Source organism: Neisseria sp. P0009.S007 (assembly GCF_051962515.1).
In genome coordinates, this window is record NZ_JBQCVF010000004.1 from 1 (window position 1) to 45,125 (window position 45,125).

General features: G+C 46.7%; 56 protein-coding genes, 3 tRNA genes and 1 pseudogene. 17 read left to right on the forward strand and 43 right to left on the reverse strand.

Annotated features, from left to right (window positions below):
* The 3 genes and pseudogenes from ACTHS3_RS01130 to ACTHS3_RS01140 all read left to right on the forward strand — a co-directional run.
* Window positions 1-84: pseudogene (locus ACTHS3_RS01130) on the forward strand (2-C-methyl-D-erythritol 2,4-cyclodiphosphate synthase); the annotation flags it as partial.
* Window positions 85-127: 43 nt separating this feature from the next.
* On the forward strand, window positions 128-799 hold the full coding sequence (gene rpiA / locus ACTHS3_RS01135) for a ribose-5-phosphate isomerase RpiA (protein WP_003679072.1): 672 nt from the start codon (window positions 128-130) through the stop codon (window positions 797-799).
* A gap of 73 nt (window positions 800-872) precedes the next feature.
* Window positions 873-1,610: a thermonuclease family protein gene (locus tag ACTHS3_RS01140; protein ID WP_004519739.1), complete on the forward strand. Its 738-nt coding sequence runs from the start codon at window positions 873-875 to the stop codon at window positions 1,608-1,610.
* 398 nt (window positions 1,611-2,008) lie between these two features.
* Here the strand turns inward: ACTHS3_RS01140 and ACTHS3_RS01145 are convergent, their stop codons facing one another.
* From ACTHS3_RS01145 to ACTHS3_RS01180, 8 genes are read right to left on the reverse strand one after another with little or no spacing between them, the layout of a single operon-like run.
* Window positions 2,009-2,209: a hypothetical protein gene (locus ACTHS3_RS01145; RefSeq protein ID WP_295697299.1), complete on the reverse strand. Its 201-nt coding sequence runs from the start codon at window positions 2,207-2,209 to the stop codon at window positions 2,009-2,011.
* A 10-nt stretch (window positions 2,210-2,219) separates the two neighbouring features.
* Window positions 2,220-4,448, reverse strand: coding sequence for a replication endonuclease (locus ACTHS3_RS01150; RefSeq protein WP_440366882.1), 2,229 nt, complete (start codon window positions 4,446-4,448; stop codon window positions 2,220-2,222).
* A 55-nt stretch (window positions 4,449-4,503) separates the two neighbouring features.
* A complete protein-coding gene (locus ACTHS3_RS01155) occupies window positions 4,504-4,641 on the reverse strand; it encodes a hypothetical protein (protein ID WP_315115103.1) in 138 nt (45 codons plus the stop codon).
* On the reverse strand, window positions 4,638-4,910 hold the full coding sequence (locus ACTHS3_RS01160; RefSeq protein ID WP_440366884.1) for a hypothetical protein: 273 nt from the start codon (window positions 4,908-4,910) through the stop codon (window positions 4,638-4,640). The genes ACTHS3_RS01155 and ACTHS3_RS01160 overlap by 4 nt, the downstream gene beginning before the upstream one ends.
* Window positions 4,903-5,115, reverse strand: a complete 213-nt coding sequence (locus ACTHS3_RS01165) for a hypothetical protein (RefSeq protein ID WP_440366886.1) — start codon at window positions 5,113-5,115, stop codon at window positions 4,903-4,905. Before ACTHS3_RS01165 ends, ACTHS3_RS01160 begins: the two co-directional genes overlap by 8 nt.
* The gene (locus tag ACTHS3_RS01170) at window positions 5,090-5,641 is read right to left on the reverse strand and encodes a hypothetical protein (RefSeq protein ID WP_440366887.1); all 552 of its coding nucleotides are present in this window, start codon (window positions 5,639-5,641) and stop codon (window positions 5,090-5,092) included. The genes ACTHS3_RS01165 and ACTHS3_RS01170 overlap by 26 nt, the downstream gene beginning before the upstream one ends.
* A gap of 21 nt (window positions 5,642-5,662) precedes the next feature.
* Entirely contained in the window at window positions 5,663-5,968 is a 306-nt protein-coding gene (locus ACTHS3_RS01175) for an ogr/Delta-like zinc finger family protein (protein WP_295697312.1), read from the reverse strand.
* Complete coding sequence (locus ACTHS3_RS01180) at window positions 5,961-6,266, reverse strand: hypothetical protein (protein ID WP_440366889.1); 306 nt, start codon at window positions 6,264-6,266, stop codon at window positions 5,961-5,963. Before ACTHS3_RS01180 ends, ACTHS3_RS01175 begins: the two co-directional genes overlap by 8 nt.
* 82 nt (window positions 6,267-6,348) lie before the next feature.
* On the opposite strand from ACTHS3_RS01180, the gene ACTHS3_RS01185 reads away from it, so the two are divergent.
* Window positions 6,349-6,591, forward strand: a complete 243-nt coding sequence (locus ACTHS3_RS01185) for a hypothetical protein (RefSeq protein ID WP_440366890.1) — start codon at window positions 6,349-6,351, stop codon at window positions 6,589-6,591.
* A 74-nt stretch (window positions 6,592-6,665) separates the two neighbouring features.
* On the opposite strand, the gene ACTHS3_RS01190 is transcribed toward ACTHS3_RS01185, so the two are convergent.
* Window positions 6,666-6,857 carry a Cro/CI family transcriptional regulator gene (locus tag ACTHS3_RS01190; RefSeq protein WP_440366892.1) on the reverse strand — a complete coding sequence of 64 codons (192 nt, stop codon included), beginning with the start codon at window positions 6,855-6,857 and terminating at the stop codon, window positions 6,666-6,668.
* Window positions 6,858-7,218: 361 nt separating this feature from the next.
* Here ACTHS3_RS01190 and ACTHS3_RS01195 point away from each other — a divergent pair, with 361 nt between their 5' ends.
* The 5 genes from ACTHS3_RS01195 to ACTHS3_RS01215 all read left to right on the forward strand — a co-directional run bounded on the left by ACTHS3_RS01195 (window position 7,219) and on the right by ACTHS3_RS01215 (window position 10,423).
* Window positions 7,219-7,683, forward strand: a complete 465-nt coding sequence (locus tag ACTHS3_RS01195; protein ID WP_440366894.1) for a S24 family peptidase — start codon at window positions 7,219-7,221, stop codon at window positions 7,681-7,683.
* Between the two features lie 361 nt (window positions 7,684-8,044).
* A complete protein-coding gene (locus ACTHS3_RS01200; RefSeq protein WP_440366896.1) occupies window positions 8,045-8,527 on the forward strand; it encodes a hypothetical protein in 483 nt (160 codons plus the stop codon).
* 102 nt (window positions 8,528-8,629) lie between these two features.
* On the forward strand, window positions 8,630-9,670 hold the full coding sequence (locus ACTHS3_RS01205; RefSeq protein ID WP_440366898.1) for a hypothetical protein: 1,041 nt from the start codon (window positions 8,630-8,632) through the stop codon (window positions 9,668-9,670).
* Entirely contained in the window at window positions 9,670-9,999 is a 330-nt protein-coding gene (locus ACTHS3_RS01210; protein ID WP_070870168.1) for an STAS-like domain-containing protein, read from the forward strand. The genes ACTHS3_RS01205 and ACTHS3_RS01210 overlap by 1 nt, the downstream gene beginning before the upstream one ends.
* On the forward strand, window positions 9,992-10,423 hold the full coding sequence (locus tag ACTHS3_RS01215) for a hypothetical protein (protein WP_440366900.1): 432 nt from the start codon (window positions 9,992-9,994) through the stop codon (window positions 10,421-10,423). Before ACTHS3_RS01210 ends, ACTHS3_RS01215 begins: the two co-directional genes overlap by 8 nt.
* A 33-nt stretch (window positions 10,424-10,456) precedes the next feature.
* On the opposite strand, the gene ACTHS3_RS01220 is transcribed toward ACTHS3_RS01215, so the two are convergent.
* The 29 genes from ACTHS3_RS01220 to ACTHS3_RS01360 all read right to left on the reverse strand — a co-directional run bounded on the left by ACTHS3_RS01220 (window position 10,457) and on the right by ACTHS3_RS01360 (window position 31,573).
* Window positions 10,457-10,618 (reverse strand): hypothetical protein, encoded by a 162-nt coding sequence (locus ACTHS3_RS01220; RefSeq protein ID WP_440366902.1) that lies wholly within the window; start codon window positions 10,616-10,618, stop codon window positions 10,457-10,459.
* Complete coding sequence (locus ACTHS3_RS01225; RefSeq protein WP_440366904.1) at window positions 10,608-11,879, reverse strand: contractile injection system protein, VgrG/Pvc8 family; 1,272 nt, start codon at window positions 11,877-11,879, stop codon at window positions 10,608-10,610. Before ACTHS3_RS01225 ends, ACTHS3_RS01220 begins: the two co-directional genes overlap by 11 nt.
* On the reverse strand, window positions 11,879-12,331 hold the full coding sequence (locus ACTHS3_RS01230; protein WP_440366906.1) for a phage tail protein: 453 nt from the start codon (window positions 12,329-12,331) through the stop codon (window positions 11,879-11,881). Before ACTHS3_RS01230 ends, ACTHS3_RS01225 begins: the two co-directional genes overlap by 1 nt.
* Before the next feature lie 2 nt (window positions 12,332-12,333).
* Complete coding sequence (locus tag ACTHS3_RS01235; protein ID WP_440366908.1) at window positions 12,334-14,994, reverse strand: phage tail tape measure protein; 2,661 nt, start codon at window positions 14,992-14,994, stop codon at window positions 12,334-12,336.
* A gap of 183 nt (window positions 14,995-15,177) precedes the next feature.
* Window positions 15,178-15,546, reverse strand: a complete 369-nt coding sequence (locus ACTHS3_RS01240; RefSeq protein WP_440366909.1) for a hypothetical protein — start codon at window positions 15,544-15,546, stop codon at window positions 15,178-15,180.
* Window positions 15,547-15,590: 44 nt separating this feature from the next.
* Complete coding sequence (locus tag ACTHS3_RS01245; protein ID WP_295697348.1) at window positions 15,591-16,097, reverse strand: phage major tail tube protein; 507 nt, start codon at window positions 16,095-16,097, stop codon at window positions 15,591-15,593.
* A 13-nt stretch (window positions 16,098-16,110) separates the two neighbouring features.
* Window positions 16,111-17,289: a phage tail sheath subtilisin-like domain-containing protein gene (locus tag ACTHS3_RS01250; RefSeq protein ID WP_440366911.1), complete on the reverse strand. Its 1,179-nt coding sequence runs from the start codon at window positions 17,287-17,289 to the stop codon at window positions 16,111-16,113.
* A gap of 89 nt (window positions 17,290-17,378) precedes the next feature.
* Window positions 17,379-18,584: a hypothetical protein gene (locus ACTHS3_RS01255; RefSeq protein WP_440366913.1), complete on the reverse strand. Its 1,206-nt coding sequence runs from the start codon at window positions 18,582-18,584 to the stop codon at window positions 17,379-17,381.
* Window positions 18,574-19,056, reverse strand: coding sequence for a hypothetical protein (locus tag ACTHS3_RS01260; RefSeq protein WP_440366915.1), 483 nt, complete (start codon window positions 19,054-19,056; stop codon window positions 18,574-18,576). The genes ACTHS3_RS01255 and ACTHS3_RS01260 overlap by 11 nt, the downstream gene beginning before the upstream one ends.
* A complete protein-coding gene (locus tag ACTHS3_RS01265) occupies window positions 19,057-19,680 on the reverse strand; it encodes a hypothetical protein (RefSeq protein WP_440366917.1) in 624 nt (207 codons plus the stop codon). It abuts the gene before it with no gap.
* On the reverse strand, window positions 19,661-22,270 hold the full coding sequence (locus tag ACTHS3_RS01270) for a phage tail-collar fiber domain-containing protein (protein ID WP_440366919.1): 2,610 nt from the start codon (window positions 22,268-22,270) through the stop codon (window positions 19,661-19,663). Before ACTHS3_RS01270 ends, ACTHS3_RS01265 begins: the two co-directional genes overlap by 20 nt.
* 1 nt (window position 22,271) lies before the next feature.
* Window positions 22,272-22,910 (reverse strand): phage tail protein I, encoded by a 639-nt coding sequence (locus ACTHS3_RS01275; RefSeq protein WP_440366921.1) that lies wholly within the window; start codon window positions 22,908-22,910, stop codon window positions 22,272-22,274.
* The gene (locus tag ACTHS3_RS01280) at window positions 22,903-23,814 is read right to left on the reverse strand and encodes a baseplate assembly protein (RefSeq protein ID WP_440366922.1); all 912 of its coding nucleotides are present in this window, start codon (window positions 23,812-23,814) and stop codon (window positions 22,903-22,905) included. Before ACTHS3_RS01280 ends, ACTHS3_RS01275 begins: the two co-directional genes overlap by 8 nt.
* Entirely contained in the window at window positions 23,815-24,150 is a 336-nt protein-coding gene (locus ACTHS3_RS01285; RefSeq protein WP_440366391.1) for a GPW/gp25 family protein, read from the reverse strand.
* Complete coding sequence (locus ACTHS3_RS01290) at window positions 24,147-24,761, reverse strand: phage baseplate assembly protein V (RefSeq protein WP_440366924.1); 615 nt, start codon at window positions 24,759-24,761, stop codon at window positions 24,147-24,149. Before ACTHS3_RS01290 ends, ACTHS3_RS01285 begins: the two co-directional genes overlap by 4 nt.
* Window positions 24,758-25,066 carry a hypothetical protein gene (locus tag ACTHS3_RS01295; protein WP_440366926.1) on the reverse strand — a complete coding sequence of 103 codons (309 nt, stop codon included), beginning with the start codon at window positions 25,064-25,066 and terminating at the stop codon, window positions 24,758-24,760. Before ACTHS3_RS01295 ends, ACTHS3_RS01290 begins: the two co-directional genes overlap by 4 nt.
* Window positions 25,067-25,153: 87 nt before the next feature.
* Entirely contained in the window at window positions 25,154-25,762 is a 609-nt protein-coding gene (locus ACTHS3_RS01300; RefSeq protein ID WP_440366928.1) for a phage virion morphogenesis protein, read from the reverse strand.
* A gap of 4 nt (window positions 25,763-25,766) precedes the next feature.
* On the reverse strand, window positions 25,767-26,237 hold the full coding sequence (locus ACTHS3_RS01305; RefSeq protein WP_440366929.1) for a phage tail protein: 471 nt from the start codon (window positions 26,235-26,237) through the stop codon (window positions 25,767-25,769).
* Window positions 26,212-26,436 (reverse strand): TraR/DksA family transcriptional regulator, encoded by a 225-nt coding sequence (locus tag ACTHS3_RS01310; RefSeq protein ID WP_315115025.1) that lies wholly within the window; start codon window positions 26,434-26,436, stop codon window positions 26,212-26,214. Before ACTHS3_RS01310 ends, ACTHS3_RS01305 begins: the two co-directional genes overlap by 26 nt.
* A gap of 27 nt (window positions 26,437-26,463) precedes the next feature.
* Entirely contained in the window at window positions 26,464-26,697 is a 234-nt protein-coding gene (gene lysC / locus ACTHS3_RS01315; protein WP_440366396.1) for an Rz1-like lysis system protein LysC, read from the reverse strand.
* An 8-nt stretch (window positions 26,698-26,705) separates the two neighbouring features.
* Window positions 26,706-27,014, reverse strand: a complete 309-nt coding sequence (locus ACTHS3_RS01320; protein WP_295697375.1) for a hypothetical protein — start codon at window positions 27,012-27,014, stop codon at window positions 26,706-26,708.
* A 5-nt stretch (window positions 27,015-27,019) separates the two neighbouring features.
* Window positions 27,020-27,550, reverse strand: coding sequence for an N-acetylmuramoyl-L-alanine amidase (locus ACTHS3_RS01325; RefSeq protein WP_295697377.1), 531 nt, complete (start codon window positions 27,548-27,550; stop codon window positions 27,020-27,022).
* 3 nt (window positions 27,551-27,553) lie between these two features.
* A complete protein-coding gene (locus ACTHS3_RS01330) occupies window positions 27,554-27,832 on the reverse strand; it encodes a phage holin family protein (RefSeq protein ID WP_440366932.1) in 279 nt (92 codons plus the stop codon).
* Window positions 27,833-27,834: 2 nt separating this feature from the next.
* Window positions 27,835-28,176, reverse strand: a complete 342-nt coding sequence (locus ACTHS3_RS01335; RefSeq protein WP_440366934.1) for a putative holin — start codon at window positions 28,174-28,176, stop codon at window positions 27,835-27,837.
* A gap of 9 nt (window positions 28,177-28,185) precedes the next feature.
* Complete coding sequence (locus ACTHS3_RS01340) at window positions 28,186-28,404, reverse strand: tail protein X (RefSeq protein ID WP_440366399.1); 219 nt, start codon at window positions 28,402-28,404, stop codon at window positions 28,186-28,188.
* A 10-nt stretch (window positions 28,405-28,414) separates the two neighbouring features.
* On the reverse strand, window positions 28,415-28,900 hold the full coding sequence (locus ACTHS3_RS01345) for a head completion/stabilization protein (protein ID WP_440366936.1): 486 nt from the start codon (window positions 28,898-28,900) through the stop codon (window positions 28,415-28,417).
* 116 nt (window positions 28,901-29,016) lie between these two features.
* Window positions 29,017-29,679, reverse strand: a complete 663-nt coding sequence (gene gpM, locus ACTHS3_RS01350) for a phage terminase small subunit (RefSeq protein ID WP_440366938.1) — start codon at window positions 29,677-29,679, stop codon at window positions 29,017-29,019.
* Between the two features lie 91 nt (window positions 29,680-29,770).
* A complete protein-coding gene (locus ACTHS3_RS01355) occupies window positions 29,771-30,772 on the reverse strand; it encodes a phage major capsid protein, P2 family (RefSeq protein ID WP_440366940.1) in 1,002 nt (333 codons plus the stop codon).
* A gap of 9 nt (window positions 30,773-30,781) precedes the next feature.
* The gene (locus ACTHS3_RS01360; RefSeq protein ID WP_440366942.1) at window positions 30,782-31,573 is read right to left on the reverse strand and encodes a GPO family capsid scaffolding protein; all 792 of its coding nucleotides are present in this window, start codon (window positions 31,571-31,573) and stop codon (window positions 30,782-30,784) included.
* A gap of 179 nt (window positions 31,574-31,752) precedes the next feature.
* Between ACTHS3_RS01360 and ACTHS3_RS01365 the strand changes: the two genes are divergently transcribed.
* Entirely contained in the window at window positions 31,753-33,585 is a 1,833-nt protein-coding gene (locus ACTHS3_RS01365) for a terminase large subunit domain-containing protein (RefSeq protein ID WP_440366944.1), read from the forward strand.
* A 10-nt stretch (window positions 33,586-33,595) separates the two neighbouring features.
* Window positions 33,596-34,582, forward strand: coding sequence for a phage portal protein (locus ACTHS3_RS01370; RefSeq protein WP_440366946.1), 987 nt, complete (start codon window positions 33,596-33,598; stop codon window positions 34,580-34,582).
* Window positions 34,583-34,884: 302 nt separating this feature from the next.
* On the opposite strand, the gene ACTHS3_RS01375 is transcribed toward ACTHS3_RS01370, so the two are convergent.
* The 4 genes from ACTHS3_RS01375 to ACTHS3_RS01390 all read right to left on the reverse strand — a co-directional run bounded on the left by ACTHS3_RS01375 (window position 34,885) and on the right by ACTHS3_RS01390 (window position 36,634).
* Window positions 34,885-36,096, reverse strand: a complete 1,212-nt coding sequence (locus tag ACTHS3_RS01375; protein WP_440366947.1) for a tyrosine-type recombinase/integrase — start codon at window positions 36,094-36,096, stop codon at window positions 34,885-34,887.
* A 173-nt stretch (window positions 36,097-36,269) separates the two neighbouring features.
* A tRNA-Ser gene (locus ACTHS3_RS01380) sits at window positions 36,270-36,360 on the reverse strand.
* A gap of 62 nt (window positions 36,361-36,422) precedes the next feature.
* Window positions 36,423-36,509 (reverse strand) — tRNA-Leu (locus tag ACTHS3_RS01385).
* 38 nt (window positions 36,510-36,547) lie between these two features.
* Window positions 36,548-36,634, reverse strand: a tRNA-Leu gene (locus ACTHS3_RS01390).
* A 79-nt stretch (window positions 36,635-36,713) separates the two neighbouring features.
* On the opposite strand from ACTHS3_RS01390, the gene rnr reads away from it, so the two are divergent.
* From rnr to recR, 4 genes are all read left to right on the forward strand, one after another.
* On the forward strand, window positions 36,714-39,209 hold the full coding sequence (rnr, locus tag ACTHS3_RS01395; protein WP_004519738.1) for a ribonuclease R: 2,496 nt from the start codon (window positions 36,714-36,716) through the stop codon (window positions 39,207-39,209).
* An 82-nt stretch (window positions 39,210-39,291) separates the two neighbouring features.
* A complete protein-coding gene (locus ACTHS3_RS01400) occupies window positions 39,292-39,639 on the forward strand; it encodes an ArsC family reductase (RefSeq protein ID WP_004519737.1) in 348 nt (115 codons plus the stop codon).
* Window positions 39,640-39,784: 145 nt separating this feature from the next.
* Window positions 39,785-41,638 (forward strand): SurA N-terminal domain-containing protein, encoded by a 1,854-nt coding sequence (locus ACTHS3_RS01405; protein WP_440366949.1) that lies wholly within the window; start codon window positions 39,785-39,787, stop codon window positions 41,636-41,638.
* Between the two features lie 82 nt (window positions 41,639-41,720).
* Window positions 41,721-42,326: a recombination mediator RecR gene (gene recR / locus ACTHS3_RS01410; RefSeq protein ID WP_003679078.1), complete on the forward strand. Its 606-nt coding sequence runs from the start codon at window positions 41,721-41,723 to the stop codon at window positions 42,324-42,326.
* A 62-nt stretch (window positions 42,327-42,388) separates the two neighbouring features.
* On the opposite strand, the gene ACTHS3_RS01415 is transcribed toward recR, so the two are convergent.
* Window positions 42,389-42,676 (reverse strand): hypothetical protein, encoded by a 288-nt coding sequence (locus tag ACTHS3_RS01415; RefSeq protein ID WP_003683377.1) that lies wholly within the window; start codon window positions 42,674-42,676, stop codon window positions 42,389-42,391.
* A gap of 214 nt (window positions 42,677-42,890) precedes the next feature.
* Here ACTHS3_RS01415 and ACTHS3_RS01420 point away from each other — a divergent pair, with 214 nt between their 5' ends.
* The gene (locus ACTHS3_RS01420) at window positions 42,891-44,141 is read left to right on the forward strand and encodes a lipoprotein-releasing ABC transporter permease subunit (RefSeq protein WP_004519734.1); all 1,251 of its coding nucleotides are present in this window, start codon (window positions 42,891-42,893) and stop codon (window positions 44,139-44,141) included.
* Window positions 44,134-44,817, forward strand: a complete 684-nt coding sequence (gene lolD / locus ACTHS3_RS01425) for a lipoprotein-releasing ABC transporter ATP-binding protein LolD (RefSeq protein WP_070460784.1) — start codon at window positions 44,134-44,136, stop codon at window positions 44,815-44,817. The genes ACTHS3_RS01420 and lolD overlap by 8 nt, the downstream gene beginning before the upstream one ends.
* Window positions 44,818-45,125 lie beyond the last annotated feature (308 nt).

Here is a 45,125-nt window from a genome sequence, read left to right on the forward strand (position 1 = left end):
GGTAAAACCAACGAAAAACTTGGCTATCTGGGGCGTATGGAAGCCATTGAAGCGCAAGCGGCAGTATTGCTGATTAAAGCCTAAGAGCTTAAAATTACTTTATTATTCAAACTGAAGGACTGACAACATGGCAACTCAAGACGAACTCAAACGTATTGCCGCCGAAAAAGCGGTGGAATTTGTTCCTGAAAACGAATACATCGGTATCGGTACCGGCTCTACCATCAACTTCTTTATCGAAGCTTTGGGTAAAAGCGGTAAGAAAATTAAGGGTGCCGTGTCTACTTCTAAAAAATCCAGCGAGCTTTTGGCGAAATATGAAATTCCAGAAGTTTCACTGAATGAAGTGATGGGTTTGGCGGTTTATGTTGACGGCGCAGACGAAGTCAACCACGCGCTGCAAATGATTAAAGGTGGCGGCGGTGCGCATTTGAACGAAAAAATCGTGGCCAGTGCATCCGATAAATTTGTCTGTATTGCCGATGAAAGCAAATATGTTTCCCGTTTGGGTAAATTCCCGTTGCCGGTAGAAGTGGTTGAAAATGCCCGTTCGCTGGTGTCGCGCAAACTGCTTGCCATGGGCGGACAGCCTGAGTTGCGTGTCGGCTATACTACTTTCTATGGCAACCAAATCGTCGATGTTCACGGCCTCAATATCGACCAAGCCCTGAAAATGGAAGACGAAATCAACAAAATCACCGGCGTACTCGAAAACGGTATTTTTGCCCGCGATGCCGCCGATGTGTTGGTTTTGGGTACGGCAGAAGGCGCAAAAGTCATCCTGCCTTGTCAGGATTAATGAAGATTAATCAATCTTAAAGGCCGTCTGAAAGTGTATTAGGTCTTTCAGACGGCCTTCAATTTGGCAAAATATGCAAATTAGTAAAATTATAAAATGGTTGCCCGTTGTTTTATCCGTTTTGGGCGCGCTTGGTTACAGCTCACGCGATACCGAGTTGATTCGTACAGGGGTAAGCGTTGCCGCAACATTGGCACAAAGCGACAATATCGGTTTGGAAAAGGTCAATGAATGGCTGGGTGAAAATGTCGTCAAAGCCACATCTGACACCAAAGCCGAAGCTGAACCCAAACCGGAACAAAAACAAAAGTCATTGCGACAATCCTACACATACAACGGAAAAATCATCAAAATCCATGATGGCGATACCGTGCATATTATCGATAGCGACGGCCGGAAACACAAAATCCGTATGGCCTATATTGATGCACCGGAAATCAATCAGGCTTATGGTACGCAATCACGAGATAATCTGATTGATGCCGCATTGAATAAAAAAGTCAAAGTCCGTGTGTTTGAAGCTGACCGCTACCAGCGCGAAGTTGCCCAAGTATCTGTCGGCACGATTGACTTGAATTTAATGCAGATACGGGATGGCGCCGCATGGCATTATGAAAGTTATGCCAAAAAACAACAAAGTAAAACCGCTTACACTGACTATTCGGCCGCACAAAAACAAGCCAAGGAAAAACGAAAAGGCTTATGGAAAAAAGACAATCCGCAAGCACCTTGGCAATTTCGCCGTCAAAATTATGAGCAGCAGAGCGGTGATAAAAAGCAGTCTGATAAACAATGGTTCGGGATTTGGTAGGTTTTAAGAAAGAGACTGTCTGAAAACTTTCAGACGGCCTTTAATCATTAAGGTTTAGTATAAGATAAGAATGAGTGGCAGGTTTATGATTGGAGGGTAATAGAAATAAAAGTGTGGTGTAATATTTTTAAGAAGGGCGGATATGAAAAAAGACACCGTTAGCTGGTGTCTTTAGTATCTGGCAGAGAGGAAGGGATTAGGGTATTTATATAACTTATTAATATAAAATAAATTATTTAATTATATTTCTAAAATAACAAATAAAATAACAAATAAACTTTTTGAAAAAGGCCGTCTGAAATTCAATTCAGACGGCCTTTTCATTGCTTCTTCCGCTTCTTTTCCGCTTGCCAAATTGCCAAGCGGCGGCGGTGTTGAGTATTGTTTTTTCTCACTATTTACTTTACCTCTAGTCCTAGATATTCATCACGCAAACGGATTACCTCATCGCGTTTAAACAGATTATCCCTACCGACCAGGCGCGGCTTTGGAATCAAACCGGCGCGGCGGCGATGCCAAATGGTTGTTGTTGATGGCGGCTTCTTGCCCGGCAACGTCCATAACTCTTTTACTTGTTCCAATGTAATAAACTCATTCATTTTGTCATCCTCAATCAAAGCGGCGATTGAATCGCTCAGTATTAGTACGGGCGGCTTTCGCTTTTGCGAGTGCGCTTTCTACTGTGTCATAGGTTGGCGGCGTATATCGGCGCGGCTTATGCGCAACCTTATCCGCCGACAAGTCAAATTTTGGTTCAGAAGGTGTCAGGCCGCTTGTCAATGGCTGGCTGGCACGGTCAAGCAGCGTGATGTATTCACGATATAGGCGCAGGCGTTCGGATGCGCGCTCAGATTGCTTGGCGGCAACCTCCTGCTTGGCAATCACGCGCTGCATGAACTCACGGCTCATTGGCGGCCGCTTAGCTGCCTCCCATGCCTTCACATCATCGGCGTATTCGGCGCGCAGGCTGTCTGAAATTCTCCAATTGCCAATTTGAGTTGCGGAAATTCCTTTTTTCCACATCATCCATTCTTTAATTTCAGCCTCCTCAATATTCGGCTTAGTTGGACTTCCCCAAAAAATCGCCGTTTCCGGCTCATTTTTAATTTCCGTACAGTTATTGACACGAGTCCAAGCGGCGGCTGAGCCGCCGATTTTCTTAACTTCCCAAGTATGCACACGACTGATCTGTACCTCACCCGTATCTTTCTCATACACACCCATTGTAAAAGGAGCAGGCACTTCTCCGTATTCGTTGACCACGCACTCGGCAGCTTCTTCCTTATAGAGACCCAAAGGAATATCCTCACGTTTGACCACTTCGCCGCCCAACAGACGGACAAATTCAGCCCAGTCGCCACGGTCGGCAGCACGCTGAGCCAACATCAAAACACTGTCATCATCAGTAGGCACAATACGGCGCAACTCGCGCCAAATCGTTACCGGCACACCGCCAATCTGCTGAAACTGGCGTGTACCGTGAATAGAAGCCCACGCATCTACACGCTCAGCAGTCGTTGCCATATCCAGCAGCTCTTCAGACTCAAAGTCAACGCCCAAGCTCTCACCGGCGTTGTTTTTACCATCAATATTTTTCGCAATATATTTAGCGATATAGCCAGCCGCACTACCACGCGCCCAGTTGATGCTTTCAAAATCAACACGTGCCGCCGCCTTGCTTTGTCGCCAAAATTTAAAATACTTACGCGACCAAAAATCAGCCTCCGTTTTCAAACCGGCCTGAATTGCTGCGAGCGATGGCGCACTGCCATTCTTCTCCAACAGATGCTCGCGAATACGGCGCGCCTCAGCCGCCGCCTCTTTTTTACTGCCAAAGTAGCGCAAGCCCAGCTCTTCACGGTCTTCACGACATCCATGTTTCGCGACCACGCGGCGAAAATCATCACGATGCTTAGCCTCCATAAACAAAAGGCCGTGCCAGTGAGGCGTACCATCATGATGAGGCTCAGCCACCCTAAAACCATAAACCTTAATATCCATACGTCCCAATTCAGCGCGAATACGCGCCCATACCTTATTTAAATATTTGACCGCCTCGCGTGGCGTATCCCCATTGAACTTCTCATTACGCTTACCAAAGTGATGGAATGCGTGAAACTTAGAAGGGCAGGTCAGCGTAAAAAACTCGCCCACATGGCCTTTAAGTTTGGCAATCTCCTCAAAGCCGCGAATACGCACCATCAGCTCAGCACGACGGATGGCAGGATTAGACACCCCCAACGCGCTCAGCTCATCGAGCGTAAACTCTTGACCCAATTCATTCACAGCAGCCATATGAGCCAACAGACCGGCATTGCGTGCCTTTTGAGACTTACGGCGGCGCAAGCCATCATTACTCACATACAGACCCGTTTTGCGAGAAACGCCTCCAACCTCACGCATTAAATTTTCAGTCTTACGCGCAATAGAACGGCGAAGCTGGCCACGCCAAAACTTCTCATTTTTCAGACGGCCTAAAATGCCTTCAGGCTCCTTACCGTCAAACACACTCAGATCCAGCCCATAGTCGTTTACAGCCTTTTTCAACAAACCCGGCAGGCCGTAGCCAATGCGCTCATACTGCATAAACGACTTAACCGCAGCATCAGCCAAGCAGCAGATTTCTTCGTCTGTCGCATCAAGACCAATCCCACGCAGCGCATCGGGCAACTGAACAACCTGACCCAACCATCTATCGGCACGGATAAAAGCATTGAACATCTCACTGCCCTGACGCACTTGGCGCACCCATTCAGCAAGCACAAGCGGACGAATTGCCGACGGCAGGACCGACAGCAACTCATCACGCTCAACCTTATTCAACAAACCAACGCCCATTTATCCCACCTGTTTTACTTAAGGCCGTCTGAACCATTCAGACAGCCGCCCAACATCACAACTCAAAGTCACTATCAAACGCCTTCGCCATATCCCGATAAAGCAGCCATACCCAAATCACCGCGAATACAGCCATCACACCGATAAAAGCAAAAACACACAACAACCACCAAATCAAAACAGCCCACATCATTTCTTACGCTCCACCATCCAAAACCGAACACCCATCACATCATCTTCTTCCACAAGCCGCGTTACATACCCAACATTTTCAACCTTATTGAATTTGCACCACCGCTTAAAAGCCCCAGTTAACTGATCACGCGTGCGCTTTTGCGATGCCGGCGAATTCACCGCCACAAAGAAACTGTCTCCGGATTTCATCTCATCAAACGGATAAGCACATTTCCCCTGACTTACCGGCCCAATCGGAATACCACTCTCAACAACAAACCTACTCATGCTCCACCTCCGCATCACCCAATGTATAATCAATCCCAGTTTCCGCCCAACGATACGCCTCAGCCTCCTGCAAACGCGCCGCAACATCCTGCGGAAACACCTTAACTTCTTCCTGACGGCCTGCAGCAACCCAATACCCCACCGCCAACACAATCAGCACCATCAAACCAATCGCAACCTCAAGCCGCTTTCCCCGTTTGCCCATTACCATTTTTAAACTCCATTTTGTTTTTAAAATCATCAGCGACAGGATTTACACCCAACCGCTTTGCCGCATATTTCGCACGGCCCAACTTATCGTCCAACTCAACCAAATAACTGCTCAGCTCCGACAGCCTTAACACATCCTGCCTCAAACTAAACACCACATTCTGCTGATTGATTAAATCGCCCAAACGCTTGATTTCCCTTGCCAGCTTTTGAATATCCTCAACCGCCTGCGCCTGACTCGGACTCAACAACCAAGACCTCAAATCATCTTCAGACGGCCCAGTCATGACCGGCGGCACACCTTGACGACCCAACAGCGCATCACGCTCAAGCGCAGCCATAACAGGCGCATTTTTCGACTTGGCGCGCGCAATCGTCTTACCCAAAACCATCATCCGGCGCGCATGGTCTTTGTCTTTCCAAACCCTGACCGCCTGCGGCGAAACACGCCAACTTGCCGCCTCCACCACCTCAAGCGGCAGAATCTTTTTCCTGTCTATCACTTTCGGCTTAACCAACATCACAATCCCCTTTCAGACGGCCTAACAGTCAATCAACAGCGGCTGCATATTGCCTTCCATCTCCTCAATTTCCGCCGCATCCAAAGGCGGCGGCGCATTACCATAAAGCGGAGAGGGCGGCGAAATCGTCCTGATAATTTCCGTAGCCGCCACGCCAGTCCAACCACACGCAGCATTCAGGCACTGCACCTGAGAATTACGCAGATTGCTTGTTACCTGCTTACTGGATGCCACCTTGCAGCGGCTACCACAACACGGACACAAAATTTGAATCCGCATATTTCCAAAATTACTTTCCGACCGGCTGATAGAACGATGCTTACTCATACCCGCCCACCTTAATTTTTTCAGCCACATCCTCAACCACCGCCTCATACGCATTCATGAAGAAATCCGCATATTCAGCCGCCGCAAACGCGATAAATTCAGGCACAGACATACGCTTCACACGAGCCGCCTCTTCAATCAGGCCGTAATCCTCAGCAATACGCACGAGCTTCCACACTTCCTCCTGCTCATCGACCTCATCAAAAAAGCCGCCGGGCTGAGCCTGACCGGCCTCAAAAATCGCCTTCAACTGAGCCTGCTGAACTTCCGATAAATTGATTACACGAACGTTTTTCATAAGACTTCCCTTTAGTATTGGTTGGTTTAAATTTTCCCCGTTATAATTCGATTTGCATTAATCACTTAACGAAAGGAAAAATATGGAAGAGGTTAAACAAACTATTCGGCTACCCGTTGATTCGCCGCTGAATGTCCGTTATGACGAGGATTCAAAAACAATATCTTTAACCTGCTATCAATTTGTTGCGGGCGGTGGCGGCTTGGCGATGGAGATTCAACTTTCTCAGCAGGCAACACAACAAATTCTTCGGGCTGTTGAGCATCTGCAAAGTAAGTTCGGTGTAAGATCAGAAGCAGCCGATATGCCGCCCAATTTGCAATAGCCGTTTTCCATTTTTTCAACCGTCCGCCTTGTGCGGGCGGTTTTTGCTGTTCTTTCATTTTTCCTGCTCCTTATTTAGCTGGTTACACCGTCAGAAATTTGTTTGTACTGCACTGGAAACTTTGCTTTTAGAAAATTCATTTGCGCCTTTGGAATACCATTTTTTTGCCACTGGGACACCGCCCCTCTTGTGATTCCGCAAATACTTGCAACCACCGAAACGCCTCCCAATTCTTTAATGAATTGAACTTGTTGGTCTGTTGTCATTTTTTGTCCTTTTTTTAAAGTTTAGTGAACTATATAATCCTAAACTTGTCTAGTCAAGCATACTAAACGATAAATAGTTTAGAATTCTAAATAAACGTTGTTTTTACTAAGTATTTTTTAGCTGGGATTTTTAGCGATGGACTTGAAAGGCAGACTTCAAGAATTGATGGATGAATATGGACTAATTACCCAACAGGACTTAGCAGACTTCGCAGGAGTCTCAAAAGGTCTTGTTGGGCAGTGGTTCAATGGTCAGACTGGCTTAGGCAAAAAACCACTCTTAGCATTTGAGAAAAAGACAAACTTTTCTACACGATGGCTTGCAGACGGCTTAGGTGATAAGTACAGAAAAGACTCAGGAATGTATAGAGAGGTTAATTTTTCAGACGGCCTTGCTGACGACCGTGTACGCTTTGAGCGGTTGGACGTGGTTGCCGCGCTTGGAGACGGCTACATCAACAACGAAGCAGTGGAGGTGGTCGATTTCGTCCATGTCGATAAGGCGTGGGCGCGCGAAAAACTCGGCGGCAACCTCTCCCGTATCCAAGTCATCACGGCACGCGGCGATTCCATGCAAGGCACCATCGAGGACGGAGACGTGCTGTTTGTCGATACCTCCGTCCACTCATTCGAAGGAGAAGGCATTTACCTCCTATCCTTCGCAGACGGCCTAAAAGCCAAACGCCTGCAAGCCTCCGTCGGCGGCGGCCTGCTCGTCATCAGCGACAACCCGTTATACAGAACGGAAACCATCGAAGGCGATGGACTGGAAAAATTAACCATCTGCGGCAAAGTGCGCGGCGCATGGCATTTGTCGGGATTTTGATTTGAATTTTGAGAAGCGGCTCAGCACACAGTAAGCTTTAGAATGTGCGGCCGCTTGATTTTGGAATATTTAGTTTTAAAAAGGGGAAGTTATGAATGAGGAAATGTCTGATTTAGTAGCCGTCTTCATCTTGAGCATGAGTACGTTTTACGCCGTGTGGCTGTCACTGGAGTTTTCCCACAAAAGTAAATTGCACCTACTCTGGACGATTCCAGTCGGCTTTTTCGGCTGCTTTGCCTCCATGGCGATATGCTCGCTCGCAGTCAGCCAGTCTGATGACTTTTTATTTATAGCGACAGTTTGCGCGGTATTTCTACCGTTTCCGATTTGGCGGATAAGTAAACGCAGAAAAAATGCAGTATTGCCGAAAGAGCAATCCGCCCCAAAAGAGGCACTCACGCCGTCATCGCTGTTTGAATCGCTCAAGAATATTAAAAGCAATACCGAATTACAGATGGCCTTATCAAAGAAAAAAAAAGGCAGCGATTTACCGCCGCCCGAAGCCAGCGGATCTAAATATATAAATCCCAATCATCCTAATTTAAAACAGCATTACGAACCTTTTGTCGGTTGGCGAAGCGATTTAAAAAAAGAAATGGGCGGCTCCCATGATTTTACCAGCAACAACGAGCTTCCAATTGGCCTAAACTTTGGCGATAAGGTCTCTTTCTTCTATACCAACGCACAAGGCGAATCAAGCACCCGACACTTCGTCATCCATAATTTTGACGGCCTCTACTTAGAAGGCAGGGACTTGGATAAGCGCGATAGTCGAACTTTCCGTATAGACCGCATTACCGGCGGCATTGTCAAAATAAGTACCGGCGAAGTGTTTTATTTATAAGAATTTGCTACCGTTGGATTTTTTTGGTACTTAGAGGATCTTGTTTTTAAAGGGATATAGTGAGAAATGAAAAGGCTAAATGAGAAAAGGCGGCTATACCTGATGCGCTGTTCGCGCTATCAGCTTAAGAAGCTGCGGAATATTGTCAAAAAACAGAAACGGTTTATCGACTGGTTTAGCCTGCCCGTTCCTGAACAAGTTGGATTACACCCCAACTATGTCAAATTACTGACTAGTTTTGTTGAGCGGTTGTATGAAAAGGTTGAAAATGGATGCTCACGTATTCGTCTTGATTTTTCAAAAACGGAAAAGATGTATTCTGACGGCACGCTCTATCTGACAGCCTGTCTAACTGACTTAGTAGAACGTTTCCCAAATTGCCACTTCTCTATGGTAACACCATCTGAAACAAGGGTGGAGCAGGTGCTTTATCAGGTTGGCATTGCTAAACTTTTGGGAAGAATGAAAAGTTTTGACTCTTCCGCTTTTCATCATTCTGTGCGCCATTGGCATGTGGCACACGGCTATGATGTCAATCTTGAGAATGCGGAAAATATTTTTGATTCCTTTCAGGGCAGATTGACACCTGAACTTAGTCGGTCGATTTATGCCGGCGTGTCTGAAGCTATGACAAATTGTATGCATCATGCTTATGAGGGAGAGAATCTGCCTGATGCTTGCCGTAAGTGGTGGATGTTTTCGCGCGAAGATGCGACAAGCGGGCGATTACAGGTTGTTTTCTGCGACTTGGGTATTGGTATTCCAAAATCCCTATTCCGTGAGTCTGAGAAGGTCAAGGATGATTGGCTTGATAACTTGAAAAAATGGATTGCTAGTCATATTGCTTCGGGAAAAGCGGATGATGATGCTCTGAAAATTAGGGCAGCCATCGAAATTGGACGGACACGGACGAAACTGCAACATCGAGGTAAGGGCTTGAAACAGATGGTTTCAACCCTTGACCAAATCGGCGATGGTGACGCGACGGTTGAAATTATCAGCGGCAACGGCATGTACAGGCATCGTTCACGAAATAAGAAAGTTGTTGAAAAGGGTTTGCCTTTATCAGACAATAGAAAGACTGCTATACGCGGCACGTTGATACATTGGTCTGTTCCGTTGCCGAAACGTGAGGCTGAATAATGAAAGATTCTACAATGACTATCCGTATTGCTTCTGATTTTTCCCGTTTTCCTGCCGGACGGTATACTACTGACGGCCCTTATTCGGGACAGGGCTTCTTGGAAAAAAAATTGATTCCTGCGCTACAAGAAAGTGGAAGCGTTAAAATTGTATTGGATGGAACAATGGGCTACGGCTCTTCTTTTTTAGAGGAGGCTTTCGGCGGCTTGGTTCGTCTGAAGCAGTGGCCGCTGTCTGTGCTGCTGAATAAAATCGAGTTTGTATCAGACGATGAACCTGATTTGGTCGATGAAATTCGCGGCTATATGAGGGACGCGGCAAATGAATAACCAGCCACATTGGTTTTATTTTTATATCATGCCTTTAATGCCGACCGTGCTTACCATAGCCGGTTGGTTTTTTATTAATCATCGAGAAAAAAGTAAACGCCGCCTTGAGAGAAAAGACAGGCGTATTGATGCGGCTTTGACTTTGTTGGAAAAAATTGAGGTTGATGCACTGCGTTATTATGCTGTCGATGATGCGGATAATGTACTGGCAAATGCCATTAAGCATAATTTGAAGTGGCTGGCGAAATTGTGTGCGCGGATTAATGGCAATTTGAAGGTTACGGAATTGCGAACAGTAACGACTGGCGGTGATTTTCAGTCAAAAAAACGGATGTTGCTGAAGCCTGACCATGAGAAATTTATCCAAATCCGTGAGGCTGTATTCAGACTTAGGGATGAACTGGAAGGATGTCATGATGATTAAATAAAAGCCGTCTAAAAATGGACGGCTTTTTTGCTAATATTTTATTTTGAGCATGGCTTGATAATTGGCGAGTTCGCGCTCAGCATGATCAAATGCTTCCATATCGGCGGCTTCGCTTGCCTCACGGCTTTTTGCCTTCCAATATTCTATTTTCTTCTTTATCCATTCGTATGGATTGTGAGTATTAGCTTCCATTTTTTATTATCTCCGTTGTCTCCCCGGTGGTCGGGAATGTGGTGGCGGTTACTTCGCCGTCATAGAGGGTGATATCGAAATCTATCAGGCTCTCAAGTCTTATTTTGCTGATTAATCCGCCGCTGTCAAGCGTATGGGATACTTCAACGCCTACCCACGACTCTGCATCTATCTCGGATTTAAAGCCTGAAAGCGTTACAGGACTTTCAGGGGCAATATCCGGACGACCGACGGCCATTGTCATTTCAAACTCCATTGCACCACGTTTTAACTTGCGATAGGCGGCGCGCGCTCCATTGGCGGCAGTGGCGGCGGATTGGTATGTATGGCGCAGGGTTTTGATTTTATGAGACGATGTATCTATTTTTTTCGTCTCTACGACATTTTTTGTTGTTGTCTTGTGGGTTTTGCCGTCTTTGCGCTTGGTCTTGTATTTCTTTGTCGTGGTAACGGTTTTTTTAATTGGGTCGTAATTTCCCTCCGCGATGACAACCTCTTGCTTCTTGCCTGTCTTTTTATCGATATAGTAGGCGCGCACGGCGTTGTAGCTTTCTGTCGATGAGTAGCGGAAATTGAAGCTGTCGCCGTCATTACGGGTCAGGGCAATGGTCGGCAGCTTATCGCCGCTGGCATTAGTCGCTTCGCCCGCGCTGACGAAGAGTAGGCGGCCGCCTTTTACTGTGGCAACTGCATCATACCGCTGGGCAAGTCGGGCTATAAACGCTGCATCGGATTCGTTGCTTTGGTCGATATGGTCTATCATCTCCTTTTCATAGGCTTTACCGATAATCGGCTCATATCCGTGCTTTTGGGCTATTTCTCCGATGATGTCTTTCAACTGCTTTTTATGCCAGCTTTTCTCAACGGATTCTGCAAATTTGTCGGATATATCGGCGGATTGGGCAGTGATACTGATGGTATCAGGTGCGCCGCTCCATGATACTTCGGTAATCTTGTATTTCCCTTTATCTACCACGCCTGTTTCCATGTAGCCGATGGCCAGTGTGATTTCGGCAGCCTTGGGCGGCAAAGACAAAAGGCCGTCTGAATCATCAAGCGTAATGGTCAATTCATCCGCCTCAAATCCGCGTTTATCCGTTAGGCTGATGCTGCTAATGCGGCTGACGGCATTTGTCCCAAACGGCTTGCCGTTAATCGTCAACATGGCAACCGGTGTTAGATGGTTGCCGCCCGTATCGGTCAAAGCTGAAAACACTTTGGCGGCGGCATTTTTAATTTGCTTACCCAATCCTGCAATCATTACAACCCCACCATTTGACGTACGGTTGACACGGCGGCGGTCAAAGCTGCACCATACATCCCCATCGGGGAATCCGACACTTTCTTCAGCTCCATACTAAAGCTGATGGCGCGCGCTTTGCCATCCCACATCAATTCTTTCCGACCTTCCTTAATGGATGTAATGACGTATGCGCCCAAGATATCGCCATTACCCATAATCAGGTTGTACGGCTTCCCTTCATTTGCCATCATCCGCAACAGGGCTAATGATGTATCGCCTCCCGTGATTTCTGGGCGCAACTCTGCCGTAATACTGATCGTCTCATTTTCCGGTCCGGTATATTGCACCGGAGACAGACCGCCTCCTACGGTATTTTGCGTAGGATGCCGCCATGAATAGCTGCGGTCATACCCCTGAAACGGAACAGTCACCGTATGGAAAACAAAAAAACCTAAAGCAGCTAAAGCCATCATTAATCCTTATCTGCGAACATTGAACGGGCGCGGCGCGCCTGATTACGGGCTACCTGCTCAATTTGCCGCGCGACTTCTTTTGCGATATCGACGGGCGAACTATTGCCGCCATTGATGTTGATGGAGATATTCATCGGCATAGCACCGCCGCCTGAACGGTTGAATCCGTCAGGCACTGCGACCGCTCCAACTAAAGACGGAGTAGGGCGGCCATTTTCAGACGGCCTTGCCAGTCCACTGGCCGAACCGCGTACAAATGACTGTAAAGAACCCATCTTCCCTCGCCCCCAATTGAGCGCAGCCATACCGCCACGGCGCAAGGCATCAACAATGCGCCATCCGCCAAAACGGGATACATCGTTTTGACTAAAAACAACCTCCCCCTTATGCACAATACCGGCTGCTTCATTACTACGGCCTGCGCCCGTATAACCACCGACAGAGAATCCTCTGTTTGGTACGCCGACACTGGCAGGCGTGGCACCGCCGCCTGAAATTGCACGCCTTACCCACTCCACAGCGGACCTTGCCGCTGCTTTCAATCGATCGAAATTGGCAATCAATCCAGCAATCACGCCAATTGGTCCAGTAAATGCGGCAATCAATGGATTTTGGCGGAAAACGTTTTTCAGCCAGTTCCAACCGGCAGTAAGTCCAGCTTTCAGCCTGTCAAAATTGGCAATCAGCCCGACAATTGCACCTATCGGCCCAGTAAAGGCCGCCAACAGCGGATTTTGGCGGAAAACGTTTTTCAGCCAATTCCACCCTGCAATCAGTGCGGCTTTTACCTTATCCCAGTTTGCCCATAATAGAATCAATGCACCAACCGCCAATGTCACGAACAGTACAATCGGGTTGGCCATCATTGCGGCGCGCAAGATCATCAAACCACTTTTCAGCATACCAAATGCGCTTAAAGCAGACGAACCAAGCGACAGAATGGCAAATTTAGCCATGACCATAGGTACCAACAGGGTAGACACAACCAAAGCCAAACCGCTCAAACCAACCAGCAGCATACTGCCCACAGCGACTACTTTCATAATACCGGCTGCAAGCTGAGGATTTGCGGCCGTCCATTGCGTAATTGCATTGAGCCAGCCACCAACAGTCGTCATCAGTCCTGACAACATACCGAATAATGCCTGTCCTGCGCCTGATTCTGCATTGAACAGCTGGTTCTTAAACACCTGCCATTTTGACGACATTGCACCCATACGGGTCTCAAACTCGCGCGCCATCGATCCGATGGCATCTTGCGAATTTGCCAGCTCCATTTGTCGCCGCCATTCTTCGGTATTACTGATTAAGCCTGCGAACACTTTGTTATATTCGCCGCCTGCCAATCCTTTTAAAATGCCTGCCTGCTCTTCTTTAGGCATTTTTTTTACTGCTTCGACAATCTGCATTACCGTTGCATTTGCATCTTCAACCATGCCTTTTTGTACGGTTTTTGCATCAAGCCCAATATCTTTCAAAGCTTCTCTTACCGGCTTCATATCCGGAGCGGTAGACAATCGGGTAAACAGTGCCGATACCGCGCCGGCGGCTGTTGAGTCATCAACGCCTTGAGAGAGCAGGGTAGAGCCTAATGCCGCTACGTTTTTCTCGCTGATTTTTGCCAGCCCCATTGAGCCGCTGACACGGTTCATATAGTCGATAATGGCTGCGCCGCTTGAAATCGCGTTGTCATCTAAGTAGTTGATAACATCGGCAAGGTCACGCCCTTGTTCAGCCGTCAGCTTAAAGTTGGCATTGATGCGCCCCAAGTTTTCAGCTAGACCGCCCATATCCTCTGCATCAAACGCCGTGGCGGCAGCAGCAGCGGTTTTGACATATTGAGCCAGCTCTTCGCGCGGCACATTCATGCGCGCGCCGGCCTCATACATCTCCATGATTTGAGTTGTCGCTACTGGCAACTCATTGCTCAAGCCCTGAATCTCGGTTCGGATTTTGGCGATTTCCGCGTGATTTAAGCTGTTATCCGCATTCTTCAATCCTTGCACTTGGCGGATCACACCCAGCATGGCATCTTCTTCGCTCATGCCTGCGCTGACTGCTTTTGCAGTCAACCCACCCAATGCCACGCCGCCCGCCATGCCTTTTGCTGCCATCCCCTGAATACGCCCTGCCATATCACTGGCATTACTAATGGCATTTTTTCTGTTGGCTATACGCTCTGCGGCCGCCTTTTGCTTATCCATCTTGGCGGTGGCTGCTTCTGTGCGCCGATCAAGCTCATGCTGAGCGGCGGCGGCATCACGGGCTTTTATTTTATGTTCTGACAGTTTTTTATTAAGTACCTCAAGGCTTTCTGTTTGCTTTTTTTGCTTCTCATTCAGCCTTTCACGGACAGATGCCAACCGTTCCATTTCGGCAGTTTGTGCTTTACTTGCGGTGCCGTTTTTTTTGATTTCCGCGTTTAATGCACTGACCGCTTTACGGTTTTCATTCATCTCGCGCGTGGTTTCACGGATTTTTGCGTCCAATCTTACGCGGTCTTCCACCAGCTTCTGAGCACGGCTAAGAGCCTTCAACTCTTCACTGGTTTTTGTCAGCTCTTTTGACAGACCACTTGCCGATGCTTTGATGCGCCCCAATGCACCGCTGGCCTTGTCATGAGCATCCATCAGAATTTTGACAACAAGGTTTTTACTCATCCGAATCTGCCTTATTGATTAAAATTGCCCGATTCGTCCAACGGATTAAATCGGGCAAGTTCAAGTCATACCAACCGGCCACACCGCCGCCAAATATGGCGGCACACTGGGCGATACAGTCGTCAATTGCGTTGTAATATTTTAAAGGTTGCTCATCATCATCAACGAGCAGCTCATAAATGCTTATTCGATCGGCGACACATCTTGCAAAGTCTTCGCCTCTGATTCGGATTCCGACAGGTAGCCCAGCTCTTTCAAATCCGCCATCATCTCCGTTCGGGCTTTCGGGGCGGCTGAAAAAAAATTTAAGGCAACGTTTATCAGCTGAGTATCCGACATTTTCAGCTTGAGATAGTCCAACTTAGTCAGCTTAGGCTCGGTAATGCGACCCACTAGCATACGCACTTGCTCTGTGTGCTTATGCTGTAAAAGGTCTTGCAGCAAGCCTTCCATATGGCGTGCAGTCGGCTCAATCATTTTGTATGTTTTACCGTTACTCAGGGTAATCTCGATGGTTTCTTCATCAATAATTTTGATGTTCTGCTCAGTCATTTTATTTCCTTTAGGCCGCCTGATTTTTTCAGACGGCCTTTAATTTACAAGCCCAAATTTTTACGCATACCGGCGAAGTAATCGCGACCGTTAATGATACATTTCAGATTCATCACATCAATCTCAATAATATCTTCGCCGTTTACCGATTCTTTCCAATACGTTAAGACATACTTAAACGTATGTTCCCCACCTTCGCCTGCTTTATCTTCGCTGGGTTCTACTTCCACAATGCGGCCGCGAAATTCGCCATACAGCATTTGGTGTTCTTCTTCGTCTTCTTTATGCAGGCTGCCTTGGTAGCGGACAAGATTGCCGCCAATTTTATGAGAAATAGATTTAAACAGCTCGACATCATAACCTTTAGACACCAATTCCAATTCCAGCTTCTCTACGCCATGAATAGCGGAAAGCTCAAAAGGAACGCCACCCGGTGTATAGTCTTCGGTTTTGAATTTTAGAGCAGGGCGTTTAACCGTCATGGTTACGCCATGTTTATTGAGGCCGTCTGTAAAAACGTTGAAGCTTTTGAGTAAACGCGGTAACTGCATATTTTTTTAACCTTTATACGGTAGTCGGTTTCATGTTGCTGGCAAACTCGATAACCTTATCTGTCAGATTGACAATAAATTTATCGCTCACATACTGATTCAACTCAATATTTTCCAGCGGCGGTGGCACGGTAAATTCGTAGTCGAATGCGAAAATACCGCTTGATACACGAGCCGTGCTGACTTTTTGACGGTCAATGCGTACCTCGGCACCAAGCAACCAGCCTTTAGCAACATATTCGCTCAGCTTGGCATTGATACTCATCAAAATATCAATCATTAAGCTTGGATGCATTGGCTTATCCATTGCCCACAAGAAACTTGTGGCGATGGTTTCTTTAATTAGGTTTGACATACGCACGGTAGGCTCGAACGCCCAAACAGGATCTTCGGAACAAGTGCGGTTACCCCATACACGATAGCCGTTCTCACGAATCAATACGGTGACATCGGCGTTGTTGATGGTGTTTGCCTCACTATTTTTATCCAGCAAGCCGAAAGAGCGCGGATTTGAGAGGCCGCTCACACCTAAAATCTCAGTATTTGAGATAGATTTATGAGGACCAATAGAATCATCCAATCGCGCACGCGCACCAAGAATACGACCGATAGTAGCGGCCTTGCCGGTGGTTTCATCGGCATCATTGAAGCTTGTAAAATCACCATCAACCAACATAAGGAAACGAGAACCAAAGTTTTTGCGGTATGTTTTAACTTCTTCCAAGTCATCCGCAGTAGCGCACGATGCGTACACAAATGCACCCAGTGCCTCAGCCACTGCGACCATCTCGGTAGTCACATCCTGTACGTCCAATTCAGGCGCGCCGATAATATTTGGGCGAAAGCCTGTAACAGCCGCAGCTTTACGCAAAGCTTTCACACCTGCAATAACGTTGGCTTTTTGAGCTTCTGCCTCGCTATTTGATGATACGCGGACAACAATTACACGCGCATCTGCTTGGTCTAAGATGCCATCGAGTACCTTGTACAACGTACCGGTCTTACCTGCCTTATCGATTACAGCGGCAACAGATGTAGTAAACACTGGCTTATCGAGAGGGAATACATTTTCATCTGCATCATCCGCAATGGCGACAATGCCAATGATATTACTGGTAACATCGGCAATAGGGCGCAAACCCTTTGTGTATTCATTGGCGGTTACGCCGTGCATACGGTTTACTTGAGACATAGGACAACCTTTTAAAATTTCATAAAATTCAACACTTTTTACCGCTTTTTCTCTGCCTTTTCATCATCATCAGAATCTAATCGTGCTTTTTAGGTATCTGCCATCTCTTCAACATAGAGATACACCGAATACTCCACATCAATTTTTTCTTTTGCCATATTCGAGCGGACAAAAACACCTCTACTTGTTTTAGCAGATAAGTTGAGCGTCAAAAACAATACCGGCAAGCGTTTTAAATGCTCCAATTGAATATGAATCTTCGGATCTGTGTATTCCTGAGAAAAAGAGACCTCTGCCCATGTATAACCGCCATCCGCCCAAATGGCTTGAGGCAAGTGAATTTTTTCACGCTTTGGCTTTTTCAACAGAGCGCGCAGAGCCGCAACTTCTGATGCTGTTTCGCTCTGCTGGCGAACAATACCCTCCATCTCGGCTACTTTGGCGCGCAACGATTCAAGTGCAGTAGGATTCGCTGATTCCGCCGCTGCACGTTTTGCCTCTTCTAATTTAGGCAATATAGAACTGATTTGATTGTTGATTTCCTCAATCTCAGCAGATTCCTCTGCCTGATTGACGGCTTGCCGCAGCCCGTCAAGCTGCTGCTTCAAGGCAATTACTTCTTTATTCGACTGCACCGCCCGATTCACTGCTTCCTCAAGTTTTAGCCGCTGAGCTGCCAAATCTTGAGCAACATTAGATAATTGACCCTGCGCATTCTCCAAGTCAGTCAATCGCTGCGCCAGCGTGCCGGCTGATGCAATTGCCGCCTGTGCCAAATCAAGGCGTTCTGATAAGGCTGCGATCTCTTCTGACTCTTCGGCAGCTTTGACTTCCCCTCTCAATGCCTCAATTTCCGCTTCTAAACGTGCAATCACATTGCGATCAAGCAGCTCTGAATTCGCGGTATGAATAACAACCAATTCCGGTGCAACTGCAATTTCGACAGTTTCATCATGCAGCAGGCCGTCTGAACCTTCGCCAGCCGATAATTTACCGATTGACGGCGTGACGTGTATTTTCCCGCGCAAATATGTTTTTACAACATCGCCAAAAGCGGCGCGAAAATCATAATCAGCCACCACCCAATCAAATGTTGCAGTTTGCGCCGCAGAAAAATCAATCACTACACCACGCTCAGTAATCGCCACAGATGGCGATATTTTGCTGCCTTCCACTGTCATTACGGTGAATAACAGATTTGCTTTTGACAAGTCCAATGGGGAGCCGCCCGAAGATAAATCCAAGCGGAATCGATGAGTATCGCCTTGATAGATATGTAGGTCTTTATTTTGCATAGCCTGAACCGTAACGATTGGCAATCATAGTCGGGGTAAATAGATGAGGATTACTGAACCCCAACGCGTGCGCACACCATTCTGAGCAGAACCATTTGTTTTTTGATTGCTGAATTTTCAACCGGCGGAAAATTGATTTCGTACACAGCACACCTTTTAGGTCGTACTTTGCGCCTTTAGTATCACGCCATAGCTTCATCGTTTTCCCATAGTTCAGATTAGGCTTTGGCAGCTCAATCAAATCCCATTTGTCAGACGGTAACTCCATACGTTTACAACGGACACCACCATCGCGGAAAGATGAGGAATAGCAGTCAAACTGTCCGTCAGGCATCTGAATAGCGATTTCACAATGAGAATACTCGCCGCGTGTTGCCTTTCGGATCCCCCAGTCAATGAAGCAATAAATCAGGTCTTTGGGCGATTTGATTTGTTTTCGGCCTTTGTACAATGCCAAATAAACTTTACTCATTCAGACGGCCTCCGGCAGCTTAAACTCGATTTTGATTTTGTCTAAGGCTGATTTGGTTTTGGCAGCCTCGATTTGGTCTTGGATTGCTTGACGTTGACCGGCAACAATGGCAGACAGGGCGGAATATGCCAGGGATTTTTTTAGAGCGGCCGCTTTGAGCTTGTCTTTGTCCAAGCCGCGCGCGGCTGCAATGCCGTCTAGGATTGGGGTAGCGGCTGATTTATCGGCCGCCCACGCCTGCGCCTCGGTTGACTGGAGCGGCCATGTCGCCAACTCGAAATCGGGGACTTGGCTCGCTCCGGAGTGGGCGTCAACAAAGTTTTGGGCGGCGGCGTTGAGTTTTGTCAGCAGATCGGCTTTTAAATCTGCCAGATTTGCCGTTTCCAATGGGGTCAGGCTGACACGGTCAGGTAGACTGCCGATTTCTTTCCATACTTGCGCGCCGTCTTTGCTAAAGACGACCGCGCCGCGATAATCTGGGAGTACTTCCCAGCTCTCGCCCGTCCATCTTGCCGCTTGGTTTTCTTGCAGCGGCGGCACTTCGGCTTCGATACTTTGACGGCCGTCGTCAAAATATTGCTCTTCCACAAAAAGGCCGTCTGAATCAATTACGCATCTTGTCATTTTTTAATTCCTTGTTTTCGTTTTCCAATTTTTCAACTTTCTCAGCCAACTCTTGGATGGCTTTTGCCAAAACTGGGATAAAAGTTTCATATTCAATGGTGTAGGTGTCGTTTTTGATATTGACCATAGGCAGGCGGCCGTATTCTTGCTCCAGCGCGGCGATGTCCTGGGCAATAAACCAATGCTGGAGCCGTTCTTCTTTATGGCTGCCGTCTTTGGTTGGGTTCTTCCACCATTCGCGCACTTTGGCGGCGCGCTCTTCTTCTGGCAGGTCTTGGAAAAGCTCATCAACGTAGGCATCACGGCGGTCGTAGTAGCCTGTGACCGGCTTCAGTTTCATGACAAATTGCAGGCCGTCTGAAAGCGGTTTGATGTCGGTTTTATCGCGGCCGTCGGAGCGGATGTTGACGGCGGTGGGCGCGTATAAAGTTTGCCCCTGTGTGCCGATTTGGATCTCGTTGTCTCCGTTGATGCGCGCGCCGTAGCCGATAGCGATGGAGTTTGTGATTTTGTTTTTTAAAATATCGCCTTGAACATTTCGATATCCGGCACTATCGCCGATGGCAACGCATTTCTCACTACTCGCTGTCGGCATCGTCCAATACCCGATGGCGGTCGTTGATATATGACCACCAGTCCGCAATGATGATGCCCCAATGGCGGTTGATTTTTGATAATTTTCTCCCGATAACGCAGCATCGGCGCCGATGATGGTCGAATAACCTGCCGTTAAAGCCTTATTCATCGCGTTCGCGCCGATGACTGTCAGCTCTTCGTTTAGGGTTGCTGATGAGGTATCAGAAAAAACGAACTTCAATTCGGCAGAGCCGGAGGCTGTCAGCTCTTTTGAGCTATTAACTGTCAGATTATTGCCGCTAACCGATACTACTTTCACGGGGATAACGTCGTTTTGTAAGGTCTGCGCTGTGCCTGATGTCAGGCGGATGCCTACCCAATAATTAACCTTAGCCCCTCGAATATTATTAAATGTCAAAGTAATAGTATTCGCCGATTGTGTGTAGCTGCCTGTTTCTGTGCCTGTCCAGACAACATTTCCGCCGTTTGGGGCGCGGTTTTTTTCGAGGCTTTCCATTGCGTTCGCGCCGATAACGGTCAGTTTCTCGGCGGTTTTGGTATTTCTTGCGGCGTTGCCGCCGATTGCGGTTTGAGCGGCGCGGCCTTGATATGTTTGCAAGACGGCCTCGCCGATTGCGATTGTTCTCGATGTTGGAGACGGCCAGAAAACTTCGATGTCGCCAGTCAAACCGACAGGAGCCGTTCCTGCCATCGCGCCTGCGCCAAGCGCAATATTTGATGAGCCTTCGCCCAAGCCTTGCCCGGCGTTTCGTCCGATGGAAACATTAGAAAAACCGCTTGTAATTCCTCGGCCAGCATTGCCGCCGATGCCGATGTTTCGTGTTCCTGCCATTTTTGACTGGTCGTACCATTCTGTTTCGGCTTGCACGTTGATCAGGCTGTCTGCGCCGATGGCGATGTTGTCTCGGCTGATGCGCGAAAAGCCCTGCGCGCGGTCGCCGATGGCGATGCCGGAAACGCATTTCTCGGTTTTTGCCATCGCGCCCTCGCCAATGACGATGATTCCTGCGCCTGTCCATTCGTTAGATTTTAGATTTGCGGCCGCGCCTGTGCCGCTAATAAATCGCCCGATGCCGCTGCGGATTGGCTGATATGGCATATCGACGGTCGCGCCGTTGACGGTAAATTGGCCGTTTCCGTATTTGTTTTTTGTTTGATATTTTTTATTTGTATCGATTTTTAAGCCTAAGCAATCAACAAACACGCCCAACGCTGCGCGCTCGGCGGCCTCGATGGTCTCGGCTGCGTTGTTTTTTGATTCGGCAAAGCCAAAATCGCGAATGCTCAAGGTGGTGTATTGGCGCAGCCAGCGTGTGCCTGATTCGCCGACGATGACTGTGGCGGCGTTGTCTGTGGCGGCGTTGTCTGTTAATGCTTGGTTGTCCGATTTGACAAACACGCCGCCGCCGCCAGCGATGCCCTCGTGATAGTTTTCGACGATGACGACGGATGCGCCCGGCTTATTAAATTCGCGCAGGGCGGCAATGCTTGGGACGCGGTAGGTAACGTTGCTGAATTTTTTATTTACGGTTTGCTCAACAAATTCGCGCGTTGCCAAAACGACAGCCGGGTCAACTTTTAACGCAACTGCACCAGTATTATCGACCTGAATAATCATACGAACGACTTGCTGACTTGCTGTCCCACTATTTGCGCGCGGCTTGTAGTTGTCAGGTAAATTACCAACAGCAATCAATGTACCATCGGCTGCAAACAAACCCACTTCACGAATTGTGAAATCTCCTTCTTCTTCAGGAATCAGCAATTCTGCAATAATTTGATTTCGGTTGTTTTCATCAATCTGTAACAGGTTGACGTTTGCCCGATAAACTTCGCGCTTAAGCGATACCATATCGGTTGACGGTGTAACTGCTTTACCGCCGCCGTCCCCCACAGCCATATGCGTTAATCCGACAACCGTACCTAATGCCGTTGCCTTTGCAATACGCTCCGTACCTGCTGAGGTAACAATGGTGTAATACTGTTGATTCATGCTATACCTTTGGATTGATTGTAATAATTTCGACTCGCTGAGCGGCGGCAGAAACCTGACCGGCTGGAGGCATTGAAATAATTGGCTTGATATATGGATAAATGGTGACGATATCGGCGCGCAATGTAGCTGCCGACGTATTCAGACGGCCTCGAGTGATGACACCAACCGTTAAACCGCTGATGTGGCGTGATACAGGCTTTGTTTCCGAAAACAACCGTACAAGCTCTTTAAATTCGACTTCGCCAATGACGGCGTTTTCAGACAATACTGTGATGCCGAATGTACCCGGCACGCCTTGAGGATTAGCCTGCCACCATTCGGTAATTTTTATTTTCAGGCCGAAAATTGAGGCGACACGCTCAAGCGCGGAAATCGTGCCTTTATGCTTATGGTTGTAATACGCGGCAGCAACCACATCGCGCTTCACTTGCTCAGGCCATTCATCTGACCAATAATCCACGCTTCTTGCCCAAGCCAAGTAGGGCAGCAGATGTAAAGGGCAGGTCTGCGGATTCCACAGGTCACGAATAGGATGAGGGATAGGGTAAATTTGTGAGCGCGAGAGTTTATGCTCCAGCTCAGTTTTACTTGATGGCTGGGCAGTATTTTGATGGTATTGCCATTTAAAATTACTCATTCCAACCGCCCCAATTCACGGTAATACCTACACAACGGGCTGCCTGAGTGGGCGATACAGCAATATTTGCTACTGGCTGAGCAATGGCAACGTCTTGCACGCCTTCAACGCGCAAAGCCTTGTAAATCATAGAGAGTGATACATCTCGACCGATTAAAAAGTTTTCCTCAACTGCTTTTTTCAAAGCTGCTTCCGCTTCTGTCAAAATCGGCACATAGTCTGGAGTGGCATACATTTTTAGCGTTGCCTCAACTCGATACTCCAGTACCTCTGCGGCTTTAACTTCTACACGATCTGCAACAGGTCGGCGGTTTTTAGCGTTCACCGCCTCTGATACTTTATCCAATACCACTTTCTCAACTACACCTGTTTCGGCATGGCCTAAAACGGTCACTACAACATGAGCAGGGGATGGACTGACGGCGGATACATCTTTAATTGAGCCATCGGCACGGCGCGCTAAATTTATATAGGCAGCTTCAGGACCGGCAGTCGATAAAACCTCAAATGCCTCTTGTACGCGGCGGCGCAAGGCTTCGTCCGACTCTAAAATCTCTTCTTTAGGAGGATTAACGGTATCGTCAGCAGCCTGTATTACCAAGCGTTCAATATCGTAGTTTGCCGCAATCTGGTCTAAATCTGCCCCTTTGGCATAGGCCAGCATTAAAGACTGAGCCGATTCATTCAACTCCTGTCTAAACAACAATTCTGCGTACGCACACTCTTCCAAAAGCTTTGTTACCGGCTCGGATTCCAAAGCCAATACCGTGCGCCAATATTCCTGCTCTTCAGATGGATATTCATTGATAAACCGTTCTTTTCGTGCAGCCAAAATCGCCTCATAGTCAAGCTGCTTCACTACTTCAGGAGGGGGGATTTTTGATAAGTCGGTAATCTTTGCCATTTAAATATCTGCAATCTCAAATGTTTCTTTTACACCGCTCGATACGATGACGGTTTCCAGCCATATTTTCAGACGGCCTTCCGCCGCACTTTCTGCATCAAAGCGGACAGCTTCGATTTTTACGCGCGGCTCCCACGCTGCAAGCGCAGAAACAACCGCCTGCTGACAAGCCAGTACAACCGGCGGAATCAGCGGCATATCAATTAAATATGGCAATATTGAGCCGTAGTCTTCGCGCATAATACGGCTGCCAATACGGGTGAATAGGATGTTTTTAATACTCTGAGCAATATGATCCTTAAGAGGCATTCCTTGACCAGTTTCGGCATTTGTCATTTGTTTGGTTTCCCTGTATTACCGCCTGATGTCAGGTCAGGATGATTGTGATCGTCAAGCTGAACGCCATTGCTTACAACCTTGCCTTCATTGTTAAATTCGCCAATATGATTGAAACTGCCCTCAATAGTTGTTCCGCTTCCACCGCTACCGCTCATACCGCCGCTGTATGTCAGCAACCCATGCACGTGGAGCTGACCTTTTACCTCTGTCATTGGTGTATCAATAGTGACTTGAACAGATGCCTCAACATCTGCCGTCTTGATACCTTCTGCTTTAAGTGCGCCTGATTGATGGTCATATTTTATTTTTGCGCCATCTGGAAATTTAATAACAGTCTCATTAGGGCTTGATGACGGGGACGGGAATGAATCCGATGCGATACCCACCATGACAAACCCATTCTCTGTCTCTCCACTAGGGCTAAATACCACGCCCATTTCTCCGACAGATGGCAAACGCCAGACGGATACACCACCGGCGGCAGGGACAAAATATTGCAACCAATCTGTCGTCAATCCTCCATGCTTCATACGAATACGGTTTTTATTCGGATCGACTTCTGCTACCGTGCCAATTTTGATTAAATTCTCGATTTGGCGTTGTGTCATAAAATTACCTTATCTCCGACACGGCATTTTTCTGCTGCTTCTCTTGTCTTAAATTCAATTCTTCTTTCGCCACAAGGTCCGCTGTCATAGGCAACTAGTACGCGGCGATAATACAGACCGCAGAAAAACAATGGGCGGCTTAAAATTTGTACAATTCGTGCTTCCAGCAAAATAAAGTCCTTATATTGATTGAGCCGCCGACTGGGGACGGCAGACGGCGGCTCGGTGCCGTCTTTCCGGCTGTCAGGAGCTAAATGGCAAAATGGCTTAATCGAGTGGCTATTATTTCTCCATGCGCTTTTCATGTAAATTTGATTGATTCTTTAGTGTGATTTTAAGATTTCAGCGCGAAATAAAAGGCCGCCTGATTTCAGACGGCCTTATTTTTTAGTTTAAATTCCCTTTGCTACGGATTTAATAATCTCAGTCTCAATGTAAGATAAATCCGAATCAGACAATCCTACCAATTCACGGCTTGTCAGATTTTTACGGCTGTCACCGTAATGGTGTTCGGCAGCAATCTTCGCAGGAGTACCACCTAAAAAACCAATAACTGCCTCATTGGAAGTGTTCTTGCTACGCAGGTATTTAGGGCGTGATATTTTCTGAAACATCCGCGCTTTTTTATTGTTGCGCCCATCAAAGTAAATGTTTTCACGAAGATACCCACTCATTTTTTTTGGCTCTCCTTCTTTCCGGCCAATGATTTTTTCACCCTCTTGCCGAATATATGCCAAAGCCAAATCCCTTTGTTTAAAGTAATTGAACTTTTTACCTTTTAGCAGGGCCTCTCCATTTCTTAAGCCTCGCATTTTCCAACGATCACCCTGTCTTCCTGCCATTGGAGAGCCGTCAGGCTGTATATTTCCACGAACACGGGCAGCGTTTCGTTTGCGGACCTCAATCGATATGGTGCGCAACATGGCACTGCGCTCAGCAGGGCTGAGGTTTTTTATCAGGGCATCAACGCTTTGAATGAAATTATTAAGACCATCTTCCATCTCATCAACCCACCTGTTTATCATCGACCACGCCAAGCGCAGCGGCAAAATCGCCCAGTACCATATCACTATCGTATTGAGGCTCTTTTTTAGTTTTGACGTTCAGACGGCCTTTTTCGTCAAGACGGACAAGTATATTTTCTGTCAGGCGAAGCTGAATCAACACATCCCAAGTATCTGAATCGATTGGCTCAGCTTCAAAAGTGTAGGCTTTATTACCGTTTGTTCCCGGCTCGAGTATATCGGGCTGATTACGCTGTAACCAATAAATTACTGCGATATTAAGCCGTGTCAGCTTATCTTCTGCCAACTCTAAAGCCATAATATTGAGCGTGTAAGAAACGGCATGACTCAGCGTGCCACGATTTGGCTTAATCTCACCGCCATCGATATAAATCCGCAAGCGGTCCGGGTGCATCGCTAATTCTGGTAAGGCATCTTGGATCGCCTTACGGAGTGAAACGGGTTTTTCCATACTTTTCAATCTCTTCTTGGCAACTTATACAACATCGGCAACCGCTGACAGCTTGACGGCGCGCCTCTGATATTGGTTCACCGCACTCTTCACATTCATACGCCGACGGAGTAGGGTCAAACTGCTCTTTGTGCTTTAAAAGCCAGTAATCTCGCTGTTTTTGTTCCAATTCGGCAGCTCTATCAAATATATCAGTCATTTCAGGCTTTCTTGGACGGCAGCCAAACTATTGCTGACCCACGCAAGCCGCCAGTGCATCACGATATGCTTTACAGGCATTGTATGCAGCGCGATAGGCAGTAAATCCATGCAACAAATCGGCATTGGTAGTGATTTGACCAACATCCACACGGCATTGTGGCACAGGCGGACATGATGATACTGGGTTGGGCGCAGTAGGTTTTGCACACCCAACCAACAACCATGCAAACATTAAAACGGCAAAAAAGGCTTCTTTCATTTGATGCTCTATTGTTGATTAATTGCTGCGGCCACATCAGCAGGCAGCTCTTGGTTTGCCCACTGAGGATTTTTAGCCACGGCAGCAGAAACTGCGGCAGACTTTACTGCCGCCGCTTGGTTTAGTTTGTCGATTTCGGCTTGTAAGGCTTGGGTACGAGTTCGGCTCTGCTGCGCATCGGCATTTGCCTGATTCAGCTGATTTTGCAGGTTGTCAATTTTGGCGGCACGCGCATGGCTGATTTTGACCTGCATGATGATAACCAACAATTCAATCAAAACTACTGCAACCAAAGCTAAGGTAATTTTAATTTTCATAATGCTTACACGAGCTTTGCAATCGCATCAGCGATAGCGCGGCAAATCGTCCATTTTTTTTGTTTGAATTCGGCAAGGTCTTTATCATTACTGATAAAGAATGGTTCAAATACAATGCCCCCGTTTTGGGCATAGGCAAGGCGGGAATGCTGACCGGCGTTGTCCGGTTTAAATCCTGATTCACCGCGCAAACGCCAGCCTGTAACCGCCGCGACGGCATTACTGATTGCTTGACAGGCAGCTTTATTGCGCGGCAGGCTGAGAGCCTCAATACCTGTGGCTGTTTTATTGGCCGCCGCGTTCGTATGAAACTCGACCGCAATATTAGAGCCACGAATAAGGGTAATGGCTTTTGCCAGTGGCAGATTCCCTTTGCCTTCGCCATCTGTTTTCACTGTCATACCATAATCATTGCGCAGGATATTAGCCACGATATTGCGCATATCTTGCGCCAAATCGGCTTCACGGTCAGACCCGTTGACTGCGCCCGGGTCAGTGTTGCTGTGGCCGGCTGTCAGGCAAATAAGTTTACTCATGCTTTACTCTCTTTTCTTTGCTGGATGAATTTTATTGATGTTTCCGCCAGCCCAAACTACCGCGCCGGTATGTAGGGCAAGCCCAAATATAAGCAGCCAAATAGCCAGCCACTTCAATCCAAAAGCGGCACAGAATGCGAGTGAGCCAAGCCATACAAAAGTAATATAGGCAATCGCCGATGATAATGGCTTGTGTGTTTTCCCACGCGTATCAAACATAATGATTCTGGCGGCGGCTGTGGCCGCCAAAACAATAACAGCAGTTGTCTGTACTTTATCCATCCTTACTCCTTTCTAGGCCATCCGTTGACAATGGTCATCAGCTTTTGCAGCACCAGTACAAGCAGGGCAGAAGATAATGCGGCAGACGTAAATGAGTTGATATGAAGCCAATCACCGGGGATTACCCAGTTCAAAACTTCTTCCGCTGAGTCATAGCCAAAAATACCGCCGCAAAATGAGACGGCAAACAGCCATGCTTTCGAAATTGACCCATATGTTTTTTGGCTCAGAACAAATAGACTTGCACCAATTAATGCCCCAAATGCAACTGAGGCGTGGACGTGATAACTGCCAATAACAATCACGGCGGCGTTGATGGCAGTGGTGGTTTTATCGGATTGCATGACGTTTTTTTAATCCCATAGGTTTATTGTTTTGATAACAGCAACTGCGGCAGTGTCTACGGCAGGCATTACAATTTTTAATCCAGCCGGTAGGAGTAGGGGATATAGATTTAAATCAGGATTTGCCGCCAGCACATCTACAATGTATTTTGAACTGCCATAAAATGCGGCAGTAATACCGGCGGCAGTATCTCCCTCTTTAGTAATAATCGTGTTGATTTTTGCCATTTTTATAGCCTTAAATCAGCTCAGAATCACAGCGGCTTTTACCCATCAATGATGCAACAGCAAAATGTGCTTCGCGGCGATAGTCTTCGGCCTGATTTTGTTTTGCTTCTGCACGCTCTCCACTTTTGCCGGTTGCTTCGGCATCTGCCCACGTTTCAAGCAGGATCGCCTTTGTGTAGCAATAGACGGCGCGCCGGTAATAAGAGACACGGACGGATTCGCCATTGATATAGTCTTCAGGATCGTCCAACTCATGTAGTAAGCTGATACTGTTTTGCTGCGCCTGTTTTTTCCAAGCCCGTAACTGTCCATTCACATGGGCAACTCCATCAATTGCAGCGTGATACAGTCGGCTCGAACTGACATTGGTATCAATGCGCATAACATTGCGTAAATCTGATAAATCAATACGCGGCCAAAATGTCCCACTGATGATTTCTGATTGTCCGTACTCTTGACGGCCTTGTTCATCGCTATCGGCAAAAACTAATGACATTTGATACTTTTAAGAAAAGGAAAACGGCCTTTTCCGTTTGCCGCAGGCTGACAATTAGCGCAATGCGTTTACATGACAGACAGGACAGCGGCGGCCGTTCCCGTGAGGGGGAGAGGTTACTTGCTTTCGATGTTCAGTTGCTTTTTGAGGGACTCAATGCGTTTCTTCACACCGACATTACTGAAATATTCAATGGCTTTTTCGTACAAATCCAATGCACGAGCCGGATCAGTGTCTTCGGCGCGCTCACCGCAGGCTTTCAAGAACTTGGCACGGATTGGATCCATGACGTTGAGTTCGTGTAAGCCTGTTTCATGGTCAACCGCAACCAGCTTATTAATGAGGCGTGTTTCAGCTTCTACTGACAATTCAGCACCGGATGCGAGCTGTTCGGCGATTTCTTCAAACATCAAGTCTTTTAAATCGCGTTGATATTGGTCTGAGACAATCATGTTCTGCTCAATGGCAAATTCCGCCAATGGCACGGCGGTTTCGATTTCGCCGATATCAATCAACCACAATAATGCGGTAGTGAAAACGGTATCTGTCGCCTGAGCTTTACCGCTCTCATGCACCTCATTTAACCAATCGCGGTATTTATCAATCATTTGACGTTTTGCTGCGATTTTGTCGGCAATGCCTTTAATACCTGATAATGTTCGGCGATCTTGTGCGAGCTGATACTGCAAACGTTGGTATGGTTCGGCTGCGGATAAATCGATATCGGCATTTTTTCCTGCCAAGACAGATTGTTTATGAGCACGAGCTGGTGAGGTCATTTTTTTTCTTCTCCAATTAATGCCGTCTGAAATTACTTCCCCACTGTTTCACAGACTGGTTACCACTTTCATTTCAGACGGCATTCATTACTTACTCGGCAATCTTGATATTTTCAATCAATGCGGCCGCGCCAAACTCTTCAACAACGTAGTCGATGTTTTCTGATTGGTAGTCGGATACACGATCAAAGCGCGGCTCGTTAATCAACTCGCGGCGATGACCTGTTTTGTGGAAATAAATCGACAAATTCGACAATGGCGTGATGAGCATTGTGTTTTTCGGGAAATACGGCACCGCGATGGCAGTGAGGCCGCCAACGCGTTTGGCCGCCGTAATGGCATGAGCAGCAACTTGCTCGGTTGCTTTTTGGCCTGCTTCATTGGTTACTGCAAAGTATTTATCGCCCAGCAATGTGCGATGGCAAATTACGACCATATCCGGCAGTTCGGCAAATTCATCATCAATCAACTCATTGCAGGCATCAACTACGATGGCATCGAGATTTTTGTATTTAGCCGAAGGGCCAACATCTACTGCTTGACTGCTTGAACCCATCACGTTTTCAGGCGCACCTTCGCGCAACTGTTGCAGCCAGCCTTTTTTAATGTCTTGTAACAAGGGATTTTGACCGGCATCTGAATCAGGCGATGATTTGACACCGTTAAAGCCGATGGCAATCAAGCTCAGTGCTTTGGATTTGACGATTTGGCTATTAACCAACTCAATGTAGTTTGTATGGGCTGACCATTGGTCCATATCATCGTATGGAATCATTGTGTCGAAGTTTACTTTTTCGCACAGATACTTACGGCCAGTTTTGGTATGTACGGCTTTTGGTTTGCGTGCCTTGCTTTCGCCTGTTGGGTCCGTTTGAGTACGGCTTGCGTTCAAGCCTGCGCCAATACCTACGATTTCACCGGCGATTTCTGTCTTTTGGACCATATTAATTTTTTGCAAAAATGCGGAGCTTTGGCGTACTTTTTCGCGCATTTTTTGCGATACCGACGGGGTAACGTTGAATTGATCGGCTGTATTTTGTACGCCATTTGCTGCGGCGACCGCGTTGATGTATTGACTGATGTATTTATGCATTTTTCACCCTTAAAATTCTGATACTGGTTTGGTTGCACCACCCAAATGAGGGGACTGGGCATTTACCGGCGTAACTTCAACTTGTGCTTTGAACTTTTCAAAATCTTCTTTCAGTGCGGCAAATGCAGCGGCAGATTTTTCGTTGTCGTCAACCAGCTGGGCCACCACTTTTGCGGCTTGATCCAACTCTTGACGCAAGGCTGAATACTCTTGTTTCTCTTCAGGCTTGCCTTTCGCATCTTCGGTTACTTTCGGCTCTTGACCTTCCTCATTTTTTGGAGCGACAGGCTTGGTAAACATGGCGGCGTGCAATTTGCCCCAGATTGTTTGTTTTTCTGACATTTTTTCTTCCATTTCGGTGTAATTTGACAGGATTTCTTGCTGGTCAGCCGCAACGGTAAATTTAAGCATTGATGTACCTAAAGATGCCGGGCTATCGGTCAACGCCAAGCCGATCAGATATGTTTTGCCTGTGTTGGCGAAATTTTTCTGCAACTCCATCGATGTAAAGACTTTTTCTCGGTCTTTCATCATTTGCTGGGTTTTTGCAGTCGGATCAAGACGGGCATAGAGTTTTGTCACGCTGTTTTCTGTCTCGGCTTTTAATTCAATCACCGAACCTAAGCCACCAAGTTCTGATTTAGGGAAAAATGGTCGGTAATGCTCGACATTTAAAACTGCGGTGTAGGTATTCGGGTTGTATGATTCGGCAGCTTGTACCAAATCGTCAGATGCGATTTCACGGCCATCAACCGTAGGTCCGCTTTGGCCGATACAAAACCATTTATCTTTAATATTCATAATTAATGACTTCTTTAATGACTTCTTTGGCGAAACCGTTACTAAAGTCTTTATTTTGCCCCAAGACCAATCCTTGACAATCTGCTTTCCGCCTTAGTGCGTTTTTAAGGTTTGTAGAGCAATGTTCTCTTTTTCAGACGGCCTGAAAATACGCTTGTGTTTACTAATTGCTTAAATAAATGGAAAAAAGAAATCAGGTGGAAATTGCGGCGAATATTGACCCTCGGACTGTTGCACGCAGTTTGTATTGGCAGGGCTGGCGCATCTCTGCCATTGGTCGACATCTGGGGATTAAGCCGGCGACTGTGCATAGTTGGAAGCAAAGAGAGAACTGGGATGGCGGCACGCCTATGCAACGGGTAGCCGCTTCCGTTGAAGCTCGACTGATACAGCTGATTCATTTACCCAAGAAATCAGACGGCGACTATAAGGAGATTCGCCAGCTTTCGGGATTGATTCAAGGCTCTGCATCTAAGCAATCTGAGATTCGATCAGAAAGTCAAAGTGAGAAGAAGTTTTCTGATGGCTTGAACTCGGTTGAAAATGTTCCAACTATCGATAATCCGCCGCGCGAACGAAACTCTCGCGGACGTGATGCAAAAGATGTACGGACGGAAAAGCCGCATAAGAATTTCTTACATCCTGAGCAAATACGCCGTATGGGTGAGATTTTTTTTGAGCAAAGTTTTGGTTATCAAAAATACTGGAACCAGCAATATCAAAATCAGCGTTTTAGAAATATCTTAAAAAGCCGCCAAATCGGGGCGACTTTTTATTTTGCGCGTGAGGCGTTTTTAAATTCTCTCAAAACGGGCATTAATTCGATTTTCTTGTCAGCCTCTCGCGCTCAGGCTTATCAATTCAGACAGTACATTTTCAACCTTGCGGCGATGGTCGATGTTGAATTGAAAGGCGGTGATTCGGTTCAATTGCACAATGGGGCAGAGCTGTATTTTTTAGGGACCAACAGCCGCACAGCACAGGGTCGAAACGGCAATCTGTATGTGGACGAATACTTTTGGATCCCTGATTTTCAGAAGCTGCAAACATTAGCTGAGCCAATGGCATCGCAAAAACACTTGAAAACGACTTTTTTCAGCACGCCGTCTAGTGAGGCTCATCCTGCGTATGGTTTTTGGAGTGGGACAGACTACAACGATGGGCGACCACGCTCGGAGCATATTGCGCTAGATTTGAGCCATTCGGCTTTAAAAAAAGGGCGATTGGATGCCGATGCGCAGTGGCGGCAGATTGTAACTATCCATGATGCGCTTGAGTCGGGATGTAATTTGTTTGACTTGGATTATTTGCGCCGGCGCAATTCGCCCGATAAATTCGCGCAGTTGTTCGAATGTCAATTTATGCCTGATGGGGATTCGGTTTTTACTTTTGCTGAATTGCAAAAATGCGGGGTTGACTCATGGGACACTTGGGCGGATTGGTATAAAGATTTCTCTGTCCGGCCTTGCGGCAATGCTCCTGTTTGGATTGGATACGACCCTTCTTACACTGGCGATGCTGCCGGTTTAATTGTGGCAACTGCACCAACTCATAATCGGGATAAGTTTTGTATTGTGCAAAAAAATCTTTTACAAGGGGCGGACTTTGAGAGCCAAGCAGCCTTTATACGCAAACTCCTTGATGTTTATAACGTGCAGAAGATTGTTATTGATACTAATGGCATTGGTGTTGCGGTTGCCGATTTGGTTAAGAAGTTTTTTCCATCCACGGTATGTATGACTTACACGCCCGACATCAAAGGCTTGATGGTACTTAAGATGCAGAATCTTATTAAAAATGGCAGGGTTGAGTGGGATAGTGGCGACCTTGATATTCAGATGGCTTTCCTTTCCGTACGCCGTACTTCAACCAAAAGCGGTAAATATACGACTTATGAATCCGTCCGAAGTAAAGATGCCAGCCACGGCGACCTTGCTTGGGCAGCAATGATGTTGTTTTTCCAAGAACCTTTAGACGGCACTGTAAGTGGTCGTGTTGAGATTGATAGTTGAGGATTTAGTAATGAGTGAAAAAAATCAGTTTGATGTTGAGGTTTTCAAATGGGGCGATGATGATCGTCTCACTTGGTTGGCGGACTTATGGGAATGTGTGGACAACGGTCAATACTATGAGCCTCCTGTTAATTTATCGGATTTGGCTGGACTGATGCGCACCGGCATTCATCATGCGAGTGCGCTTCAATGCAAGCTTAATGTTTTGGCAGCTACGTTTATTCCGTCAAAATGGTTAAGCCGTGGGGAGTTTAAAAAGCTGGCATTTGGTTTCTTGGTATTGGGTAATGGTTATTTACAAGTAGAACGAAATCGGCTTGGGCAACCTCTTACGTTGAAAAACCGTCTTGGCTTATATATGCGCAGAGCCTCGAATAAAGATGGCTACTTCTATCTTCGCCATCATCTTGCTACCGACGCTGATTTTATTCCGGCAACTGATATTGTTCATCTAATGCAGCCCGATTTATCCCAAGAGGTTTATGGCATTCCCGATTATCTTGCCGGGATGAGTTCGGCTGAACTTAATAAGTCGGCTACAACCTTTAGACGGCGATACTACGATAATGGCAGCCATGCCGGTTTTATTGTTTACGCTACTGACAACAATTTAAATCAGACAGATTGGGACCAACTCAAAAACCAGTTTAAAGCCGCACAACGTGAAGGCAATTTTAAAAATGTTTTCCTGCGTTCGCCCAGTGGTTCTCCGGATGGTATCAAGCTGATACCAATATCAGAAGTTGCCGCGAAAGATGAGTTCATCAATATCAAGAATACAACCGCCCAAGATATGCTCACTATTCACCGCGTTCCTCCAGCCCTGATGGGTGTTGTCCCTCAAGCTGCCGGCGGACTCGGTGATGCTCGTACAGCGGCTGAGGTATTCGCGGCAAATGAGATCGCGCCAATTCAGACAGCTTTCCTTGAGGCAAATGACCAACTTGGGGCAGAGGTATTCAAGTTTAAGCCGTACTCCTTGACCGTTGCTGCTTAAAACACTGCCTAAAATACTACCTAAAACAGAAAATCCACCTGAAAAAAATCAGGTGGATTTTTTTTACATCCTCCGCCGCTGTATCGGAGCTTCCGCGCTCCCCCTCCACGCCTGCGATGCTCGCTCGTGTGCGTTTTTTTATGCAAAGTATGATTAAGCTCTAACCCTTATATTTACAGGGCCTTTGCTATAATTCCTGTATTGGCTTTTTTATGCGTTTTTATGCAAAAATACGCATTTTTATGCTTGATTATGCACACTTAAAAAGGCCGTCTGAAAATTCAAGTTCAGACGGCCTTTTCTCATTTACTTAATCTGTATTTTTTACGCAAATTCATCACATCATTTCCCCAAAGCTCTAAAGCCTCACGTCTCTCATCTATAAGTTCTGAGCGGTCATATGCGCGTTCAGTTTTGTCTGCAATACCATGTGACAATAACAGCTCACCGACATCACGCCTTATCTTGTGAACCTCTCTCAAATATGTTCTTGCAAGACTTCTTAAACCATGAGCAGTTGTATTCAATCCCATTTTCCTACGTAATTTCAGCCGTACCGTTTCACGATCAAGATGCTTGTTATATCCAGCACCCTCAAACAGATAAATACCATTTACATTAAGCTTCATTGCTTCACGATAAATCTGCAGCAACGCACTGGATAATGGGACAATGTGCGGTCTTGTTTTCATTCGTTCAATTGGAATCTCCCATATCGCACTCGATAAATCCAACTCTGCAAGCATAGTACCAACAGCTTCTGACGGCCTAGTCATACTTAGAAGCTGCCAATATATTAGTAACCTTGCACGCTCGCCAATTCCATTAGTTGTTTCTATTTTTTCAATCAATAACGGTAAATCTTTAGGGGATAGGGCGGCAAAATGTCGCTCTTGAGGTCTGTCAAAAACCTGTTTCCCGATAACAGCAACAGGATTACTTTCAATAACTCCGCTTGCAACATAATAATCAAACATTAAATTCAAACTACCTTTTACCCGGCGTAAATACTCAAGCACGCCGCGCTGCTCCATCTTCCGTAGCACATCCACAATTTCCGCAGTCTTTATAGTTCGAATGTCACGACCTTTAAAAACGGGGACAATGTTCAATTCCAAAGCCGATAAAACGTTTTTAGCGTACCGCTCAGATTTTCCCTTGCCAACTTTTCTGCCACCGCGTGCCCATCTTTCAAACCACTCGACCAAGCAATTTTCAAACCGATACCTAGCCGATACATCATCAGATAATATTTTAGGATTTTTCCCCTCGCGGATTTTCTGCAAAATTTCTTCACGCCATGCTCTTGCATCTGCAAGGCCATATTCAGGATACAAGCCTAACGTTAAAGTATCAGACTTGCCGTCATATCTGCATTGCATTCGCCATGATTTCCGCCCCGATGGCAATACCCAAAGAGCAAGCCCACCCCCGTCAGGTAACTTATAAATTTTATCTTTCGCCTTTGCTGCCTTAACTTGAGCCAGCGTTAATGGTGTTACGATTTTCGGCATTTTCAGTCCATAATTCACTCAGTAACAAATAAAATAACACAAAAACACAAAAAAGATTTAAAACGAATAGAAAGCTTTTTAATTTTAGACAAACAAAAAAGCCAGTAAATATTTGATATTTACTGGCTTTTTTATTGTGTTCTAAAGATTCGTAAATCTTTTAAAATTATCTGTGGCAGAGAGGAAGGGATTCGAACCCTCGATACGCTATTCACGTATACACGCTTTCCAGGCGTGCGACTTAAACCACTCATCCACCTCTCTGTGGACTATTATCCTGACTTGTTATCAGAATAATGTGAAAAATTGACTGATTGATTTATCAGTGGTGCCCAGGAGAAGACTCGAACTTCCACACCCGTGAGGATACTAGCACCTGAAGCTAGCGCGTCTACCAATTCCGCCACCTGGGCAATTTAAATTTTCTTAAGCAAAGAAGCACCAAATTATTTGGTGCCCAGGAGAAGACTCGAACTTCCACGCCCGTGAGGACACTAGCACCTGAAGCTAGCGCGTCTACCAATTCCGCCACCTGGGCTTTGCTTTATTCTTCAATTTAAGGTAGAGTTGACTACCTGAACTGCGAAGAAGCAGCTATTATATATTTTAAAAAAAGAATGTCAACTATCAAAATGAACAAAAATACTAAATCTTTAAATTTACGAGAAAAAGACCCGTATTTGGAGCGGGAGAAACAACGTTACGCTCATCCGTTGCCCAGCCGTGAATGGGTCATTGAATTATTGGAACAAAAAGGTGTGCCGACAAAAATCGAAGCGTTGGCACATGAATTGTCGATTACAGAAGATGAATATGAATTCTTCGAACGCCGTTTGAAAGCGATGGCACGTGATGGTCAGGTGTTGATCAACCGACGTGGCGCGGTATGCGCGGCAGAAAAATTGGCATTGGTTAAATGTCGTGTCGAAGCGCATAAAGACGGTTTTGGTTTTGCTGTGCCGCTAACGCCGACGGGCGAAGGTGATTTCGTTTTGTATGAGCGTCAGATGCGCGGCGTGATGCACGGGGATATTGTTACCGTTCGTCCTGCCGGTATCGACCGCAGAGGCCGTCGTGAAGGAACGGTTTTAGATGTGGTGGAGCGTGCGCAGTCTAAAGTGGTCGGTCGTTTTTATATGGATCGTGGCGTGGCTATTTTGGAGGCAGAAGACAAGCGTTTGAGCCAAAGTATCGTGTTAGAGCCTGAAAGCGTGGCGAACTTTAAACCGCAATCCGGCCAAGTGATTGTGGCTGAAATTGAGACGTATCCTGAAGCGCATCGTCCTGCTGTGGCTAAGCTGATTGAAGTGTTGGGCGATTATGCCGACAGCGGTATGGAAATTGAAATTGCTGTACGCAAGCACCATTTGCCTCATCAATTCAGCGAAGCGTGTGTCAAAGCCGCGAAGAAAATTCCCGATCATGTGCGTAAAACCGACTTGAAAGGGCGCGTGGACTTACGCGATTTGCCTCTGGTAACCATTGACGGCGAAACTGCGCGGGACTTTGACGATGCGGTTTTTGCCGAAAAAATTGGCCGCAACTACCGCTTGGTGGTGGCGATAGCTGATGTCAGTCATTATGTCCGCCCTGATGACGCGATTGATGTAGATGCTCAAGAACGCAGTACCAGCGTGTATTTCCCGCGCCGTGTGATTCCAATGCTGCCGGAGAATTTGTCCAACGGCATCTGCTCTCTCAATCCTGATGTTGAACGCCTGTGTATGGTGTGCGATATGGTGATTACCTATGCCGGCAATATCAAGGAATACCGTTTCTATCCGGCAGTAATGCGTTCTCATGCGCGACTGACTTACAATCAAGTTTGGGATTGGATTTCAGACGGCCAGGATTATCCGTTTAAGCAGCAAATCGATACTCTGTATAAGTTATTTAAAATCTTGCAGAAAAAACGTTTCGAGCGTGGCGCGGTTGAGTTTGAGAGCGTTGAGACTCAGATGATTTTTGATGACAACGGTAAGATTGACAAGATTGTTCCCGTTGTCCGCAACGATGCGCACAAGCTGATTGAAGAATGTATGTTAGCGGCGAATGTTTGCGCGGCAGAATTTTTGCTGAAAAACAAACATACGGCTTTGTTCCGTAATCACTTGGGCCCGACTCCTGAAAAACTGGCCACCTTACGCGAGCAGCTTGGTTTGCTGGGGCTGAGTTTGGGTGGCGGCGATAATCCGACGCCGAAAGACTATGCTACGCTTGCCGAGCAATTTAAAAACCGTCCGGACGCGGAATTGTTACAAGTGATGATGCTGCGTTCTATGCAGCAGGCGGTTTATGAGCCTCATTGCGACGGTCACTTTGGTCTGGCTTATGGCGCATATGCACACTTTACTTCGCCTATCCGCCGTTATCCCGATTTGACGGTACATCGCGCCATTAAAGCTGTATTGAACGGACAAACTTACCAACCCAATAAAACCTGGGAGGCTTTGGGCGTGCATACCTCTTTCTGCGAACGCCGAGCCGATGATGCCAGCCGCGATGTGGAAAACTGGCTGAAAACTTATTATATGCGCGACAAAGTCGGCGAAGTTTTCAGTGGCAAGATTTCGGGCATGACCAGCTTCGGTATTTTTGTAACCTTGGACGATATTCATATCGACGGCTTGGTACATATCAGCGATTTGGGAGAGGATTATTTCAACTTCCGTCCTGAAATTATGGCAATTGAGGGCGAGCGTAGTGGTGTCCGTTTCAACATGGGCGATACGGTTACTGTAAAAGTCGCGCGAGCCGATTTGGATACCAGCAAGATTGATTTGACCTTAATCAGCGGCGGTTCAGTCGGTAAGAAACGCGGAGGTAGAAAAGCAAAACCTGTAAGCAAGCCAATAGCTGCTGACAAGTCTGTCGAAAAGCGTAAGCGTAAACTGTCGGCTAAAGAAATTGATGAAGCGTTGGCTGCTCCCATGAAGGCAAAGAAGAGCAAGGTGAAAAGTAAACCTGCCTCCAAGCCTGCCAAGCCAAGCAAACCTAAAGCCGCAGGTAAGAAAAAAACGCAGGCGAAAACAACTTCCGTCAAAGCCGGGCATAAAAATAACGCGCAAGGCAAAAGCGTGAAGATTAAAGTAAAGAAAGCTGCTAAGAAATAAGCTGCATTCAATTCAGGCCGTCTGAAAAGTTTCAGACGGCCTGAATTTGTGATTTTATGAATAAAACCAAGGATAAATTAAGATGATAAAACTATACGGTATTCCCAATTGCGATACGGTTAAAAAAGCGCGCAGTTGGTTGGCGGAAAACGGCATCGAGTTTGAGTTTGTAGATTTTAAGAAAAACGCCCCGACTGCCGAATTGATTGATGGCTGGCTGGGTCAGGCGGCTTTGGAAATTTTGCTCAATAAAAGAGGTACGACTTGGCGCAAGTTGGATAAAGATGCGCAAGAATCTGCCGCCACAAAAGAAGGTGCGATTGCTTTGATGGTGGAGAATCCCAGCATCATCAAGCGGCCTGTATTGGTCAAAGAAGGACAGGTTCATGTCGGATTTTCAGTAGAAGCGTATCAGGAAATTTTCGGATAAGGTATTTTTAGGTTTTTAGGCCGTCTGAAAAAGCAAGCCTCGAAAAAATACGTTACAATACGCGCTTTGAGCCTGTTTTCAGGATTTTAAGATTTTTGCGGCAGCATTTTCTGGCTGCCGCGCCAAACTTTTCTTTCGGATAAATATGTTCCATATTGTTGAAAAATATAAAACACCCGCCCAGATTGTTTTAGGTATCATCGGTCTGACCTTTATCGGATTCGGTGCCAATAACTTGTCTTCGCCGGGTTCTGATTACATTGTCAAAGTCGGGGATGAGAAGGTCAGCGAGCATGCTTTACAGATTGCGATACAAAACGAGCAGGCTGCCGGCAATAATGCACCTTCGCGTGATGCGGTATTCCAATCGTTATTGCAACGTGCTTATCTGAAGCAAGGTGCCAAGCTGATGGGCATCGCTGTGTCTCAGGAGCAAATCAAGCAAGTTATTGTGGATGATCCGAATTTCCATGATGCTTCCGGTAAATTCAGCCAGGATTTGCTCAAGAAATATTTGGATCAACGCAGGATGACCGAGGATCAGTTCGTTGAAGATATCCGCGAACAGTTCCAATTGCAAAATCTGTTGAATTTAGTGCAAAACGGCGCTTTGGTCAGCGATGCGCAAGCACGTCAGTTGATTAACCTGACTCAAGCAACACGTACCATCCGTTCATTTACGTTCAGCCCTGAAGCATTTGCGGCACAAGTAAAAGTAGATGATGCGGCTTTGCAAAAGTATTATGAAGCGCATAAAAAAGATTACTTGATTCCTCAAGCCGTTAAGCTGGAATATGTGGCTTTGAACATCAAAGATTTGGCTGACAAGCAAACCGTCAGTGCGGAAGAAGTACAAAAAGCTTACGACAGCAAAAGTGTAGATTTGTCGCCAAGAGCCGAAATTGCGCATATTTTCATTCCGGTCATGCCTAACGGAGATGAAGCAAGTAATGCGGAAATTAAAGCAGAAGTGGACAAAATGGCTGCGGAGCTTAAAGAGCATCCGGATTCGTTTGCCGAACTGGCGGCCAAGTATTCCAAAGACTTGTCCAGCAGCAATAAAGGCGGCAACTTGGGTTATCTGAGCAAAGGTGGCGGCAGCGGCTTTGGACCTGAATTCGATAAAGCGGCATTTGCATTGGGCAAAGGCGAAGTCAGCGATACCGTAAAATCATCTTTGGGTTATCACGTCATTAAAGTTTTGAATGTCGAAGCTGAGCCGACTTTGGAACAAGCCAAAGCGCGTATCGAAGCAGCCTTGAAACTGAAAAAAGCAGCTTCTGCCTTTAATGCTGCTAAAGAAAAATTGGGTGAAGATGCCTTCAATGATCCATCTTCTTTGGCAAAAGCAGCCGCCAATTCAGGTTTGAAAGTGGAAAACTTGGATGAATGGGTGACCAGAGCGGGTGCGAAAGAGGCAGGTTTGCCTGAAACGTTGATTAATGCTGCGTTTAGCGACGATGTACTGAAGAAAAAACACAATTCTGAAGTAATTGCCATCAACAACGAAACCGTTTGGGTCATTCGTGCGAAAGAAGTGCGCGAAGAGAAAATCGCACCATTTGCGGAAGTCAAAGACAATGTCCGTGCAGCATATCAGCGCTCTGAAGCCGCCAAACTGGCAGAGAAAAAAGCCCAGGAAACTTTGGCCGCATTGAAAGCCGGTAAAGCTGCTGATGTTCAATGGTCGCCTGTTTCTCAATTGAGCGCACAAGATGCACGTAAAACCATGTCTCCGGAGGCTTATGCAGCTTTGCTGAAAGCGCGTCCTGTCGGCGGCAAACCTGCGTATACATTGTTGGAAGGTATGCCTGCGCCGGTGATTATGGAAGTTCAGAGCGTTTCTGCTCCTGAAAATGCCGATTCACAGATTCCGGCTGCTAAACAGGCTTTGGTTCAGCAGCTTTCCGCCAATGTTTTCGATGCCTTGCTCCAGTATTTTGATAAGAAAATCGATCGTACGCAAGGTGCACAACAAGTTAATAATGCTGCCGAATAAGCAGAATATTAGAGTAGGGCAGCCGGATGAATTCCGGCTGTTTTCTTATTTTTAGCTATCTTTTTAAAGGCCGTCTGAAATCATGAGTAAAAATCCTGATGCCTTTGTCCGCTTGATTAATGCATTAAAAATCCTGCCTAATGTCGGCCCGAAATCCGCTCAACGCATGGCTTACCAGCTTTTACAGTACAAACGCGAAGAAGCGCAGGAGTTGGTGGATGCTTTGCAGTTTGCCTTAAGACAGGTGCAGCATTGTCGGATGTGTAATACATTTTGCGAAGGCGATTTGTGTGAAATTTGCGCCGACGAAAAACGTGAGAAAAGCCGCTTGATGATTGTGCATATGCCGGCGGATGTTTCCAGTATGGAGGCGGCTAATTGCCATGATGGCCTGTATTTTGTTTTGATGGGGCAAGTCAGTCCGGCGCAGGGCATGGATATTTCGGCAGTGGCATTAGATAAGCTGGTTGCCCGTTTGCAGGCGAGTGATATTGAGGAAATTATCATTGCAACCAACTTCACAGCCGAAGGCGACGCGACAGCGTATGTATTGGCGGAATTGTTTAAAAATCTTCCTTATAAAGTCAGCCGGTTGGCAAGGGGAATCCCTTTGGGCGGCGAGATGGAATATGTGGATGCCGGTACTTTGGCACAGGCTGTTTACGATAGAAGAAATATCCAATCTTAAATGCCAATATAAAAAGGCCGTCTGAATGTTTTTCAGACGGCCTTTTCATTGATGAAATCAGATTATTTGCAGCTGACGCCTTGAATTTGAGGCGTATCACCGTTGCCGACTTTAAATGCGCATTTGGTTGCGCTGCTGCCGGATACGGTAACAACACCGTTTCCGCTGTTGAGGCTGACAGGTTCTTTTACGCCCATGCCGACAGCAGTGGCTGCCAGTTTTTGAACATCGGCGTCGGAGTAAGCGGTATTGTTTGAACTGATTTTGATTTCTTTGGCGGCATATGCATTGAAGCTGAATGACAAACCTACAGCTACGGATACGAGGGCCAAGAATTTTTTGCTGTTCATTAGTGTATTTCCTTTTTGATGGTGACAAAGTGTGTCACAGCTTCAGAATAAGGGCGATTGGCCGATTGTGCAAGTTTTTCGGCGGAATTTACGGGAAGATACATGGTTTTACATACACTTTATCCCTGAATGCTACATCAGTCGGGCAATCGGACGACCTGTCGGTTTTACGGTACAATAAGCCATTTTTGACAAACGAATGAGGCATTTTTGAATGGCTTCTTTAGAAACTTGGATAGGCCTGCGCTATTTGCGTGCGAAAAAACGCAATGGCTTTATGTCATTTATTACCATGATTTCAATCGTCGGTATCGCCTTGGGTGTAACGGCGCTGATTGTGGTGTTATCGGTAATGAACGGATTTCAGAAAGAGATACGAGGTCAATTGTTGAACGTCGCACCTCATGCAGAAATCGGCTATTACGATGTCGGCAGTGCGCCGGGTTGGCAGAGTTTGCGCGAATTTGTAAAAGGCAAAAAGGAAGTATTGGCCAGCGCGCCTTATGTTTCCGATCAGGCTTTGCTTGCTAATGCAGGAGAAGTGCGCGGTGTACAAATACGCGGTATTTTGCCGTCTGAAGAAAAAAATGTCGTTGATTACGGCAAGGATATGCCGGCCGGCAGTTTCGACGATTTGAAGCCGGGCGAATTTGATATTATTTTGGGTCAAGGGCTTGCTGAGGCATTGGGCACGGAGATTGGTGGCAAGGTTACAGTGATTACGCCTGAGGGGAATGTTACTCCTGCCGGTGTAGTGCCGCGCTTGAAGCAGTTTAATGTGGTCGGTGTGGTAAAAACCGGTGTATATGAAGTCGATAACACATTGGCCATGACGCATATCAAGGATGCGCAAGTCTTGTATCGACTGGGTGAAAATGTCGGTGGGCTGCGTTTACGATTGGCTGATCCGCAGAATGCGCCGTCTTTCATTGCCAAGTTGATTCCCGATGCTAAAAAAGATGAAGTATGGGTGCGCGACTGGACGTTTAACAACCGCAGCTATTTTGAAGCCGTTGAGTTGGAAAAACGCATGATGTTCATCATTTTGACGCTGATTATCGCGGTTGCTGCGTTTAACCTTGTCTCGTCTTTGGTAATGGCGGTAACGGAAAAACAAGCCGATATTGCGATTTTGCGCACGTTGGGTTTGTCCCCGGGCGGCGTTATGAAGATTTTCTTGGTGCAGGGCGCTTTTGCGGGGTTCTTCGGTACGCTTGTGGGCGTGGTGTGCGGTGTATTGCTGGGTTGGAATGTCGGCAAGATTGTCGCGTTTTTTGAAGACCTGTTCGGCGTGCATTTGATTAACTCACAGGTTTATTTTATCGATTACCTGCCTAGCGATGTGAACTTGAAGGACGTCGCCGTTATTGCCTGCATTTCGCTTGGCTTGGCATTTATTGCCACACTGTATCCGAGCTGGCGTGCTGCAAAAACCCAACCTGCGGAGGCTTTGCGTTATGAGTAAGACAATTTTGAAATGTATCGGCGTTGGCAAAAGCTATAATGATGGCGCATTGAATGTACAAGTGTTGAATCATTTGGATTTTGAAGTTGCCGAAGCGGAAAGCGTGAGTATCATCGGTTCGTCAGGCAGCGGTAAATCCACATTGCTGCACCTTCTTGGTGGTTTGGATATGCCGTCTGAAGGCAAGGTAATGTTGATGGATCAGGATTTGGGCGGTTTGAGCCAAAAACAATTGGGCGAATTGCGCAACCGTTATTTGGGTTTTGTGTATCAGTTCCACCATCTATTGCCTGAGTTTTCTGCTTTGGAAAATGTCATGATGCCGCTTTTAATCGGCAAAATGCCCAAGGCGATGGCTGAGGAGAAGGCTGTCAAAATGCTGAAAAAGGTTGGCTTGGATAAGCGTATGCTGCACCGTCCGAGTGAACTTTCCGGAGGCGAGCGTCAGCGTGCGGCGATTGCCCGTGCTTTGGTTAATGAGCCGAAATGCCTGTTGGCAGATGAACCGACGGGGAACCTTGACCGTAAAAATGCGCAAAATGTGCTGGATATGATGCTGGATTTGAAACGCGAATTGAACACCAGCCTGATTGTGGTGACCCATGATGACGAACTGGCTGAGCGTTTCGACCGGGTAATGACCATGAAAGACGGCAGCCTGCAAGTGTTGCAATAAGGTTATTATTTCAGGCAAATATTTTATGCTTTGAACGGTATAATAGAGGCCGTCTGAAAAATAGGTTTTCATTTATGGAAACGCTGTTTTTCAGACGGCCTTTCTTTTTTCCGTATCAATCAATTCTGAGCCATGAATCCGACCGACTCTATCCTTTCCTCTGCCGCAGATGCGGCCATAGCGTTTTTCCGCCGCCACGAAGTACAGGGCGCATCCGTTATTGAGCCTTATGTGGTTCGACTGTTTGCAGCCTTGCAAAACGGGCATTCGTTTATTTACTTGGATAAAGCGGATGTTGATGCCTTAAG

What these genes read in the sequence shown, in the direction of transcription:
- ACTHS3_RS01270 (WP_440366919.1), bottom strand. Translation starts at nt 22,270, where the DNA reads ATGAATCAACAGTATTACACCATTGTTACCTCAGCAGGTACGGAGCGT.
- ACTHS3_RS01150 (WP_440366882.1), bottom strand. Translation starts at nt 4,448, where the DNA reads ATGGGCGTTGGTTTGTTGAATAAGGTTGAGCGTGATGAGTTGCTGTCG.
- ACTHS3_RS01245 (WP_295697348.1), bottom strand. Translation starts at nt 16,097, where the DNA reads ATGCAGTTACCGCGTTTACTCAAAAGCTTCAACGTTTTTACAGACGGC.
- ACTHS3_RS01360 (WP_440366942.1), bottom strand. Translation starts at nt 31,573, where the DNA reads ATGAATATTAAAGATAAATGGTTTTGTATCGGCCAAAGCGGACCTACG.
- ACTHS3_RS01235 (WP_440366908.1), bottom strand. Translation starts at nt 14,994, where the DNA reads ATGAGTAAAAACCTTGTTGTCAAAATTCTGATGGATGCTCATGACAAG.
- ACTHS3_RS01140 (WP_004519739.1), top strand. Translation starts at nt 873, where the DNA reads ATGCAAATTAGTAAAATTATAAAATGGTTGCCCGTTGTTTTATCCGTT.
- ACTHS3_RS01400 (WP_004519737.1), top strand. Translation starts at nt 39,292, where the DNA reads ATGATAAAACTATACGGTATTCCCAATTGCGATACGGTTAAAAAAGCG.
- ACTHS3_RS01210 (WP_070870168.1), top strand. Translation starts at nt 9,670, where the DNA reads ATGAAAGATTCTACAATGACTATCCGTATTGCTTCTGATTTTTCCCGT.
- gpM (WP_440366938.1), bottom strand. Translation starts at nt 29,679, where the DNA reads ATGACCTCACCAGCTCGTGCTCATAAACAATCTGTCTTGGCAGGAAAA.
- ACTHS3_RS01375 (WP_440366947.1), bottom strand. Translation starts at nt 36,096, where the DNA reads ATGCCGAAAATCGTAACACCATTAACGCTGGCTCAAGTTAAGGCAGCA.
- ACTHS3_RS01295 (WP_440366926.1), bottom strand. Translation starts at nt 25,066, where the DNA reads ATGAAAAGCGCATGGAGAAATAATAGCCACTCGATTAAGCCATTTTGC.
- ACTHS3_RS01305 (WP_440366929.1), bottom strand. Translation starts at nt 26,237, where the DNA reads ATGGAAAAACCCGTTTCACTCCGTAAGGCGATCCAAGATGCCTTACCA.
- ACTHS3_RS01255 (WP_440366913.1), bottom strand. Translation starts at nt 18,584, where the DNA reads ATGCAAAATAAAGACCTACATATCTATCAAGGCGATACTCATCGATTC.
- ACTHS3_RS01355 (WP_440366940.1), bottom strand. Translation starts at nt 30,772, where the DNA reads ATGCATAAATACATCAGTCAATACATCAACGCGGTCGCCGCAGCAAAT.
- ACTHS3_RS01275 (WP_440366921.1), bottom strand. Translation starts at nt 22,910, where the DNA reads ATGAGTAATTTTAAATGGCAATACCATCAAAATACTGCCCAGCCATCA.
- ACTHS3_RS01320 (WP_295697375.1), bottom strand. Translation starts at nt 27,014, where the DNA reads ATGAAAATTAAAATTACCTTAGCTTTGGTTGCAGTAGTTTTGATTGAA.
- ACTHS3_RS01225 (WP_440366904.1), bottom strand. Translation starts at nt 11,879, where the DNA reads ATGATTGCAGGATTGGGTAAGCAAATTAAAAATGCCGCCGCCAAAGTG.
- ACTHS3_RS01160 (WP_440366884.1), bottom strand. Translation starts at nt 4,910, where the DNA reads ATGAGTAGGTTTGTTGTTGAGAGTGGTATTCCGATTGGGCCGGTAAGT.
- ACTHS3_RS01310 (WP_315115025.1), bottom strand. Translation starts at nt 26,436, where the DNA reads ATGACTGATATATTTGATAGAGCTGCCGAATTGGAACAAAAACAGCGA.
- ACTHS3_RS01415 (WP_003683377.1), bottom strand. Translation starts at nt 42,676, where the DNA reads ATGAACAGCAAAAAATTCTTGGCCCTCGTATCCGTAGCTGTAGGTTTG.
- ACTHS3_RS01180 (WP_440366889.1), bottom strand. Translation starts at nt 6,266, where the DNA reads ATGAAAAACGTTCGTGTAATCAATTTATCGGAAGTTCAGCAGGCTCAG.
- ACTHS3_RS01405 (WP_440366949.1), top strand. Translation starts at nt 39,785, where the DNA reads ATGTTCCATATTGTTGAAAAATATAAAACACCCGCCCAGATTGTTTTA.
- ACTHS3_RS01145 (WP_295697299.1), bottom strand. Translation starts at nt 2,209, where the DNA reads ATGAATGAGTTTATTACATTGGAACAAGTAAAAGAGTTATGGACGTTG.
- ACTHS3_RS01365 (WP_440366944.1), top strand. Translation starts at nt 31,753, where the DNA reads ATGGAAAAAAGAAATCAGGTGGAAATTGCGGCGAATATTGACCCTCGG.
- ACTHS3_RS01155 (WP_315115103.1), bottom strand. Translation starts at nt 4,641, where the DNA reads ATGATGTGGGCTGTTTTGATTTGGTGGTTGTTGTGTGTTTTTGCTTTT.
- ACTHS3_RS01300 (WP_440366928.1), bottom strand. Translation starts at nt 25,762, where the DNA reads ATGGAAGATGGTCTTAATAATTTCATTCAAAGCGTTGATGCCCTGATA.
- ACTHS3_RS01215 (WP_440366900.1), top strand. Translation starts at nt 9,992, where the DNA reads ATGAATAACCAGCCACATTGGTTTTATTTTTATATCATGCCTTTAATG.
- rpiA (WP_003679072.1), top strand. Translation starts at nt 128, where the DNA reads ATGGCAACTCAAGACGAACTCAAACGTATTGCCGCCGAAAAAGCGGTG.
- lysC (WP_440366396.1), bottom strand. Translation starts at nt 26,697, where the DNA reads ATGAAAGAAGCCTTTTTTGCCGTTTTAATGTTTGCATGGTTGTTGGTT.
- ACTHS3_RS01185 (WP_440366890.1), top strand. Translation starts at nt 6,349, where the DNA reads ATGGAAGAGGTTAAACAAACTATTCGGCTACCCGTTGATTCGCCGCTG.
- ACTHS3_RS01420 (WP_004519734.1), top strand. Translation starts at nt 42,891, where the DNA reads ATGGCTTCTTTAGAAACTTGGATAGGCCTGCGCTATTTGCGTGCGAAA.
- ACTHS3_RS01220 (WP_440366902.1), bottom strand. Translation starts at nt 10,618, where the DNA reads ATGGAAGCTAATACTCACAATCCATACGAATGGATAAAGAAGAAAATA.
- ACTHS3_RS01345 (WP_440366936.1), bottom strand. Translation starts at nt 28,900, where the DNA reads ATGTCATTAGTTTTTGCCGATAGCGATGAACAAGGCCGTCAAGAGTAC.
- ACTHS3_RS01325 (WP_295697377.1), bottom strand. Translation starts at nt 27,550, where the DNA reads ATGAGTAAACTTATTTGCCTGACAGCCGGCCACAGCAACACTGACCCG.
- ACTHS3_RS01165 (WP_440366886.1), bottom strand. Translation starts at nt 5,115, where the DNA reads ATGGGCAAACGGGGAAAGCGGCTTGAGGTTGCGATTGGTTTGATGGTG.
- ACTHS3_RS01240 (WP_440366909.1), bottom strand. Translation starts at nt 15,546, where the DNA reads ATGACTGAGCAGAACATCAAAATTATTGATGAAGAAACCATCGAGATT.
- ACTHS3_RS01285 (WP_440366391.1), bottom strand. Translation starts at nt 24,150, where the DNA reads ATGACAAATGCCGAAACTGGTCAAGGAATGCCTCTTAAGGATCATATT.
- rnr (WP_004519738.1), top strand. Translation starts at nt 36,714, where the DNA reads ATGTCAACTATCAAAATGAACAAAAATACTAAATCTTTAAATTTACGA.
- ACTHS3_RS01340 (WP_440366399.1), bottom strand. Translation starts at nt 28,404, where the DNA reads ATGGCAAAAATCAACACGATTATTACTAAAGAGGGAGATACTGCCGCC.
- ACTHS3_RS01280 (WP_440366922.1), bottom strand. Translation starts at nt 23,814, where the DNA reads ATGGCAAAGATTACCGACTTATCAAAAATCCCCCCTCCTGAAGTAGTG.
- ACTHS3_RS01230 (WP_440366906.1), bottom strand. Translation starts at nt 12,331, where the DNA reads ATGGCTTTAGCTGCTTTAGGTTTTTTTGTTTTCCATACGGTGACTGTT.
- ACTHS3_RS01335 (WP_440366934.1), bottom strand. Translation starts at nt 28,176, where the DNA reads ATGCAATCCGATAAAACCACCACTGCCATCAACGCCGCCGTGATTGTT.
- ACTHS3_RS01330 (WP_440366932.1), bottom strand. Translation starts at nt 27,832, where the DNA reads ATGGATAAAGTACAGACAACTGCTGTTATTGTTTTGGCGGCCACAGCC.
- ACTHS3_RS01370 (WP_440366946.1), top strand. Translation starts at nt 33,596, where the DNA reads ATGAGTGAAAAAAATCAGTTTGATGTTGAGGTTTTCAAATGGGGCGAT.
- lolD (WP_070460784.1), top strand. Translation starts at nt 44,134, where the DNA reads ATGAGTAAGACAATTTTGAAATGTATCGGCGTTGGCAAAAGCTATAAT.
- ACTHS3_RS01250 (WP_440366911.1), bottom strand. Translation starts at nt 17,289, where the DNA reads ATGTCTCAAGTAAACCGTATGCACGGCGTAACCGCCAATGAATACACA.
- ACTHS3_RS01265 (WP_440366917.1), bottom strand. Translation starts at nt 19,680, where the DNA reads ATGACAAGATGCGTAATTGATTCAGACGGCCTTTTTGTGGAAGAGCAA.
- ACTHS3_RS01290 (WP_440366924.1), bottom strand. Translation starts at nt 24,761, where the DNA reads ATGACACAACGCCAAATCGAGAATTTAATCAAAATTGGCACGGTAGCA.
- ACTHS3_RS01205 (WP_440366898.1), top strand. Translation starts at nt 8,630, where the DNA reads ATGCGCTGTTCGCGCTATCAGCTTAAGAAGCTGCGGAATATTGTCAAA.
- ACTHS3_RS01175 (WP_295697312.1), bottom strand. Translation starts at nt 5,968, where the DNA reads ATGAGTAAGCATCGTTCTATCAGCCGGTCGGAAAGTAATTTTGGAAAT.
- ACTHS3_RS01170 (WP_440366887.1), bottom strand. Translation starts at nt 5,641, where the DNA reads ATGTTGGTTAAGCCGAAAGTGATAGACAGGAAAAAGATTCTGCCGCTT.
- ACTHS3_RS01190 (WP_440366892.1), bottom strand. Translation starts at nt 6,857, where the DNA reads ATGACAACAGACCAACAAGTTCAATTCATTAAAGAATTGGGAGGCGTT.
- recR (WP_003679078.1), top strand. Translation starts at nt 41,721, where the DNA reads ATGAGTAAAAATCCTGATGCCTTTGTCCGCTTGATTAATGCATTAAAA.
- ACTHS3_RS01260 (WP_440366915.1), bottom strand. Translation starts at nt 19,056, where the DNA reads ATGAGTAAAGTTTATTTGGCATTGTACAAAGGCCGAAAACAAATCAAA.
- ACTHS3_RS01195 (WP_440366894.1), top strand. Translation starts at nt 7,219, where the DNA reads ATGTATAGAGAGGTTAATTTTTCAGACGGCCTTGCTGACGACCGTGTA.